Raw genomic sequence first — 55,960 nt, 5'->3', positions numbered from 1 at the left:
GCGTGCAAGTACCGCAGGCGCAGCCTCAACCGCAGGCCCAACCCCAACCCCGCGCCCAGCCGCGCGACGAAGGCCCGCAGCGTGGCCGCCAGGACGGGGCGCCGGTGCGCCAGGACAAGCGCGACCGCAAGGAAAACGAGCGCTGACTAGAGCAGGGGCTTGAGCGCCAGCCAGACGTTGTCCAGCATCAGCGGATGCGCCTTGGCCAGCGGGTGGATGCGGTCGCCCTGGAACCAGTCCATGGCGTCCGCCCGGTCCGCCACGCCCTTCAGCAGGAAGGGCACGAGGGCGGTCTTGGCCTGCTTGGCGACCTGCTCGAACAGGTCGGCAAACTCCTTGCCATAGGCCGTGCCGTAGTTGGGCGGCACCTGCATGCCGGCGATGACCACCTTGGCGCCCGCCTCCTGGGCCGCGCGGGCCATGGCCAGCAGGTTGTCGCGCGTGCTGGCCAGCGGCAGGCCGCGCAAGGCGTCGTTGCCGCCCAGTTCGATGATGACGACGGCCGGCTTGTGGGTGCGTAGCGCCACCGGCAGCCGGCTGCGTCCGCCCGAGGTCGTGTCGCCGCTGATGCTGGCGTTGACGACGCGATAGGGCTTCTTCTGCTCGGCCAGGCGCTTCTGCAGCAGGGCTACCCAACCGTCGCCGGCCTTGAGGCCGTATTCGGCCGACAGGCTGTCGCCGACCACCAGCACGACGGGCGCCTCGGCGGCCGCGGTCACCCCTGACGAAAAGCTGGCCAAAGCCCCCAGGCTAAAGTGCGCCAACACCCATCGCCGCCGCAGTCCCGACATGCCCGAAGCCCTTGTTCAAGTTGACCAGATCACCAAGCGCGTGCGCGACGCGACCGGGGAGCTGACGATTCTGCATGACATCAGCTTCGAGCTGACCGCTCAGGAGTCGGTGGCCATCGTCGGCGCCTCGGGCTCGGGCAAGAGCACGCTGCTGGCCATCCTCGCCGGCCTGGATACGCCGAGCGACGGCTCGGTCAAGCTGCGTGGCCAGAACCTGTTCTCGCTCAACGAGGACGAGCGCGCCGCGGTGCGCGCCCGCGAGCTGGGCTTTGTGTTCCAGAGCTTTCAACTCTTGCCCAATCTCACGGCGCTCGAGAACGTCATGCTGCCGCTGGAGTTGCGCGGCGCGCGCGACGCCCGCGAGCAGGCCGCCGCCATGTTGACCCGCGTCGGCCTGGGCGAGCGCCTGGGTCATTACCCGCGCGTGCTGTCGGGCGGCGAGCAGCAGCGCGTGGCCCTGGCGCGCGCCTTCGTGCAGCGGCCGGCCCTGCTGCTGGCCGACGAGCCGACCGGCAGCCTGGACTTCGCGACCGGCGCCTCGGTGATGGAGCTGATGTTCGAGCTCAACCGCGAGGCCGGCACGACGCTGGTACTGGTCACCCACGACCGCGAGATCGCGGCGCGCTGCCAGCGCCAGCTCAAGATCGAAGCGGGGCGCCTGGCGGCCTAAGCCAGCGCCTGGTCGAAATCGGCGATCAGGTCCTCGGCCGCTTCCAGGCCGACGGATAGCCGCACCAGGCCCTCGGCGATGCCCATGGCGGCGCGGGCCTCGCGGCCCATCTCCCAGAAGATGGTCGGTGCCACGGGAATGATCAGGCTGCGCGTGTCGGCCAGGCCGGTGGCCTTGCGCGGCAGGCGCAGGCGGTTCAGCACCTCGACGAGGCGCTCGGTGTCGCGCAGCTCGAAGCTCAGCATCCACGAGCCGCTGCCGAACCAGTCGCGCGCGCGCTCGTGCTCGGGGTGGCTTTCCAGCATGGGGTAGTGCACGCGCTCGATGGCCGGGTGGGCTTCCAGATGACGGGCCAGCGCCAGCGCCGTGTCGCTACTGCGTTGCAGGCGCAGCGTCAGCGTCTCGGCGCCGACCAGGATGCGGTGGGCCGCCTCGCTGGACAGCGTGCCGCCCATGTCGCGCAGGCCCTTCTTGCGGATCTGCTGCAGGCCCCAGCCGCGCGGGTCGCCCTGGCGGTAGGCGTCGAAGATGTTGGGATAGGTCGACCAGTCGAAGCAGCCGGTGTCGGTGACGGCGCCGCCCAGGACTTCGCCGTGTCCGGCCAGGGTCTTGGTCAGCGAGTTCATGACCAGGCCGGCGCCGAAGCGCCTGGGTTGGCACAGGGCCGGCGAGGTGACGGTGTTGTCGACGACATAGAGCAGGCCGCGTTCGCGGCACAGCGCGCCAATGCCTTCGAGGTCGGGAATGCGGGTGCTGGGGTTGGCGAGGGTCTCGACGAAGACCATGCGCGTCGCGGGCCGCAGCGCGGCCTGCACCGTGGCTTCATCGCTGGCGTCGACGCGGCTGATGGCCACGCCCAGGGCTTCCAGCGTCTGGAAGAAGCTGTTGGTGTTGCCGAAGATGCGCGAGCTGGTGACGAGGTGGTCGCCGGCCTTCAGCAGGGTCAGGAAGAGGGCGCTCAGCGCCGCCATGCCGGTGGCGAAGCTGACCGTGCCGGTGCCGCCTTCGAGTTCGGTGATGACGGCCTCCAGCGCCGCCGTGGTCGGCGTGCCCTGGCGGGCGTAGTTGAAGCTGCCCTTGGCCTTGCCCTGGAAGACGGCGATCAGATCCTCGACGTTGTCGTAGGCGTATTGCACCGACGGATGGACGGGCGGATGGACACCGCCGGAGGCGCGGTCGCCGCCGGCGGCGTGGACGAGGCGGGTGCTGAGGGCGTCGGACATGGGCTTCTTGGGTCCAGATGGCAAAAGACCCGCCGGAGCGGGTCTTGCAAGTGTCGCAACAGGCGATCCGGGGATCGTCTTACTTGCTGAAGGTGTAGTCGGTCTTGGCCTTCTTGATCAGGCTGTCCTGGAACTCGGCCATCTTCTGCTGCTCGATGCGCTGCTTGATCTGGGCCTTGACGTCGTCGAAGGCCGGGAAGGTGGCGGGGCGCACGTCTTCCAGCTTGATGATGTGATAGCCGAACTGGCTCTTCACCGGCTCCTGCGTCACCTGGCCCTTTTCGAGGGCGATCATGGCGCTGTTGAACTCGGGCACGAAACCGTTGGTCTTGGGGTTCTGGAAGTCCAGGTCGCCGCCGTTGGCTGCCGAGGCGGTGTCCTTGGAGTTCTTCTTGGCCAGTTCTTCGAAGTTGGCGCCGGCCTTGATCTGGGCGGTCAGGGCCTTGGCGTCTTCTTCCTTGTCGACCAGGATGTGGCGGACCTTGTATTCGCTGCCGGCGTTGGCCTTCTTGATTTCCTCGTACTGCGCCTGGGCTTCGGCGTCGCTGACGGGGTTCTTGGTCTTGAAGTCTTCCATCAGACCGCGGATCAGCAGCATCTGGCGGGCCAGATCCATCTGGGTCTTGTAGTCGGAGCCCTGGGGAATGCCGCGCTTCTCGGCTTCCTGGATGAAGATTTCGCGGCGGACGACTTCGTCCTTGACCTGGGCTTCCAGCTCGGGCGAGCGCTGCTGCTGGCCGCTCTTGGTGACCTGCTGGATCAGCGTCTCGACGCGCGCCTTGGGCACGGGCTTGCCGTTGACGGTGGCGACGTTCTGCGCAATTGCAGCGACCGGAACCAGTGCCGAAACGGTGGCCGCAACGACGGCGGCGAGCGCAAGCTTCTTCATGAGGATAGTGTGGATCAGGCTAAAAAAATCGCGCCCCGGTGCAGGGCGCGCGGTTCAATCATGCTCGACCTGGCTCAGGGTTCACCCGGGGCGCGGGCGTCGATGGCCAGCGCGTGGATGCCGCGCTGCATCAGGTCGGACAAACAATGATAAACGAGGCGATGCCGGGCCAATCTTTGCAGACCTGTAAAGCGATCTGACACGACAGCCACATGAAAGTGGCCGCCTTCGCGGGCACCGGCATGGCCGGCGTGCTGGGCGCTGTCGTCGCGGATGCTCAGCTCGGACGGCATCAGCTCGGCGCGCAGCCGGCGCTCGATTTCGGCGCTCAGGCTCACGACGGCTTGTCCTCTTCCGGCGGCAGATATTTGCTTGCATACAAGCCGATGCCGAGAAAGAACGCCACCATCAACCCGGTCGCGCCGAACACCTTGAAGTTGGCCCAGGTCGAGGTCGAGAAGTTGTAGGCCACATAGAGATTGGCGACGCCCATCGCGGCGAAGAACACGACGGCGGCTCGGTTGAGCCTGAGCCACACGTCTTCCGGCAGTTCCATCTCGGCGCCGAGCATGGAGCGGATCAGGTTCTTGCGCAGCAAGGCCTGGGAAATCCACAGCACCAGCGCAGTCGTCCAGTAAATCCCGGTTGGCTTCCACTTGATGAAGGTCTCGTTGTGGAACCAGACGGTGGCCGCGCCCAGCGTGACCACCATGACCAGGCTGATCCACAACATCAAGTCAATCTTCTTGCCGCGCAGTTTCAAAATGGCGGCCTGGGTCAGTGTCGCGACCATGACGACCAGCGTCGCCAGCAGCACGGGGGCCTCCTGCGCACCGACGACGCCACCTTGCACGAGGAAGCCCAGATGCTGGGTCGCGAAGGCCGCGGCCACATCGGCATGGCCTTCGGCAACCTTGAAGACGACGAAAAAGAGGATCAGCGGAAGAAAGTCGAGCAACAGCTTCATGTCAGCGACGCTCAGCCGTCTGGAGACGCTGACGCGCCCCCTCGGGGGGCAGTGAATGCAATGAGCGTGGGGGTTTCATTGGCCGGGATTGTCTTTCACGAAATCGATGGCGGCCGAGTTGATGCAGTAACGCTCTCCGGTCGGCTCGGGGCCGTCGGGGAAGACATGGCCGAGGTGGCTGCCGCATTTGTTGCAGCGCACCTCGACGCGCACCATGCCGTGGCTGCGGTCGACCACGCGTTCGATGACCTCGCTGTTGACCGGCGCCCAGTAGCTCGGCCAGCCGCAGCCGGCGTCGAACTTGGTGTCGGACTCGAACAGCGGTGTGCCGCAGCCGATGCAGTTGTAGTGGCCGTCCTTGAAGTGGTCCCAGTACTGGCCGGTGAAGGCGCGCTCGGTCGCCGCATGGCGGGCGACCTGGTATTGCATGGCGTCCAGCTGCTCACGCCATTCGGCGTCGGTCTTCTGGATGGGGTAGGTCTTGCTGGAATCGTGGCTCATGATGAACAGGAGACTTCGAGGTGCTGGGCCCAGTCGGGCGGCAGGGCCGCGTCGCTGGGGACGATGGGTTCGTCGAACGGGCGGCCCAGAACTTTCAGCAGGCGGGCTGTCTCCGTGAAATCGTTCTGCTGGGCGGCGCGGATGGCGCCCTCGGCAAGGTGGTTGCGCAGCACGACGGCCGGGTTGACGGCCAGCATGCGTGCCTCGGCGCCCGGGGTCACGCGGGCACGCCAGCGGGCCAGCCAGGCGTCCAGGGCCTCGCGGTCGATGAACATGTCGCGCAGCGGCTCGGCATTGGACAGCGCGCGGGACAGGCGACGGAAGCTGATCGTGAAGTCGGCGCTCGAGGCAGCCATCAGCTTCAGGAAATCGTCGGCCAGGGCCTGGTCGCCGGCGTCCTCGCCTTCCAGGCCGAGCTTGGCGCGCAGGCGGGCGAGCATCTGGCTGGCAAAGCGCTCGCGATAGGCCTCGACGGCCTCCAGCAGGCGCTCGCCGGCCGCGTCCTGCTCGCCTTCCAGCAGCGGCACGAAGGCCTGGGCCAGGGCATGCAGGTTCCAGAAGCCGACGGCGGGCTGGCGCGCATAGGCGTAGCGGCCGCGGTCGTCGCTGTGGTTGCAGACGTGGCCGGGGTTGAAGGCATCCATGAAGCCGAAAGGCCCGTAGTCCAGCGTGAGGCCGAGCATGGACATGTTGTCCGTGTTCATGACGCCATGACAGAAGCCGATGGCCTGCCAGTGGGCCATCAGGTCGGCGGTCTGCAGCGAGACCTTCTTCAGCAGTGCGACGACCGGCTCGGGCGCGTCGGCGCATTCGGGGGCGTGATGGGCGATGAACCAGTCGGCCAGGCGGCGCAGCGCGTCGAGCTGGTCGTGGTGGGCGAAATGCTCGAAGTGGCCGAAGCGGATGAAGCTGGGCGCCACGCGGGTGACGATGGCGGCCGTCTCCACGCTCTCGCGGATGACGGGCAGGCGCGAGCCGGTGATGCACAGGGCCCGCGTCGTCGGCACGCCGAGTGCCGCCATGGCCTCGGAGCACAGGAATTCGCGGATGGAGGAGCGCAGCACGGCACGGCCGTCGCCGCGGCGGGAGTAAGGCGTCAGTCCGCCGCCTTTGAGCTGCAGTTCCTGCGGGCCGGCCGGCGTGTCGACCTCGCCCAGCCACAGGGCGCGGCCGTCGCCGAGCTGCCCGGCCCAGACGCCGAACTGGTGGCCGCTGTAGACGCTGGCCAGCGGCCGCATGCCCGTCCAGGGCGCGTTGCCGGCGAAGGCGGTGAGGGCTTCGGGGCTTGCGGTCCAGTCGGCGGGCAAACCGAGCAACTGGGCGCAGTCGGGACTTTGCGCGACCCAGTGCGGGTCGGGCAGTCCCTGGGCCGGCAGTTCGGTGAAGAAGTCGGGCCCCAGGTCGGCAAAACGGTTGGTCCAGGCAAGACCGTTGAACGGGTTCATCGCCCCAGTTTAGTGAGAGGGGTTTTCACTCTGCTGGCCTGGGTGTTTCCCCGGGGTACGAGGGTCGCGGTTGTGACGTTTCAGTCAACACAGTGGCGACTAGACTGGGTCGATAAGACCGCCAGGAGACAACCATGGCATTGATGGGCCGGATGATGTCGGACCCGCTGCTGATTTCGTCGTTGCTGAAGCACGCCGAACGGCATTCGGGCGAAACCGAGATCGTCAGCAAGCGGGTCGAGGGCGACCTGCATCGCAGCAACTGGGGCGAGGTCGCGCGCCGCTCGCGCCAGGCCGCGCAGGCCTTTGCGCGGCTGGGCTGCCAGCCCGGCGACCGCATCGGCACGCTGGCCTGGAACGGCCATCGCCACCTCGAGATCTATTACGGCAGCTCGGGCTCGGGCCTGGTCTGCCACACCATCAATCCGCGCCTCTTCCCCGAGCAGATCGTCTGGATCGCCAACGACGCCGAGGACCGCATCCTCTGTTTCGACGCCACCTTCCTGCCCCTGGTCGAGAAGGTCGCGCCGGCGCTGAAGACGGTGAAGCATTTCGTGCTGATGACCTCGCGCGCCCACATGCCGGCGAGCAGCAGCATTGCCGACCTGCTGTGCTTCGAAGACCTGCTGGCCGCCGAGACCGGCGACTACGCCTGGCCGCAGTTCGACGAGAACACCGCTTCCAGCATCTGTTACACCTCCGGCACCACCGGCAACCCCAAGGGCGCCGTCTACAGCCATCGCTCCACGGTGCTGCATGCCTATGCGGCGGCGCTGCCGGACGCGATGGACTGCTCCAGCCGCGACGTCATCCTGCCCGTCGTGCCCATGTTCCATGTGAACGCCTGGGGCCTGCCCTACAGTGCGGCCATCGTCGGCTGCAAGTTCGTGCTGCCCGGGCCTCATCTGGACGGCAAGAGCCTGTACGAGCTGTTCGAGAGCGAGAAGGTCAACTTCAGCGCCGGTGTGCCGACGGTGTGGCTGGGCCTGCTGAACTACGTCAAGGCCAACAACCTGAAGTTCTCAACCTTCAAGCGCACCGTCATCGGCGGCTCGGCCTGCCCGCCGGCCATGATGAAGTCGCTGCAGCAGGACTACGGCGTCGAGGTCATCCACGCCTGGGGCATGACCGAGATGTCGCCGCTGGGCACGCTGTCCAAGCTGACGACGCGCCAGCTCAATTTGCCGCCCGATCAGCAGCAGCGCCTGCTGGAGAAGCAGGGCCGCGTCATCTACGGCGTCGACATGGCCATCATCGACGACGAGGGACGCTCCCTGCCCTGGGACGGGCAGAGCTCGGGCAATCTCGTCGTGCGCGGCCACTGGGTCATCTCCCGCTACTTCAACCACGACGAGTCGCCGCTGGTCAGCGTCGATGGCGAACCCGGCTGGTTCCCGACCGGCGACGTGGCCACCATCGACGCCGACGGCTTCATGCAGATCACCGACCGCAGCAAGGACGTCATCAAGTCCGGCGGCGAGTGGATCTCCTCCATCGACCTCGAGAACATCGCCATGGCCCACCCGGCCGTGCACGAGGCCGCCGTCATCGCCGCCCGGCATCCCAAGTGGGACGAGCGGCCGCTGCTGGTCATCGTCAAGAAGCCCGATACGAGCGTGACACGCGAGGAGTTGCTGGCCTTCTATGACGGCCGCATCGCCAAGTGGCAGATCCCGGACGACATCGTCTTCGTCACCGAGATCCCGCACACGGCCACCGGCAAGGTGCAGAAATTGAAGCTGCGCGAGCAGTTCCTGGATCACAAGTTGCCGACCGTCTGATTCGTCTGGGGTAAGCCCGGGACTGCGCGGCAGCCGGGCTGGATTAACTTTCGTTCACATTCAGAGCCACAACAGGAGACAAGCATGTTCGACATCACTTCGGCCCGCTTTCCGCGTGCATTGACGGCAGTCGCCGTGCTGGCCCTGGCGGCCGGCGCCGCCCAGGCCCAGAAGGGCGAGACGGTCAAGCTGGCCTATATCGACGCGCTGTCCGGCCTGATGGGCCCGGTGGGCCAGAACCAGGTCAAGACCTTCCAGTTCCTCGGCGAGAAGACCAACAAGAGCAACCCGGCCGGTGTGAAGTTCGAGATCGTCACCTTCGACAACAAGTTGAGCCCCGCCGAGTCGCTGAACCTGCTGAAGGCCGCGGCCGACCAGGGCATCCGCTACATCATGCAGGGCAATGGCTCCAGCGTGGCGCTGGCGTTGAGTGACGCGGTGGCCAAGCACAACGAGCGCAACCCCGGCAAGGAAATCGTCTACCTGAACTACTCGGCGGTGGACCCCGACCTGACCAACAGCAAGTGCAGCTACTGGCACTTCCGCTTCGACGCCGACACGTCGATGAAGATGGAGGCCCTGACCACCTTCATGAAGGATCAGGCCGACGTCAAGAAGGTCTATCTGCTGAATCAGAACTACGCCCATGGCCACCAGGTCGCCAAGTACGCCAAGGAGATGCTGGGCCGCAAGCGCCCCGACATCCAGATCGTCGGCGAGGACCTGCACCCGCTGGCCCAGGTGCGCGACTTCGCGCCCTATATCGCCAAGATCAAGGCCAGCGGCGCCGACACCGTCATCACCGGCAACTGGGGCTCCGACCTGGCGCTGATGGTGAAGGCCGCCAACGAGGCCGGCTACAACGGCAAGTTCTTCACCTACTACACCGGCGTGACCGGCACGCCGACGGCGCTGGGCACGGGCGGCGCAGGCCGCGTCTTCCAGGTTGCCTACAGCCACTACAACATGGGCGGCCAGGCGCAGAAGGATGCCGAGGAGTTCAACAAGAAGTTCAACGATGACATGTACACGCTGAGCGTGCAGCACATCTACACGCTGCTCAGCCAGGCCATGGCAAATGCCAAGTCCACCGACCCGGTCAAGGTGGCCGCGGCGATGGAAGGTCTGACGGTCAAGAGCTTCAACGGCGAAGTGACGATGCGCAAGACCGACCACCAGCTGCAGCAGCCGCTGTTCATCTCGGTCTGGCAGAAGGCCGATGCCAAGTATCCGTACAGCCCGGAGAAGACGGGCATGACGCTGGCGCCGGTGAAGATGTACGACAGCTATGTGTCGTCGACGCCGACGTCCTGCCAGATGAAGCGCCCGGGCTGAGCGCCTGGCTGATTGAGCCGACCGCGCCCCGCTCGCCAGCGGCGGCGCGATCTTCCTGACTTTGCCGGCCACCGCCTTGGATCAAGTCTTCATCAACCTGCTGAACGGCCTGTCGTCCGGCCTGCTGCTCTTCATGCTGAGCTCGGGCCTGACGCTGATCTTCAGCATGATGGGCGTGCTGAACTTCGCCCACGCCAGCTTCTACATGCTGGGCGCCTACATCGCCTACACGCTCGTCGGCATCATCGGCTTCTGGCCGGCCCTGCTGCTGGCGCCGGTCGCCGTCGGCATGCTGGGCGCGGGCTTCGAGAGGCTGGCGCTGCGGCGGGTGCACAAGTTCGGCCACGTGCCCGAGCTGCTGATCACCTTCGGCCTGTCCTATGTGATCCTGGAGCTGGTGCAGCTGATCTGGGGCCGCACGGCCGTGCCCTTCACGCCGCCCGAGGTGCTGCAGGGCTCGGCCTTCACCATCATCTCCTCGCCCACCCAGGGCATGTCCTTCGCGCTGGGCAAGGCCGCGCCCGAGCTGTGCACGGCGGCGCTGTGCTCCACCTTCCCGCTGACGCGCGCCTTCATGATGCTGGTGGCCCTCTTGATGCTGCTGGCCCTGTGGCTGCTGCTGACGCGCACCCGCGTCGGCCTCGTCATCCAGGCAGCACTCACCCATCCCGAGATGGTCGAGGCCCTGGGGCACAACGTGCCGCGGGTGCTGATGTTGGTGTTCGGCAGCGGCTGCGCGCTGGCGGCCCTGGCCGGCGTCATCGGCGGCATCACCTTCGTCACCGAGCCCAACATGGCCATCATCGTCGGCTCCATCATCTTCGTGGTGGTGGTGGTCGGCGGCATCGGCTCGCTGGCGGGCGCCTTCGTCGGATCTCTCGTCATCGGCCTGCTGCAGACCCTGCCGCTGACGGTGGACGCGTCGCTGGCGTCGGCGCTGACGTCCATCGGTTTCACCGTCACGCCGGACACCCCCGGCTACCCGGTGCTGCGCCTGGCGCTGAAGGATGTCGCTCAGATCCTGCCCTATCTGCTGATGGTGCTGATCCTGATCTTCCGGCCCAAGGGCCTGCTCGGTACGCGGGAAGATTGATGAGCAAGTCCAAGGAATTCCACTTCAAGCCCCTCAACGTCGGGCGCTGGATCGTCTGGGGCTTGTTCGCCCTCGTCCTCTTCGTCGCGCCGCGCATCTGGACCAGCGGCCTGGCCCAGACCATGCTCACGCAGATGGGCATCGGCATCATCGCCTGCCTGGCCTACAACATCCTGCTCGGCCAGGGCGGCATGCTGAGCTTCGGCCACGCGGTCTACAGCGGCATGGGCGCCTTCCTGGCCATCCATGCGCTGAACATGGCGGGTGCCGGCACCTTGGGGCTTCCAGTCAGCCTGATCCCGCTGGTGGGCGGTGCGGCCGGCCTGGTGTTCGCGGCCATCCTCGGCTATGTGTCGACCAAGAAGGCCGGCACGCCCTTCGCGATGATCACCCTGGGCATCGGCGAACTCGTCTTCGCGCTGGCGCTGATGCTGCCCGAGTTCTCGGGCGGCGAGGGCGGCGTGTCCAGCAATCGCGTCATCGGCAAGCCACTGATGGGCATCAGCTTCGGGCCGCAGATCCAGGTCTACTACCTCGTCGCCCTCTACTGCTTCATCTGCACGGCGGCCATGTTCGCACTGACGCGCACGCCGCTGGGCCGCATGCTGAACGCGGTGCGCGACAACCCCGAGCGTGTCGAGTTCGTCGGCTACAACACCCACTGGGTGCGCTTCATGGCCTTCACGATCTCGGGCTTCTTCGCCGGCATCGCGGGCGGCCTGGGTGCCATCAACACCGAGATCGTCAACGGCGAGGTGCTGCATGCCTCGCGCTCCGGCGCCTATCTGCTCTTCACCTTCCTGGGCGGCGCGACCTTCTTCTTCGGCCCCATCATCGGCGCGGTGCTGATGGTCATCTGCGGCGTGCTGCTGTCGGAGCTGACCAAGGCCTGGCTGCTCTACCTCGGGCTGATCTTCCTCTTCATGGTCATGTATGCGCCGGGCGGCTTTGCCAGCCTGATCCTGATGAATCTGCGCGTGGCGGCCTTCGGCAAGCTGAAGAAGCTCTGGACGTCCTATCTGGCCCTGGCCGGCACGGCGCTGGCGGCGCTGATCGGCGCCGCCACCATGATCGAGATGGTCTACCACCGCCAGCTCAACGAGGCCCTGGGCCCCGAGCTCAAGTTCATGGGCGCGACGCTGAACAGCGCGGGCCTGGACGCCTGGTTCGGTGCCGGCTTCCTCATCGTCATCGGTGCGGCCCTGTTCGAACTCGTGCGGCGCCAATACGTGCACGAGTGGGGCGAGATCCAGGAAGACATCGAGAAAGAGATCAAGCGCAGGGAGGCCCTATGAGCTTTGCCCTCGAGCTGCGCGATGTGCGCAAGAGCTTCGGCAAGAGCGAGATCATCCGCGGCGCCCACCTGGCCGTGCAGGCCGGCGAGCGCGTCGCCATCATCGGCCCCAACGGCGCGGGCAAGAGCACGCTGTTCAACCTGATCAGCGGCCGCTTCGCGCCGACCTCGGGCGAGATCCATCTGCATGGCCAGCGCATCGACGGCAAGAAGCCCTTCGAGATCAACCGCCAGGGCCTGTCGCGCAGCTTCCAGGTCTCCAACCTGTTCACACGGCTGTCGGTGTTCGAGAACATCCGTTGCGCCGTGCTGTGGAGCCTGGGCCACCGCTACGCCTTCTGGAAGTTCCTGGCCGACCTCGACGACGCCAACGACCGCACCGAGCAGATCCTCGAGATGATCAAGCTCGACAAGCGCCGCGACGTGCTGGCCATGAACCTGACCTATGCCGAGGCGCGGGCGCTGGAGATCGGCATCACCATCGCCGGGGGTTCCAGCGTCATCCTGCTGGACGAACCCACGGCCGGCATGAGCAAGAGCGAAACCAAGCGCTTCATCCAGCTGATCCGCGACGTGACCGTCGGCAAGACCCTGCTGACGGTGGAGCACGACATGGGCGTGGTCTTCGGCCTGGCCGACAAGATCGCCGTGCTGGTCTACGGCGAGGTCATCGCCTTCGACACGCCGGATGCCGTGCGTGCGAATGCCCGGGTACAGGAGGCCTACCTCGGCTCCGTACTCGCCGAGACACAGGCGGCTGCAGCATGAGCGAAGGTCGTCTCCTCAAGCTGGACAACGTCCACGCCTTCTACGGCAAGAGCCATGTGCTGCATGGCGTCAGCATGGAAGTGAAGCCGGGCGAGATCGTGAGCCTCCTGGGCCGCAACGGCGCCGGCCGCTCGACGACGGTCAAGACCATCATGGGCCAGGTCGATGCCAAGGGCTCGGTCCTGTGGGGCGGCCAGGAGCTGGTGGGGCGCAAGGCCTATGAGATTGCCCACATGGGCCTGGGCTATGTGCCCGAGAACCGCGACATCTTCCCCAAGCTGACGGTGCACCAGAACCTGATGCTGGGCGAGAAGTCCGGCGCGAAGAAACCGCGCTGGGGTTTCGAGGACATGTACAAGATGTTCCCGCGCCTGCGCGAGCGCCAGCACACCGAGGCCGGCGTGCTGTCCGGCGGCGAACAGCAGATGCTCACGCTCTGTCGCACGCTGATGGGCGACCCCGACCTCATCATGATCGACGAGCCCACCGAGGGCCTGGCGCCCAAGATCGTCGAGCTGGTGGCCGAGTACCTGAAGGAACTGAAGAACCGCGGCATCGCCGTGCTGCTGGTCGAGCAAAAGCTCGCCATCGCGCTGGAGATCTCCGAGCGCTGCTATGTGATGGGCCACGGCCGCATCGTCTTCGAGGGCAGCCCGGCTGACCTGCGTGCCAACGCCTACATCCGCAAGGAGTGGCTGGAGGTTTAACGAATCCTTCAGTCGCCCGCAGCTTCCGCCAGGCTGTTGCGCGCTGCCGCCGCCAGCTCGGCGCCATTGCGCCCCGCCTCCGGGTACATCGCCATGCCCAGGCGCACGCCCAGCTGCATCAGCCGCCCGTCGACGCCATAGGCGCCTCGCAGGGCTTGCAGCAGCCGCGCCTCGACCATTCCGGCCTCCGTCGTGCCGACGGCCTGCAGCAGCACGGTGAAGATGCAGCCGCCCATGTGCACGACCTCGTCGGCGCCGCGCACGCGGTTGCGCAGGCGCAGGCTCACCGTCTGGATCAGGGACAGGTGGTCGGCGTCGCTCAGGGTCGCGTCGGGTCGCGCCAGCACCTTGACCTCCACCCAGAGCAGGGCGAGCTGCTCGCCCTTGCGCCGGCACTGGGCGAACTGGCGCGACAGCCGCAGGCCCAGCGTCGCCAGCGACTCCTCCTGGGGCAGGTGCGTGAAACTGCCGGCCCGCTGAGGCGCGGCGGGGTCGTCGTTGAGCAGGAGAGCTTGGGACATGGCTTGGCGTCGGGTTGCGTGGGGTGAGAACCGACGGCCTTGCAGCCCGGCTTGTGCCGGCTCCCTGGTGCTGCTCCGTCATCGGTTCTCCTTTCTCAGAACGGCGTCCACCCGCCAAACCCGACATCGAGTCTCAAAAAAAATGCGGCCACCGTCCTCCCGCTCCGAAACCCACCCACGAACCGCCCTGGCCAACCGTTAGAGTGCGGCCGGTGCAAGCCATCACCCAATTGCTGCAGGCCGCCCAGCAGGGCGATCGCGCCGCCGCCGACCAGGTGGTGGCCCAGCTCTATGCCGACCTGCAGCGCCTGGCGCGCCGCCAGGTCCGCGACGCGGGTCATCTGACGCTGCTGGACACGACCGCCCTGGTGCATGAGGCCTGGCTGCGCGTGGCGGGCGCTCCAGGCGCCGAGTTTCCCGACCGGCGCCACTTCCTGGCCTATGCCGCCCAGGCCATGCGTTCGGTCATCATCGACGCGGTGCGTGCCCGCCAGGCCGATCGCCGCGGCGGCGGGCAGGCGCACCAAACCCTGGACACGGCCGTCGCCGAGCAGTTGCCGGACGGCGATGCAGACCTGCTGCGCGTGCATGAGGCCCTGGGCGAGCTCGCCGAGATCGAGCCGCGGATGGCCCAGGTCGTCGAGATGCGCTATTTCGCGGGCCTGCTGGAGTCGGAGATCGCCGAGGCCCTGGGCGTGACCGAGCGCACCGTGCAGCGCGACTGGCAGAAGGCCCGCCTCTTCCTGTCGCTGAGCCTGGCGGGCTAGGGCCTGCTTACACGACGGGGATCGGATGCGTTGCCACTCAAAAGCCCGCGAGCCAGGCGTGAAGTCGAAGTTGGGGTCTGCCTTGCAGGCCGCGCTGGGCCAGAGGCCCAGCTCTACGCCAGGCACGTTTGGCCCACTGGGCCCAACGTGTCCGGGCGTAGCCCCAGCGAGACTTCGCAACGCCGCGCGCGGGCTTTTGAGTGACAACCCTTCGGGAGAGGGGCTGCGCGGGCGCATGGCGTCGTTGCGTGCCTTGCCCGGGCAACCAGCCCGGGCTTCAGCACGGCGCCTAGCCCTGCACCCGCGCAGACCGTCTCGCACCGATTCCCGTCGTGTGAGCAGGCCCTGATGGACAAGCAACGCTGGCTCGAACTGAGCCCCTTGCTGGATGAATTGCTGGACCTGTCGCAGGCCGGGCGTGAAGAGCGCCTGTCACGCCTGCGGCTCGAAGACCCGGACGCGGCCGAGCAACTGGGGCGTTTGCTGGAAAGGGCGCGGGAACTGCAAAGCCAGGGCTTCCTGAGCGAACCCGTGGTCGCCCAGTGGCAGCAGGCGCTGGCCTCCGTTCCCGCCGAAGCGCAAGCGCCGCCCGATCTTGCCGGACAGTCCGTCGGCCCCTATGTGCTGGAACGCCCGCTGGGGCAGGGCGGCATGGGCAGCGTCTGGCTGGCGCGCCGCGCCGACGGGCGCTTCGAGGGCCAGGTCGCGGTCAAGTTCCTGATGGCTGGCCTGCTGGGCCGCGGCGACACGGGCCGCTTCGCGCGCGAGGGCGAAATCCTGGCCCGCCTGTCCCATCCCCATATCGCGCGCCTGCTCGATGCCGGCGTCTACCAGGGCCAGCAACCCTATCTGGTGCTGGAGTATGTCGACGGCCTGCCCATCGATGTCTATTGCCGCCAGCAGCAGCTCGATGTCGAGGCGCGTGTGCGCCTGTTCCTGGACGTGCTGGCCGCGGTGGCGCATGCCCATGCGCGGCTGATCCTGCACCGCGACCTCAAGCCCAGCAATATCCTGGTGACGCGCGACGGCGAGGTGAAGCTGCTGGACTTCGGCATCGCCAAGCTGATGGCCGACGCAACCCAGGCCAGCCAGGGTGCCGCCGCCACCGAGCTGACCCAGCGCGCCGGCAGCGCCTTCACGCCGCAGTTCGCCGCGCCCGAGCAGGTGCAGCAGGCCGACGTGACGACGGCGACCGACGTCTATGCGCTGGGCGTGCTGCTCTACCTGCTGCTGGGTGGCAGCCACCCCACGGCCGACGACACGCAGACCCAGCTCGACCGGCTCAAGGCCGTCGTCGAGCAGGTGCCCAGGCGGCTCTCCGACGTGGCGGCGGCGCAGGACGACATGGCGATCGCGCGGCAGGCCCGGTGGCTGCGCGGCGACCTCGACACCATCGTTGCCAAGGCACTGAAGAAGACGCCGACGGAGCGCTACGCCAATGCCCAGGCCCTGGCCGAGGATCTGCTGCGCTGGCTGGCCCGCGAACCCATCCGGGCGCGCCCGGACAGCCGTCTGTATGTGCTGGGGCGCTTCGTGCAGCGGCACCGCTGGACCGTCGCCTTCGGCAGCCTCGCGGGCCTGGTCCTGGTCGTCCTGACGGTGTTCAGCACCTGGCAGGCGCACCGGGCCGCCGAGGCCGAACGCGAGGCCCAGGCCAAGCGCCAGGAGGCCGAGGAGACCTTGAGCTTCATGCTCGGCGAGCTCGCCGACAAGCTCCGTCCCATCGGGCGGCTGGAGCTGCTGGACAGCATCGGTGGCAAGGCGCTGGGCTTGCTGGACAGCCCGGGGCGGGCGCCCGGTCCCATGGAGCGCCTGCAGCGCGCCAAGGCCCTGACGGTCGTGGCCGAAGTGCGCGTGGCCAAGCGCGAGCTGGACGGGGCGCTGGAGCCCCTCAAGCTGGCCAGCCAGTTGCTCGCCGCTGACCCGCCCAACGCCCCATTGCGCGAAGACTGGCGCAAGGCGCAGGGAGCCGCGGCGTTCTGGACCGGCGAGGTCCATCACCAGCGGCGCGAGCTGGCGCTGGCCCAGCGGGCCTGGGAGCAGTACCGCGACTACGGGCAGCGCTGGCTGCAGGAGGTGCCGGGCTCGGTGGACGCCGTGGTGGAGCTGTCGTATGCGCAAAGCAGCCTGGGCGCCTTGCAGCTGAGCGAGGGACATCTGGAGGCGGCCGAGGGCGCCTTTCGTGAGTCCCTGGCGCTGAAGGAGAAGGCCCTGAAGCTGCGGCCGGACGACGCCGAGCTGCAGAACAACTGGGCCGATACCGCCAGCTGGCTGGGCACGACGCTGACGCGGGCCGGCAGGCTGCGGACGGCCGGCGTCCACTACGAGTCTGCGCTGGCCAGCGTGGGCGTGCTGCGCGAGCAGCGCCCGCGCGACCTGGCCTGGCTGGCCAAGGAGGCCAGTATCCAGTTCTATCTGGCGCTGGTGCGGCAGGAGATGGGCGGCTCGGGCCGTGCGCTGCTGAGCCAGGCCCGCGAGGCCGCGCAGATGCTGGCCCGCAGCGATCCCGCCAACCTGTCCTGGGCGCTGCTCGCCATCAACATCGAGGCCGAATGGCAGGCCTTGCACCTGGTCGCTGCGGCGGAGCGGGCCAAGGCGGCACATCGGTTGCTCGTCCGTATCGAGTCCCTGAGACCAGGCAAGCCGCCGCCGCAAAGTTCGCTGTACCGGCAGGTGCGCCTGCTGGAGGCGGCCCAAGGGCTGGAATGCCAGGGCGAGGACTGTGGCCTGCGCGCCCGCCTGCAGCAGCGCCTCACGGCGGCGCTGACGCGCAGCCCGGGCGACCAGCAGGTGCTGGATGCCGCCGTGCTGCTGGCCTATGCGGCCCCCGCAAGCACGTCGGCCGCGGGCCGGCTGGCTGGCTGCACCGAGGCCGCGGCCCTGTTGTCGGGTCGCAGCGGTTGGCTGCAGGTGAACGCCGACCTGACGCGGCGCTGGCTGGCCGTGCAAGAGTGCCTGGACCCGACGGCCCCAGGGCGTGCAGACTGGCTGGCCGCCCGCGATTGGCTTCGACAGCAGCGCGAGCGCTGATTTCTCAACTCCACAGGGACCCTTCATGACGACTTATGTTTCCCCCTATCAAGTCACCGTCACCTCCACGGCCGGCGGGCTTGCGACCTGCACCTATGTCGACGGCAACGGGGTGACCGTGCCGCACGGCGTGACGCTCACCACCCAGACGCCGGCCAATGAAGCCGGCGACCTCGAATTCGATTTTGGGGAAACGGTGGTCGGGGGTCTGAACCTGCGCTTGCTCGGTGCTGCGGTCAAGACGGTGGGCAACGACCCCACCATGCAGCCCTACAACTACCTCTACGCGGTGCGCGAGGAGTCTGAGAAGGGCGACTGGGTCGACTACCTGTCGATCCCCTGGTCGCCCAATACCTACACGACGCGCGGCGTGGTGCTGCTTTTCGCCAGCGTCGACAGCAGCGGCAACATGCTGGCCTTCATCCCCAGCGCCGATCCGCAGACGCAGAACGATCCGATCTGACGCCGGTCAACCCAGGCCCAGGCCCGTCATGCGCTGATAGCGCCTGCGCAGGAAGTCCGCCGCCAGGCGGGCATCGGCACCCACCCGCTCGCCGATATAAAGCTCCTGGCGGCGCTCGGCGATCTGCGCTCGCAGCCGGGCCGCCATGATGTCCAGCGGCTTCATGCCGCCGGTCTCGGCGCGCTCGATGGCGACGCGCAGCTGGTGCATCTGCTGGCTGTGCAGCAGGGCCGTCTGGGCCTGAACGACGCGGATGCGGCCCTGCACCATGTGCTCGCACAGGCCCAGCCAGGCGCGCACGGCGTCGGCCGGGCCGCCGATGACCTTCTCCGGCGTCTCGCCGGCGGCCAGCAGCAGGCTTTCCAGCCGGGCGCGGTCGCTGCTCGCATAGGCCTCGTTGACCACCATCATGCGCTGCTCGCAGACCTCGCGCTCCGGCCCGGACGGCGCCAGGTCGGGATGAAAGCGCATGGCGGCGCGCCGGTACAGCGTCTTCAGGCTGGGGGGCGGCAAATCCATCGTCGGACCGGTCGGCTCCGGCGGCAGCGGCGTGGCCTCGGGCAGGCCGGGAATGTCCGGCCAGGCCTTGGTACGCGGCAGGGACGACATCGGCGCGTCGACGCCCTGACGCTTCAGTGCTTCGGACAGCAGGGCGGTGGCCTGGTGGAGCTGGGCCTCGAGTTCGTCCAGCTCAAGCATCAGCGGGCCTAACGCATCGAGATAGCGCAGCCGGAAGCCCAGCAGCTTGGCGCGGGCGCCGTCATGGTCGGACTCCAGCACGACGAGGTAGCGCTGCAGATCCTGCAATTGCTCGCGTCGCCGCGTCAGTTCGTGCCGGGTGATCGCCATGCTCGCCATGGACTGCGATTTTGCCCTGCGCTGACGTGAAAACGGCCTGCTGAGCAGGCCGTTGAATACCGTATTTACGAGAGAATTACTGCGATGCGGCCGAGGCAGGCATCTCCGCCATGCTGGCTGCGGGCGCCGCCGGCTCGCTGGCCGCCATGGCGGCGACCGGTGCCGGCATGGGCTCCGGCGCCTTGCTGCCGGCTGTCATGGGCAGCAGGGGCACGATGAGCAGGGCCACGATGTTGATGATCTTGATCAGCGGGTTGACAGCCGGGCCGGCGGTGTCCTTGTAGGGGTCGCCCACGGTGTCGCCGGTGACGGCGGCCTTGTGTGCTTCGCCGCCCTTCTTGTGCAGCATGCCCGCGGCATCGGTGAAGCCTTCCTCGATCAGCTTCTTGGCGTTGTCCCAGGCGCCGCCGCCCGTGCACATCGAGATGCCGACGAAGAGGCCGGTCACGATGGTGCCCATCAGCAGGCCACCCAGCGCGGCGGGGCCGAGCGTCAGGCCGACGATGATGGGCGCGGCCACCGGCAGCAGCGACGGCACGATCATTTCCTTGATCGCGGCGGTGGTCAGCATGTCGACCGCGGCGCTGTAGTCGGGCTTGCGCTTGCCGGCCATGATCTGGCCGTCGGCGAACTGCTTGCGCACCTCGACGACGACGGCACCGGCGGCGCGGCCGACGGCCTCCATCGCCATGGCGCCGAACAGATAGGGGATCAGGCCGCCGATGAAGAGGCCGAGGATGACCTTGTGGTCGGACAGGTCGAAGGCCACATGCATGCCGCGCGCTTCCAGCGCATGGGTGTAGTCGGCGAACAGCACCAGGGCCGCCAGGCCGGCGGAGCCGATGGCATAGCCCTTGGTGACGGCCTTGGTGGTGTTGCCGACGGCGTCCAGCGGGTCGGTGACGTCACGCACGGCGGCCGGCAGTTCGGCCATCTCGGCGATGCCGCCGGCGTTGTCGGTGATGGGGCCGTAGGCGTCCAGCGCCACGATGATGCCGGCCATGCTGAGCATGGAGGTGGCCGCCACCGCGATGCCGTACAGGCCCGCCAGTGCATAGGCCGTGTAGATGGCCGCGCAGACGAAGAGCACCGGCCAGGCGGTGGACTTCATCGACACGCCGAGACCCGCGATGACGTTGGTGCCATGGCCGGTGGTGGAGGCCTGGGCAACGTGCTGCACCGGGTGGTACTGCGTGCCGGTGTAGTACTCGGTGACCCAGACCATGGCCGCCGTCAGCACCAGGCCGACCGCGCAGGCGCCGAACAGGGCCATCGCGTTGGTGGTGCCGCCGGTGCTCAGCTCGATGGCGCCAGGGAACATCGCCTTGGTGACGAAGAAGAAGGCGATCAGGCTCAGCACGCCGGCCACGATCAGGCCCTTGTACAGCGCCGGCATCACGTTCTTCATGCCGGGGCTGGCCTTGACGAAGTAGCAGCCGATGATGGAGGCAATGATGGACACGCCGCCCAGAGCCAGCGGGTAGACCACGCCGGCCATGGCACTCGAGCCCGTGACCATCAGCGCACCCAGCGCCATCGCGGCGATCAGCGTGACGGCATAGGTCTCGAACAGGTCGGCCGCCATGCCGGCGCAGTCGCCGACGTTGTCACCGACGTTGTCGGCAATGACGGCCGGGTTGCGCGGGTCGTCTTCCGGGATGCCGGCCTCGACCTTGCCCACCAGGTCGGCACCGACGTCGGCGCCCTTGGTGAAGATGCCACCGCCCAGGCGGGCGAAGATGGAGATCAGGGACGAGCCGAAGGCCAGGCCCAGCATGGGCTTGAGGGCCGTGCTGTCATGCCCGCCGCCGATGGCCATGTAGAAGCCGCCCACGCCCAGCAGGCCCAGGCCCACCACCAGCATGCCGGTGATGGCGCCACCCTTGAAGGCGACGTCCAGCGCCGGGCCGATGCCCTTGGAGGCCGCCTGCGCGGTGCGCACATTGGCGCGCACCGAGATGTTCATGCCGATGAAGCCGCAGATGCCCGAAAGCACCGCGCCGATGACGAAGCCGATGGCGGTGGTGGTGCCCAGGCCGGACACGGCGATGGCGATGGCGAGCACGACGCCCACCATGCCGATGGTGCGGTATTGGCGGCCCAGATAGGCCGCCGCGCCTTGCTGGATCGCGGTAGCGATCTCTTGCATGCGGGCATTGCCCGCATCCTGACTCAGGATCCAGCTTCGTTGAATGAAGCCATAGAGAACGGCCGCGAGGCCGCAGGCCAGCGCGAAATACAGCGCCATTTCCGTCGACATGTACAAGTCTCCTAGTTAGCGTGTGATCCATGGGCCCGCGGCAGGGTATGCCTGGGCTCGGCGGCTGAGCTTAAGGGCCGGCTTTGACAGCCGGGTTGCACGTTTACCAGCGTTGTTCGGGAAACCTAGAATGCGGGTTTTCCTTAGCCATAAAACACGACCATGAGCCTGCACAACGTGACCCCCGGCGCCAAGGTGCCCGACGAGTTCAACGTCATCATCGAAATCCCGATGAATGCCGACCCGATCAAGTACGAGGTGGACAAGGAGAGCGGTGCGCTGTTCGTCGACCGCTTCCTGACGACGCCTATGTACTATCCGTGCAACTATGGGTACATCCCCAGGACGCTGGCGGATGACGGCGACCCGGTGGATGTGCTGGTCATCACCCCCTTCGCGCTGACGCCCGGCGTGGTCGTGACCTGCCGCCCGCTGGGCGTGCTAATGATGGACGACGAAGCCGGTGGCGACGCCAAGCTGCTGGCCGTGCCCACCAGCAAGATCCTGCCCATGTACGACCACTGGCAGAAGATCGAAGACGTGAACCCGGCCCGCCTGGCCGCCATCCAGCACTTCTTCGAGCACTACAAGGACCTGGAGAAGGGCAAGTGGGTCAAGGTCAAGGGCTGGGAAGGCCCGGAGAAGGCCAAGTCCGAGATCACCGAGGGCATGGCGAACTACGCCAAGGCCTGATTCAGGCTTCTGCCCCGCTCAAGGCGCCGCATCCGCGGCGTTTTGTCTTTTAAAGGGGGCGTGATCGTTCAGCTCGTCGATATAGCCCGACATCGCTTCGCCCTCGCGGGCCAGGAAGTCGTTGACGGCGTCGGCAAAGGACGGATGCGCCAGCCAGTGGCTGGAGGCGGTCGGCGTCGGCATCAGGCCGCGCGCCATCTTGTGCTCGCCCTGGGCTCCGCCCTCGAAGCGCTGGTAGCCGTGGTCTATGCACCAGGCCAGGGGCTGGTAGTAGCAGGCGTCGAAATGCAGGTTCGGGATGTGCTCGACGGCGCCCCAGTAGCGGCCGAAGGCGGCGCGGCGCTCCGGATCCAGCGCGACCAGTGAGGTGGCGACGCGTTCCTCGCCGCGATGCGCGGTGAACATCAGCCAGTTCTGTGGCATGTCACTCGCCATGCGGGCGAAAAAGTCGCGGCTCAGATAGGGCTTGCTGTGGTGGGCGCGGTAGGTGAGCTGGTAGCAGCGGTAGAAGAAGTCCCAGTCCTTCGTCGTGAGGTCCGCGCCGGTGCGCGCCTCGAACACGACGCCGGCCTCGCGCACGCGGCGCTGCTCCTGCTGGATCTTCTTGCGCTTGTCGCGGTGCAGGCGGGCCAGGAAGGCGGCGAAGTCGGCATCGCCCTCGGCCGTCCAGTGGAACTGCACGCCGGCTCTGGCGGTGCAGCCGGCCTCGGCCAGCGCTGCCTGGTCGGCCTCGTCGCCGAACAGCACGTGCAGGGACGAGGCTTCGGTCTCCTTGGCCAAGGCTCGCAGCGCCTGGGCCAACTGCGCCCGTGCCTCGTCGTCGACCGCCAGCAGGCGACTCCCCGGAACTGGCGTGAAGGGCACGGCGACCAGCAGCTTGGGGTAGTAGCTCAAACCGTGGCGGTGATAGGCCTCGGCCCAGGCCCAGTCGAAGACATATTCCCCATAGCTGTGCGTCTTCAGCCAGGCCGGGCAGGCCGCCAGCAGCTCATCGTCCCGCCACAGCGAGATGAACTGCGGCTGCCAACCGGTCCTGGCCACGGCCGACCCCGAATCGTGGAGGGCCTGCAGATACTCATGGCGCATGAAAGGCGTGGGCCGCGGTGACCTGGCGAGCAGGCGATTCCAGGCGTCGCGGGACAGTTCGGCGGGTGAATCGTGGACGCGGAGGGTGGGCATGGCGGCCTATTGGAATGCAGCCGCGGAACGCCGCACTAGACTGGGGTTTTGCTGATGCCGCCCATGCGTTTCGACAACCTCTACAGCCATGACTTTGCCCGCGTCGCCGTGGGCGTGCCCCAGTGCCGCGTGGCCGATCCTGTGTTCAACGCCGGGCAGACGATTGCCCTGCTCAAGGATGCCGCGGCTGAAGGCGTGGCCGTCATGGCTTTTCCCGAACTGGGCCTGTCGGCCTACAGCTGCGACGACCTCTTCCACCAGCGCGCCCTGCTCGACGGCTGCGAGGCGGCGCTGGCCGAGGTGCTGGCGGCCACAAGAGAACTGCCCCTCGTGGCCATCGTTGGCATGCCGCTGCGCGTCGAGCAGCGCCTGTTCAACTGCGCCGTGGTGCTGTTGCGCGGCCGCATCCTCGGCGTGGTGCCCAAGACTTTTCTGCCCAATTACGGCGAGTTCTATGAGGCGCGCCAGTTCTGCTCGGGTGAGGAGGCCACGGTCGAGACGGTGACGCTGCTGGGTCAGCCGGTCCCCTTCGGCAGCCGCCAGATCTTCACGGCCGACGACCTGCCGCTGCTGCGCCTGCACGTGGAGATCTGCGAAGACGTGTGGACGCCCATCCCGCCGTCCTCCTTCGCGGCTCTTGCCGGCGCCACCGTGCTCGTCAACCTGTCGGCGTCCAACGTCGTCATCGGCAAGGCCGCCTACCGGCGCCAGCTGGTGTCGCAGCAGTCGGCACGCTGCCTGGCGGCCTATGTCTATTCGTCCGCCGGCGCTGGCGAGTCGACCACGGACCTGGCCTGGGATGGCCAGGCCATCGTCTGCGAGAACGGCGAGCTGCTCGTCGAGTCCGAGCGTTTCCTGCGCAGCTCGCACGTCGTGACGGCGGACGTGGACCTCGAGCGCCTGGCCCGCGAGCGCATGCGGCAGACGAGCTTCGGTGATTCGGTGCGCCTGTACGCGGCGCAGGTGAACGCTTTCAGGCAAGTCCATTTCAAGCTGGATCTGGACCGCGACCGGCCGCTGGCCCTGCGGCGCCGCGTCGAGCGCTTCCCTTATGTTCCGTCCGACCACAGCCGCCGCGACGAGCGCTGCCAGGAGGTCTACAACATCCAGGTCCAGGGCCTGACCCAGCGCCTGGCCTCGAGCGGCATCAAGAAGCTCGTGGTTGGCATCTCGGGTGGGCTGGATTCCACGCATGCGCTGCTGGTGGCCGCGCGCGCCATGGATGCGCTGGGGCTGCCGCGCACGAACATCATCGGCGTGACCATGCCCGGTTTCGCCACCGGCGAGCGCACCCGCGAACAGGCTCTGCGCCTGATGGCGGCCGTGGGCTGCGAAGCGCGCGAGATCGACATCCGGCCGAGCTGTACGCAGATGCTCGAGGACATCGGCCACCCGCATCGCGATGACCAGCCCGTCTACGACATCACCTTCGAGAACGTGCAGGCCGGCGAGCGCACCAGCCATCTGTTCCGCCTGGCCAACCTCAGCGGCGGCCTGGTGCTGGGCACGGGCGATTTGTCCGAGCTGGCCCTGGGCTGGTGCACCTATGGCGTGGGCGACCACATGTCGCACTACAACGTCAATGCCAGCGTGCCCAAGACGCTGATCCAGCACCTGGTGCGCTGGGTTGCCGAGACCGACCAGCTCGGCGCCGGCACCGACACCCAGGTGCTGCTGGACATCCTCGGCACCGAGATCAGCCCCGAACTTGTGCCCGGCAGCCTGCAGAGCACCGAAGCAACGGTGGGGCCCTATGCACTGCAGGACTTCAATCTGTTCTACACGCTGCGCCACGGCTACACGCCGAGCAAGATCGCCTTCCTGGCGCGCCATGCCTGGGGTGAGGTCTACGCGCTGGCCGAAATCAAGCGTGTGCTGCGCATCTTCGTGCAGCGCTTTTTCAAGGGCAGCCAGTTCAAGCGCAGCTGCGTGCCCAACGCGCCCAAGGTCGGCAGCGGCGGCTCGCTGTCGCCACGCGGCGACTGGCGGGCGCCCAGTGATTCCGAGGCCGCGGTCTGGCTGGCCGATCTGGACCGCATCCCGGATGAACGTGCTTAAATCGACAACAGACGAAATCAGGAGCCCGGCCCCATGAAGCAGATCATCGCCATCATCAAACCCTTCAAGCTCGACGAGGTCCGCGAGGCGCTGGCCGAAGTGGGCGCTTCGGGCCTGACGGTCACCGAGGTCAAGGGTTTCGGCCGCCAGAAGGGCCATACCGAGCTCTACCGCGGCGCCGAATACGTCGTCGACTTCCTGCCCAAGGTCAAGGTCGAGGTCGTCGTGAAGGACGACGAGGTGGATCGCTGCATCGACGCCATCCTGAAGGCCGCCAAGACCGGCAAGATCGGTGATGGCAAGATCTTCGTGGTGCCGGTCGAGCAGGTCATCCGCATCCGCACCGGCGAGACGGACGAGGCCGCCGTTTAACGAGAGGTCAGCGCCAGCTTTGCGCCCAGGGCCACGAAGGTCGCCGCGAAGCTGCGCCTCAGCCAGGCCATGACCGTCGGGCTGCCCAGCACGCGGTCCCGCATGCGTGCCGCGAAGGCGCCGTAGACGGCGAACACTGCAAAGGTCATGGCCATGAAGATGGCCGACAGTTGCAGCATGGCCAGCGTCGGTGCGGCTTCATCCTTGGCGATGAACTGGGGCAGGAAGGCCAGGAAGAACATCGACAGCTTGGGGTTGAGCAGGTTCACCAGCACGGCGTGCCGGATGACTTCGCCGCTCGAACGCTGGGCGCCGTAGGCTTCGATCTTCAGCACGCCCTGCTCGCGCCAGGTCATCCAGGCGATGTAGAGCAGGTAGGCGACGCCGGCGAATTTCACTGTCTCGAAAGCCAGGGCGCTGGCGTGCAGCAGCGCGGCCAGGCCGGTCACCGCGGCAAGCATGTGAGGCACGATGCCCAGGGTGCAGCCGAAGGCCGCGATGGTGGCCATGCGCGTGCCGCGCGACAGGCCGGTGGCGATGGTGACGGCGGCTCCCGTGCCCGGCGAGGCGACGACGAGCAGCGAGACGGTCAGGAATTCGAGGTTCATGCAGGCGCTCCTTGAGTGAGCGCCATGCTGCGACGCCGGCCGCGAGCCGTCTTGAACGAAATTTCAGCGCTGGGCGAAAGCGCCGGGCGTGAGGCCGAAGCTACGCACGAAGCAGCGCGTCATGTGGCTCTGATCGGCAAAGCCGCTGGCGGCTGCGGCGTCGGCCAGCGCCATGCCGCCGCGCACGAGGCTGCGCGCATGCTGAACGCGGCGTTGCAGCAGATATGCATGGGGAGGCAGGCCGGTGAGGCGCGTGAAGGCGCGCAGGAACTGGTAGCGGCTCAGACCGGCGTCGGCGGCCAGTGCGGCCAGCGTGGGTGAGATGGCGGGGTCGTCGTCGATGCGCTCGCGGGCTGCGGCAACGCCCGCGACGAGGGCAGGATGCTCGCGCGGCACGGGTCGCAGCAGCCGGGCGACCAGGTCCACCAGCGCCGCTTCCGAACGCAGTGCGCCGCCTGCCATCGCCGCATCGAAGAGGCTGCGAAAGCGCGCGACCAGCGCGGCGTCGCGGATGACGGGGGCCGTGAATTCGAAGGCTGCGCCCGGGGCGATGTCCTGCGCCGCGTCGAGCAGGCGTGCCGGATCGAGGTAGAGCATGCGCCAGCGCCGCCCTGTCGCATCGAAGGGCTTGCCGTCGTGCACTTCATTGGGGTTGACGGTGATCATGTCGCCGGCACCCGCCTCGACGACACCACGCCCGCTGGCGGACTTCTGCGCGCCGCGTTCGATCAGGCCGATGCCGAACTGGTCGTGGGTATGGCGGCCGAAGGCATGGGCGGAGTCGGCGGCAACGGCCGCGACACCGGCCATGCCGGAGTGCAGCAGTCGGAAGCCTCGGGCCGAAGTCATGGCCCGAGTGTCACATCCTTAGCGCAGGTGCTGCCAGATGGCGCTGCCCCAGATGCCGGCGGCCAGCACCAGGGCCATCAGCACGGCGGCGCTGGCGATGTCCTTGGCGCGCTTGGACAGCTCATGACGCTCGAAGGACACGCGGTCGACGACGGCCTCGATGGCGGAGTTCAGCAGCTCGACGATGAGGATGAGCAGCAGAGAACCCAGCAGCAGCGCCGCCTGTTCCCAGGTCTTGGCCAGCCAGAAGGCCAGCGGCGCGGCGATGACACACAGCCAGGTCTCCTGGCGGAAGGCGCTCTCACCGGTGTACGCGGCCTTGAGTCCCGCCCAGGAATAGCCGGCGGCGTGGATGATGCGATCAAAGCCGGTGCGGCCTTTGTGGGGGTTGCTCATGAACGCTGCGGAAGCTGGGTGATGACGCGCGAGCCGGCGATCGTATCGTGCAGAAATTGCCGCTGTGGGTGCAGTCGCGCAATCAGCAGATAGGCCGCGACACCAGCGATCAGGCTGCCGAAGATGGCCGCGCCACTGTGCAGGCCCAGGGCCCAGACGCTCACCAGGGCCGGCAGGAACCACAGCCAGCTTAGGCAGTAGCGCAGCAGCGCACGGCCCCAGCCCAGTGGCAGGCCGCTTGCGTCGACGACGCGCAGATGCCAGGTCTTCATGGCCAGGGTCTGGCCCGAATAGGTCCAGAAGCCGACGAAATACAGGCCCAGCACCAGGAAGAGGACCATGCCCATGCCCGCCCGGCCTTCGAGGGCGTGCTGCTGACGGGTCAGCACGGAGTACAGGAAGCCGGTGAAGAAGAGCACGCCGAACAGCAGCACTCCTTCGTAGAGAAAGGCCGCGAAACGCCGCGCCAGGCCCACGGGCACGGCGCTCGTGTCGATCGCCACCGTCATGGACCCGGAGCGGACGCAGGCGGCGTCTTCAGCGACTTGGGCAGCAGCGTCTTGGGGTCGACCAGGGAGGGGTCGGCAACGACCTTGGCCTCACCCGCGGAATGGTGGGTGGGCAGGACCAGGCCCCGCGTGATCAGCACCGTCGTGGCACCGGGCTTGGCCTGCACCAGACTGCCCGTCACCGGAACCGGCGTGACGAGCTTGGGCGCGGCGGGCACGATATTGGACTTGGGGCCTGCTGCCACCGGCGGCTTGGGCGCCGGGGCGGCGGCCTTGGCCTGGCGGCGCGCAACGGCCTTCTCGGCCAATTCCTGGCGCTTTTCAGGGGGCAAGGCCTGATAAGCCTCCCACTTGGCCTGGCGCTGCTCGGCATCGACCTGCTTGGCGATCTGGAAGCCCACGCGGGCGTCCACGCGTTCGGCCGGCGTCAGATGGGCCCAATCGCGCATGCGTTCATGCAGGCGGGCCAGTTCCGCGTCCGGCAGTGCGGCCAGGCGCGGCGTTGCGTTCAGCCATTTGCTGCGCTGGTTGGGACCGAGCTTGTCCCAGTCCTTGGCCAGCGGCGCGAGCAGTTCACGCTGGGTTGGTGTCAGCGCCTGCCAGTTCGGCACGGAAGCCAGCGCGGAAACCGGCGCCAGGACGGGCGCGACCGGCTTGGCCTTGGGCGCCGGCGCTGCGGGAACTGTTGCGCTGGCCGGTGCCGCCTCGGGAGCCGAAGCCGCTTCCTGCGCCTGCGCAAAAGCAGAAAACCCCGCCGCGGTGAGCAGCAGGGCCATCAGGGGGCGGAGGGAAGCGGAGACGGTCCGCGCGACTCGACTCATGGGCATCCGGTCATTCTTGACCATCTCTCAGGAATTCGGCGAAGCCCGGGTCGCTGAAGGCGGAGGGCGGCAGCTTGTCGCTGAGCAGGGCCGTGTCGACCTCGGCAGCGGCGGCGATCTGTTCGTGGATCTGGCTTTGTTGCATCAGCAGCAGGCCGGCCAGCAGGGCCAGCAGAGGCAGGGCGGATACCAGCTTGGCCCACAGACCATTGCCACCATCGATCCCGCGCGGCCCGCCGCTCAGGGCCAGCGTGGAGCCCATCTGCACCACGCCGGGGCTGGCGGTGCTCACCGAGGTGCGGGCAGCGCGGGCCTGGGCAGCGCGGGCCAAGGCTTGCTCACGCGCGAAGCGAAGACGTTCGGAAACGTCATGCGGCAGAGCAGCATTGCGTTCGGTCAGGCCGGCGGCAACGCGCAGGCCGAAACGAGTGACGCGAGCGTCCAGGTCGGCAGGGAGGGCGGAAAAAATTTGCGGCGACTTCATAGCGTGATCCCCTTGGCCTTGAGCGACTTTGCCAACGCGTGGACGGCACGTGAACAGTGAGTTTTGACACTGCCTTCCGAGCAACCCATCACAGAGGCGGTCTCTGCAACATCCAGTTCCTCCCAGTAACGCAACAGGAAGGCTTCCCGTTGACGCGTCGGCAGTTGCTGAACTTCAGCGTCGATGGACTGCAAGATTTGCGCCCGGCTGACCTCATCGGCCGCACTCAATGCGCCCATGGCGCCGTCCTGGGTTTCGAGGATCTCCAGCAGGTCAAAGTCTTCGTCGGAAGAGGCGCCTTCGAAGTCAGACATATTCGTCATGACCGCCCTGCGCGTCTTCTGGCGACGGAAATAGTCCATCGTCGCGTTCGACAGGATGCGCTGGAAGAGCAGGGGCAGTTCGGCCGCGGGGCGGTCGAAATAGTTCTCGGCCAGCTTGATCATGGCGTCCTGCACGATGTCCAGAGCGGAATCGTCATCTCGAACCAGATAGGCCGTGCGCTTGAAGGCGCGGCGGTCCACGGTACGCAGGAAATCGTTGAGTTCTTTGTCGGTGGCCAAGGCGGAAAGCGTATCCGAGCAGCAAGGCGGATTATGGCATTCGTCTGATACGAAGGCTCACAGCTTTTTGCTCGGCATAATGTTGCTTCGCACAAAGAGTCAATGCTCTCACCGTGGCCGCCCGACTGGGGCCCCATCGGTTGATCGCGCAGGTTCCGAATCCGCCTCACGAGGGCGAGAAGAGGGGCACCAATGGTTTTTCGTTAGAGAAATTCACAAAGGTTCTAAAAATGGACATGTCTGCCGCGGATATCAAGCGCGCCGCCCTGGCGCAGCCGAATTCCCAATCCCCCAATTCCCCCACCGCGGAGCTCAATGGCTCCGAGATCCTCGTTCGCTGCCTGCAGGCCGAAGGGGTGCGCCATCTCTGGGGTTACCCCGGCGGCGCGGTGCTCTACATCTACGACGCCCTCTACAAGCAGGACAGCATCCAGCACGTGCTGGTGCGTCACGAGCAGGCCGCCGTCCATGCCGCCGATGGCTTTGCCCGCGCCAGCGGTGAAGTCGGCGTGGCGCTGGTCACTTCGGGCCCGGGTGTGACGAATGCCGTGACCGGTATTGCCACCGCCTACATGGACTCGATCCCGATGGTCATCATCACGGGTCAGGTCCCCACGCCGGCCATCGGCCTGGACGCCTTCCAGGAGTGCGACACCGTCGGCATCACCCGCCCCATCGTCAAGCACAACTTCCTGGTGAAGGATGTGCGCGACCTGGCGCTGACGCTGAAGAAGGCCTTCCACATCGCCCGCACCGGCCGCCCCGGCCCGGTCGTGGTGGACATCCCCAAGGACGTGTCGCTGGCCAAGACGACGTTCAGCTACCCGGACCGCATCGAGATGCGCTCCTACAACCCGGTGAAGAAGGGCCACAGCGGCCAGATCCGCAAGGCCGTTCAACTGCTGTTGCAGGCCAAGCGGCCTTATATCTACACGGGCGGCGGCGTCATCCTGGGCGAGGCGACGGCCGAGCTGCGCCAGCTCGTCGACATGCTGGGCTTCCCTTGCACGAACACGCTGATGGGCTTGGGCGCCATGCCCGGCACCGACCCGCGCTTCCTGGGCATGCTGGGCATGCACGGCACGTATGAGGCCAACATGACCATGCAGCACTGCGACGTGCTGCTGGCCGTGGGCGCGCGCTTCGACGACCGCGTCATCGGCAACCCCAAGCACTTCGGCTCGGTCGAGCGCAAGATCATCCACGTCGACATCGACCCCTCGTCGATCTCCAAGCGCGTGCGCGTCGACATCCCCATCGTGGGCGATGTGAAGGACGTGCTGCAGGAGCTGATCGCCCAACTGAAGGAGGCCCAGGCCAAGCCGGACGCGAACTCCGTCAACGCCTGGTGGAGCCAGATCAACGAATGGCGCAGCCGTGACTGCCTGGCGTTCAAGGGCTCGGACGAGGTCATCAAGCCGCAGATGGTCGTCGACACGCTGTGGAAGCTGACGCGCGACCGCGACACCTACATCACGTCGGACGTCGGCCAGCACCAGATGTGGGCAGCGCAGTACTACCGCTTCGACGAGCCGCGCCGCTGGATCAACTCCGGTGGCCTGGGCACCATGGGCGTGGGCCTGCCCTATGCGATGGGCATCAAGCTCGCCAAGCCGGAATCGGATGTGTTCTGCATCACCGGCGAAGGCAGCATCCAGATGTGCATCCAGGAGCTGTCGACCTGCTTCCAGTACAAGACGCCGGTCAAGATCGTCTCGCTGAACAACCGCTACCTCGGCATGGTGCGCCAGTGGCAGCAGCTCGACTACGAGGGCCGCTACTCGCACAGCTATATGGACGCGCTGCCCGACTTCGTGAAGCTGGCCGAGGCCTATGGCCACGTCGGCATCCTGGTCGAGAAGCCCAGCGACGTCGAGCCGGCGCTGAAGGAAGCGATGCGCCTGAAGGACCGCACTGTCTTCCTCGACATCCGTACCGATCCGACCGAGAACGTCTGGCCCATGGTCAAGGCGGGCAAGGGCATTTCCGAGATGCTGCTGGGTTCGGAAGACCTGTGAGCGCCTGAAGCCGGGGGCTCTGGCTGGCGTTACCGCGCCACCCGGGGCTCGCGGCGAAAGACGCGATCAGTCCGACCTCCACGGCGATTCACTCCACTCGAACCCGCAGCCAAGGTCCGGCGGTTACCGCCGCCGGCACTGAAGAGCGCGAAGGACGAAGACCCATGAAACACATCATTGCTTTGCTCATCGAGAACGAGCCGGGTGCGCTGTCGCGCGTCGTGGCCCTGTTCTCGGCCCGTGGCTACAACATCGAGAGCCTGACCGTCGCGCCGACGGAAGACCCGTCGCTGTCGCGCATGACCATCGTGACCACCGGTTCCGACGAGGTCATCGAGCAGATCACCAAGCACCTTAACCGCCTCATCGAGGTCGTCAAGGTCGTCGACCTGACCGAGGGCAACTACACCGAGCGCGAGCTGATGCTCATCAAGGTGCGCGCCGTCGGCAAGGAGCGCGAGGAAATCAAGCGCACCGCCGACATCTTCCGCGGCCGCGTCATCGACGTCACCGAGAAGACCTACACCATCGAGCTGACCGGCGACGCGAGCAAGCTCGACGCCTTCATCGACGCGATCGACCGCGCGTCCATCCTCGAAACCGTACGGACGGGTGCCAGCGGCATCGGCCGCGGCGAGCGCATCCTGCGCGTCTGATCCGTCTTCACCCCACCTCATTCAAAGTTTTTTCCTGGAGCGACCCATCATGAACGTCTACTACGACAAGGACGCCGATCTCAGCCTCATCAAGGGCAAGAACGTCACCATCATCGGCTACGGCTCACAAGGCCATGCCCACGCGCAGAACCTGAACGACAGCGGCTGCAAGGTCACCGTCGCCCTGCGTCGCGGCGGCGCGTCCTGGTCCAAGGCCGAAGGCGCTGGCCTCAAGGTCGCCGAGATCGCCGAAGCGGTGAAGTCGGCCGACGTGGTCATGATCCTGCTGCCCGACGAGCAGATCGCCGACGTCTACAAGAAGGAAGTCGAGCCCAACATCAAGCAGGGCGCCTCGCTGGCCTTCGCCCACGGCTTCAACGTCCACTACGGCCAGGTGCAGCCGCGTGAAGACCTGGACGTCTGGATGGTCGCCCCGAAGGCCCCCGGCCACACGGTGCGCAACACCTACCGACAGGGTGGCGGCGTGCCCCACCTGATCGCCGTCTACGCCGACAAGACCGGCAAGGCGCGCGACCTGGCCCTGAGCTATGCCGCGGCCAACGGCGGCGGCAAGGCCGGCATCATCCAGACCTCCTTCCGCGAAGAGACCGAGACCGACCTGTTCGGCGAGCAGGCCGTGCTGTGCGGCGGCGCCGTCGAGCTGATCAAGGCGGGCTTCGAGACGCTGACGGAAGCCGGCTACGCCCCCGAGATGGCCTACTTCGAGTGCCTGCACGAGCTCAAGCTCATCGTGGACCTGATCTACGAAGGCGGCATTGCCAACATGAACTACTCGATCTCGAACAACGCCGAGTACGGCGAGTACGTGACCGGTCCGCGCGTCGTCACCGAAGACACCAAGAACGCCATGCGGCAGTGCCTGAAGGACATCCAGACCGGCGAGTACGCCAAGAGCTTCATCCTCGAGAACAAGGCCGGCGCCCCGACCCTGATCAGCCGCCGCCGCCTGACCGCCGAGCACCCCATCGAGCAGGTCGGCGAGAAGCTGCGCGAAATGATGCCCTGGATCAAGGCCAACAAGCTGGTCGACAAGGCAAAGAACTAAAACCAGGTATTTCCGGATCGTTTGGGCCGGTGCCGCGAGGCGCCGGCCTTTTTGCCTTTTAGGGCTGGTGGTTGGACCGCAGCGCCTCGACGGCCTCCTCGGGCAGCCACAGCAGGGTGTTCAGATAGGTATCCAGGCAATCCACCAGCGCCTCACGCGGGCCCTGGCGCCAGACGTCCGACCCGTAGAAGGCGTCCTGTTGGGCCACGAGTTGCTCGCGGCTGTCAAAGGCGCGGATCAGGAAGAAGCTCTCACCCTCGTGGTCGGAGCGGCCAAAGGCGACGACGTCCATGCCGCTGGCGCGCACCAGGGGCAGGGCGATACGCACGGAGGCGACAAAGCGCTCGGCGCAACCGGGCTTGAGCCGGTAGGTGCGGACTTCGATGAGTTTCAAGGCGGTCTCCTGTCGTTTTCGGAAATGCTAGGAGCGTCATCGGCTGGGATCTGTCAGCTATCCTGCCGACCATGATTCCCGAGCCCACCGAGGACGACGAGCCCAGCACGTCCGTCCGCCCCCGCCGCAAAGGCATCTACGCCCTGCCCAACGCCATCACGTTGTGCGCGCTCTTCAGCGCCTTCTATGCCATCGTCATGGCCATGAACGGTCGCTTCGAGGTGGCCTGCGTGGCCATCTTCGCCGCCGCCATCCTCGACAGCCTGGACGGGCGCGTGGCGCGCATGACCAACACCCAGTCGGCCTTCGGCGAGCAGATGGACAGCCTGTCCGACATGGTTGCCTTCGGTGCCGCGCCGGCCCTCATCGTCTACATGTGGGCGCTGAAGGACATGGGCAAGCCGGGGTGGATTCCGGCCTTCGTCTACATCGCCGGCGCGGCGCTGCGCCTGGCGCGCTTCAACGTCAACATCGGCGTCGTCGACAAGCGCTACTTCCAGGGCCTGCCCAGCCCCGCCGCCGCCGCCCTTGTCATCGGACTGATCTGGGCCGTCGTGGACGGCGCCGAGTCCAACCGCGTGCCACCGGGTGGTTGGGTGAGTTGGGCGGCCTATGGCGTGACGCTGTTCGCCGGCCTTTCGATGGTGACGAATGCGCCCTTCTACAGCTTCAAAGTCTTCGATCGCCGGCGCAGCGTGCCCTTCGTCGTGCTCGTCGTGATCATGCTCGGCATCGGCCTCGCGGCCATCGACCCATCGCGCGTTCTCTTCGGTGTCTTCTGCGTTTACGGCCTGTCGGGCTATGTCATCTACGGCTGGCGCAAGGCCAAGGGCAGGCCGGTCAGCGTCATCTCCACAAGCAAGGATGAGCCCGATGAACGCGGCTTGCATCAATAGGCTTTCGTGCTAGATTCCAGTCCCATGAGCCGCGCCACGCGAATTAGCCTGCTACTAGTCCTAGAGGAACCACGGGTTCGCTAGTCAGTCGCGCACGTACGCTCACACCTGACCCCAACGGCCCGTATGCAACCGCAGCGGGCCGTTCGTGTTTTCAAAGGCTGCTGGTTGCGCCACCCACCCTCGGATGGACACCATGTTGAAGCAACCGCAGCAAAAGTACCGCTCCTTCGCCCCTGTCGCATTGCCGGACCGCACCTGGCCCGACGCCGTGCTGACCCGTGCGCCGATCTGGCTGAGCACCGACCTGCGTGACGGCAACCAGGCCCTGATCGAGCCCATGGACATCCCGCGCAAGCTGCGCATGTTCCAGCAGTTGGTGAAGATCGGCTTCAAGGAGATCGAGGTCGGCTTCCCCTCCGCCTCGCAGACCGAGTTCGACTTCGTCCGCCTGCTCATCGAGGGCGGCCACATCCCCGAGGACGTGACCATCCAGGTGCTGACCCAGGCGCGTGCCCACCTGATCGAGCGCACCTTCGAGTCGCTGGATGGCGCCAGGCGCGTCATCGTCCACGTCTACAACGCCGTCGCGCCCATCATGCGCCGTGTGGTGCTCGGCACGGACGAGGACGGCATCGTGGAACTCGCGGCTTCGCATGCCCGCCAGATCAGGGAGCTGGCCGCGGCGCGGCCGGGTGTCGACTGGCGCTTCGAGTACTCGCCCGAGATGTTCTCCGGCACCGAGCTGGCCTTCAGCAAGCGCGTGGTGGATGCGGTCACTGCAGTGTGGGCGCCGACGCCCGAGCGCAAGTGCATCATCAACCTGCCGTCCACGGTCGAGCACAGCACGCCCAACATCTTCGCCGACATGATCGAGTGGATGCACCGCCACCTCGAGCGCCGCGACAGCATCGTGCTGTCCGTCCATCCGCACAACGACCGCGGCACCGGCACGGCCGCCGGCGAGTTCGCGCTGATGGCCGGTGCCGACCGCGTCGAAGGCTGCTTGTTCGGCAACGGCGAGCGCACCGGCAATGTCGACCTCGTCAACATCGCACTCAATCTCTACACCCAGGGTGTGGACCCGCAGCTGGACTTCTCGGACATCGACGAGGTGCGCCGCTGCGTCGAACACTGCACGCAGATCCCGGTCCACCCACGCCATCCCTACGTGGGCGATCTCGTGTACACCTCCTTCTCCGGCTCCCACCAGGACGCCATCAAGAAGGCCTTCGCAGCCCGCCGGGAGGGGGAGATTTGGGACATGCCCTACCTCCCCGTCGACCCCAAGGACCTGGGCCGCAGCTATGACGCCGTCATCCGCGTGAACAGTCAGTCGGGCAAGGGCGGCATCGCCTACCTGCTCGAGGCCGAGTACGGCCTGGAGCTGCCGCGCCGCCTGCAGATCGAGTTCAGCCAGGTCGTGCAGCGCGTCATGGACGACGCCGGCAAGGAACTGACCGCGGCCGACATCTACGCCATCTTCGAGCGCGAGTACGGCATCGGCAACGCCGGCGCCTCCGTCGTGCAGCCGCAGATGACCGAGGTGGCGGGCGGCGCGATGCGGCTGTCGGCCGAGGTCGTGCTGGGCGGCTGGATGGGCCATGTGCAGGGCGAGGGCAACGGTCCCATCGACGCCTTCGTCAATGCGCTGTCGTCGCGCCTGGGCCAGGAGGTGCGCGTGCTGGACTACCACGAGCATTCCATCGGCAGCGGTGCCGATGCCCGTGCGGTGGCCTACCTGGAGCTGCGCGTCGGCGATGTGACTCGCCATGGCGTGGGCATTGATGGCAGCATCGTGCGTGCGTCCATGCAGGCCATCCTGTCCGGCCTGTCGCGGGCGCCGGTGGCCGTCCCCCAGATTCGAGAGGAAAACGTGCGATGACCGACAAGCTCATCATCTTCGACACCACGCTGCGCGACGGCGAGCAGTCCCCCGGCGCGTCCATGACGCGCGAGGAAAAGATGCGCATCGCCCGCCAGCTGGAGCGCATGAAGGTCGACATCATCGAGGCCGGCTTCGCGGCCTCGAGCAATGGCGACTTCGAGGCGGTCAAGGCGATTGCCGCGGCGGTCAAGGACAGCACGGTCTGCTCGCTGGCCCGCGCGAACGACCGCGACATCTCGCGTGCCGCCGAGGCCCTGGCACCCGCGCAGCGCGCCCGCATCCACACCTTCATCGCCACCAGCGAACTCCACATGGAGAAGAAGCTGCGCATGACGCGCGAGCAGGTGCTGGAGCAGGCCACGCTGGCGGTGCGCTTCGGCCGCAACCTGTGCGGCGACATCGAGTTCTCGCCCGAGGACGGCTACCGCTCCGACATCGACTTCCTGGCCCGCGTCTGCGAGGCCGTCATCAAGGAAGGCGCCGGCACCATCAACATCCCCGACACCGTCGGCTATGCCATTCCCGAGCTGTACGGCGACTTCCTGCGCCGCCTGCGCGAGAAGGTGCCCAACTCGGACAAGGCCGTCTGGAGCGTGCACTGCCACAACGACCTGGGCATGGCGGTCGCCAACTCGCTGGCCGGCGTGAAGGTCGGCGGCGCCCGCCAGGTGGAATGCACCATCAATGGCCTCGGCGAGCGCGCCGGCAACTGCTCGCTCGAAGAGATCGTCATGGCGGTCAAGACGCGGCGCGACTATTTCGGCCTCGACATCGGCATCGACACCTCGCAGATCGTGCCCGCCTCCAAGCTGGTGTCGCAGACGACCGGCTTCGTCGTCCAGCCCAACAAGGCCGTCGTCGGCGCCAACGCGTTCGCGCACGCCTCGGGCATCCACCAGGACGGCGTGCTGAAGGCCCGCGATACCTACGAAATCATGCGTGCCGAAGACGTGGGCTGGGCCGCCAACAAGATCGTGCTGGGCAAGCTGTCGGGGCGCAATGCCTTCAAGCAGCGCCTGCAGGAGCTGGGCATCGAGCTGGAGAGCGAGGCCGAGGTCAACAACGCCTTCGTTCGCTTCAAGGACCTTGCCGACCGCAAGAACGAGATCTTCGACGAGGACATCGTCGCCCTCGTCATGGACGAGTCGGTCATCAACGACGCGGAGCACTACCGCCTGCTGTCGCTGTCACAACGCTCCGAGACCGGCGAGCGCCCGCATGCCGCCATCGTCTTCGCCGTGGGCCACCAGGAGCACCGCGCCGAGAGCGACGGCAACGGCCCGGTGGACGCGACGCTGCAGGCCATCGAATCGGTCGTGCAGTCGGGTGCCGAGATGCTGCTGTACTCGGTCAATGCCATCACCGGCGGCAGCACCGAGTCCCAGGGCGAGGTGACCGTGCGCCTGCAGCATGCTGGCCGGGTGGTCAACGGCGTGGGCGCCGACCCGGACATCATCGTGGCCTCGGCCAAGGCCTATCTGAGCGCGCTGAACAAGCTGCAGAGCAAGGCCGAGCGGGTCGCCGCCCAAGGCTAGCCATCGCGCCGGGAGGCGCTGTAACAGCCGTGACCCCGGTCACGGCTGTCGCAATCGTTACCACGCGACGTGCAATCTGGCGCGTAAACACCCCGGTGCTCCTGCTACGGAGCGCCGGGAGCACCCCCAGAATGGCGTCCAGAGGCGACCCGCCTGCAGCGAGCGGGTCGGCGGAATGGCAAATCCTTGGCATTCGGGGCTGATCCCAATACCCCTAACTTGTCAGCCAAGGCCTACTTGCATGCGTTTGGAGCCCGCTGCGAAGCGAAAGAACCGGTGGCAAGCCTGAAGTGATTTCACTTGAGGTATCTCACTTAAGTTCTTATCTTGTCGGTACTTTTGGCGTCACGTACACTGCCGCCCTGCGTTGGGGACCTCCGTTGAAGACATTTGCCGCTGCTTTTCTGAGCCTCGCCCTTCTGGCCGCACTGCCCGGTGCCGCCACGGCCGCCGCCGCTGACACCACCAAATCCAAGGCCACCCGCACCACCAAGGCCACCGCCGCGCCCACGCGCAAGGTGCGCTCCGTCGTGCTGCGCAAGGCCGCTGTGCCCTTCGTTCCGGCCGTGCCCACCTTCGGCCAGGTCGCCGGCCTGCATCAGGTGGACGACCCCCTGGCCCTGAAGTCCAGCGTCGCCTACGTGCTGGACCAGGACACCAACGAGGTGCTGTTCTCCAAGAATCCGCAGGCCGTCCTGCCCATTGCCTCCATCACCAAGTTGATGACGGCCCTGGTCGTCGTGGAAGCCGGCCTGTCGCTGGACGAGAAGATCACGGTCACCGACGACGACATCGACACCGAGAAATTCACCCGCTCCCGCCTGAGCGTCGGCACGACGCTGACCCGCGGCGACATGCTGCACCTGGCCCTGATGGCCAGCGAGAACCGCGCCGCCCATGCCCTGGGCCGCAACTATCCGGGCGGCCTGGAGGCCTTCGTCGCCGCCATGAATGCCAAGGCCCAGACCCTGGGCATGGCCGATACCCACTACGTCGAGCCCACCGGCCTGTCCAGCCGCAACCAGAGCAGCGCTGCCGACCTGGCCAAGCTGGTCAACGTGACCAGCCAGGTGCCGCTGCTGCGCGACCTGTCCACGTCCCGCGAGGCCCGCGTGGCCCTGGGCAAGCGCCTGGTGCAGTTCCACAGCACCAATGGCCTGCTGTCCAACCCGCTGTGGGACATCGGCCTGCAGAAGACCGGCTTCATCAACGAGGCGGGCAAGTGCCTGGTCATGCAGGCCAGCATGGCCGGCCGCAAGCTGATCATGGTGTTCCTGGATTCCAGCGGCAAGGCGTCGCGGATCGCCGATGCCGAACGCATGCGCAAATGGCTGGCCAGCCAGGGCGACAGCGGGACGCCTTCGGCCAAGCTCTGAGCTGAACGATGCAACGAAACGCGGCGCCTTGGCGCCGCGTTTTGCTTTCGGGGTCAGGCCCGGTGGCCCAGCGCCGACGAGATCTGCGCTGCCGTTTCCTTCAGCCTCACCACCCAGCTTTCCTCCAGCCGGTCGGCCGGCGCCGAGATGGACAGGCCGGCCACCAGCTTGGCCTGGTCGTCGTAGATGCCGGCGGCCATGCAGCGCACGCCCAGTTCCAGCTCCTCGTCGTCGCGGGCGATGCCGCGCTGGCGCACCATGGCCAGCTCGCGCTCCAGCGAGCCGATGTCGGTCAGGCTGTTGCGCGTGTGGCCCGACAGGCCGGTGCGGGTGGCGTAGGCGCGCACGCGCGGGCTGTCGTCGCTGGCCAGGAAGAGCTTGCCCACCGAGGTGAGGTGCAAGGGCGCCCGGCCGCCGACGGCGCGCACGACCTGCATGCCCGAGCGCTCGGAGTAGGTGCGCTCGATATAGACGATCTCGTCGCCCTGGCGCACCGACAGATTGACCGGCTGGTGGGTGAACTTGTGCAGCTCGCGCATGGCCGGCAGGGCCGCATCGCGCACGTCGAGGCGCGCCTTCACCAGATTGCCCAGCTCCAGCATGCGCATGCCGAGTCGATAACTGCCGGCCTCGGGTCTATCCACGAAGCGGCCCAGGGTCAGGTCGTTCAGAATCCGGTGCGCCGTGGAAGGGTGCAGTCCGGTGGCCTCGGACAGGGCCTTCAGCGAGACCGGGTCCTGGTGCTGGGCCAGCACGTCCAGCAGCGAGAACATGCGCTCCAGCACCTGGATTGCCGGGGTCTGCTGGGCCTCTTTGGATTTCATGGCGTCATTGTGGGGGAGATTGCCGGTGTTTTGTATGGCGAAAGCGGGCTTCAGGAGATGGCAAGCAGGACTGACCCTGTCGCTGGCTTTGCTGGGTGCCGCGCAGGCGGCCGAGCCCGTCGCCGCGCCTGCCGAGGCCCGCTGGGCTCGGGCGCCGCGGATGTATGGCCGCATCACCGCCAGCGAGTTGGGCCTCGTCATCAACACGGCGGACCCCTATTCGATCGCGGTGGGCGAGTACTACGCCAGGCGCCGGGGCATCCCGGCCGAACAGATCCTGCGCGTGCAACTGCCCATGCGGCCCAGCCTGACGCGCGAGGAATTCGCGGCCCTGGACCAGACCCTGCGCAGCCAGATGCCCGAGAACGTCAACGGCCTGGCCCTGGCCTGGGTGCAGCCCTATGCCGTCGAGTGCAACTCGCTGACGAGCGCCCTGGGCGTGGGTTTGCAGCCCGAGGTGTGCTCGCACTCCTGCGCCGCCACGCGCACCAGCCCCTACACGGCGTACTTCGGCGCGCGGCCCTGGCTGGTCATCGGCGTGCGACCGACGATGCAGCTGGCGGCCCGCTCCGTGCCGGCTGCCCTGGCCATGATCGAGCGCGGCATTGCTTCCGACCACACGCTGGCTGCGGGCAGTGCCGAGCCTGCCATGGCCTATCTGGCGGCGACGCCCGACGCGGCGCGCAATGTGCGCGAGCGCCTCTTCCCGCCCGCCGGCCCGGTGCCGGGCGCTGCAGGCTTCGAGGTGGCCCGCGTCAAGAGCGACGCGCTGCCCGCGCTGCGCCGCATCCTGGTCTATGAAACCGGCCTGATCCGTGTGCCCAAGCCGCTGGGCGGTGAATGGCTGCCCGGCGCGCTGGCCGACCATCTGACGTCGGCAGGGGGTGTGCTCGACAAGCCCCCGGCCGATGAGGGGCAGATGAACATCCTGGACTGGATCGATGCCGGTGCGACGGCCAGTTATGGCACCGTCAGCGAGCCTTGCAACCATCTGCAGAAATTCCCGCATCCCCAGATGCTGATCCAGGCCTATGCCCAGGGCCTGAGCGCCTTGGAGGCCTATTGGCACAGTGTGGCCTGGCCGGCTCAGGGGGCGTTCGTCGGCGAACCTCTGGCCGCGCCTTTCGCGCCGGTGCCGATTCCCTGAGCGGCTGCCAGGCCGGCGCGTACGGCGCCCTCCAGCGTGGCGGGGTAGGGGCCGGCGATGTAGTCGCCGGCGGCCCACAGCCCCGGCGCAATCTGCGCGGGTGCCCGAGCCAGGCCGGGCGTGCAGGCGAAGGTGGCGCGCTTCTCGGTCAGCACCTTGTCCATGACGGGCGGCGTCGTCCAGGCCAGCTCGCGCTGCGCCTGGGCCAGCACGGCTTCGGCGCAGCCGCCGCGTTCGACCCATGCCGCCGCGCCGCTGACGACAAAGGCGAAGCGCCCGGCCGCGCCGCCGAGGGCGCCGTGGTCGAAGACGAACTGCGCCGGCGCCTCCGGCCCTTCGCGCAAGGCCAGCATGGGTGAGGGCAGGGTGCTGCCGGGGCTTTGCAGATAGACGGTGATGATGGGTTCGAAGCCGAGTGCGCCCGCCGTGGCCGACCAGGCCGGCGCGAGGTCGGTGGTCAGTCTTGCTGCTTCGACGCTGGTGCAGGCCAGCACCACGCCATCGAAGGCTTCGCCATCGACGCGCCAGCCGGCCTCGATCTTCTGCACGCGGGTGCCCAAGCGCAGCCGATCGCCCAGCCAGGCGGTGGCGGGGCTGGCGAGAAGGTCGGACAGCGGCCGGCGCGGCAGCAGCAGGTCGGCGCTGCCCGGGCCGCTGAAGAGAGCGTCCTTCAACACGCGCAGGAAGACCTGGGCACTGGCCCGAGGCGCGGGTGTGTTCAGCGCGGCCACGCACAGCGGCTCGACGAGATCACGCTTCACGGCGGTCGGCAGGCCGGCGCAGAGCTCGGCCACGCTGAGGCTCGCATCGCAGCGAAAACCGCGGGCCAACCAGCCCCCCGCCGCCATCAGCAGGCCCAACCGTGCCGACAGCGGCCAGCCGCCATGGGCCAACACGCCGCGCGTGAAGGCGATGAGTGGCGATCCCGGTGGCAGCCTCAGGCCGGGCTCGCCGGGATAGGGCAGGGCCAGCGGCAGGCGCTTCAGCACGGCGTCGGGGTCGACGCCCAGGCGCCGCATCAGCGCCAGGCTGTCGCGGTAGGCGCCGATGAGGATGTGCTGGCCGTTGTCGTAGGGGGGCTCTCCGGCCACGCTGCGTGCCCGCCCGCCCAACTGGGGCGCCATTTCGAAGACGCTGATGTCGTGGCCGGCATCGGCCAGGCTGACGGCCGCCGCAATACCTGCCCAGCCGCCCCCTACGACCGCTGTTTTCACGACCGCGCGACTCCCACGGAACCGGCTTTGCCGGGCCGTCGGGAGTGCCCCCTTGAGGGGGCCGGCGAAGCCGGTAGGGGGTGGGCCATTACTTGCCGCGCCAGTTGGTCTTCATGGCGATCCAGAGCTTGCGCAGCGGCGTCAGCGCGATGCGCTGGTGCAGGACCTGGAAGTTCTCGCGCTCGATCTCGACGAGCAGGGCGCGGTAGATGTTGGCCATCATCAGCCCGGGCTTCTGGGCCACGCGGTCGACATCGGGCAGCAGGGCCAGGGCCTCGTCGTAGAGCCGGTGCGCCCGCTCGGCCTGGAACGTCATCAGCGCCGTGAAGCGATCCGAATAGCCCCAGGGCTTGCTGCGCAGCAGGATCTCGTTGGCCTTGACGCCGAATTGCTGCAGCTCGTTCACCGGCAGGTAGATGCGACCGCGCCGCGCGTCGTCGCCGACGTCGCGGATGATGTTGGTCAGCTGCATGGCCAGGCCCAGCTTGTGGGCGTATTCGATGGTCTGCGGCTGGCTGCGGCCGAAGATGCCGCTGGCGACTTCGCCCACCACGCCGGCCACCAGGTGGCAATAGCGCGTCAGGCCGGGGTAGTCGAGATAACGCGTCTGCTGCAGGTCCATCTCGCAGCCTTCGATGACGGCGTTCAGATGCTCCAGCCGGATGTCGTAGGCGGCGGTATGGGGCATCAGCGCCTTCATGCAGGGGTGGCTGGGCTGGCCGGCAAAGGCGCTGGCCACCTCCTTGCGCCACCAGGCCAGCTTGGTCGCGGCGACGCCAGCATCCTGGGTCTCGTCGACGACGTCGTCCACCTCGCGGCAGAAGGCATAGAAGGCCGTGATCGCCGCCCGCCGCGGCGGCGGCAGGAAGAGGAAGGCGTAATAGAAGCTCGAGCCGCTCGCGGCGGCTTTGTCCTGGACGTATTGCTCTGGGCTCATGGTGCGGCCCGCATTGTCAGGGCGCGCCACAGCAGCCGAGGGCCGTCCCAAACCCTTAAAGCGGGGCGGTGCAGCAGGCTGTCGTGATGACGCGCCGCGATCTTGTCGAGGATGAGCAGGCCGCCCTGCACGACCAGGCGCAGTTCCCAGCCGGCGCGGCCGCGCAGGCTCAGGGCCAGCGGGGCGCCTTCCAGCATCAGCTGGCGCGCCCAGGTGCAGAGGTCGGCAATCAACAGGCGGGCGGCCGGGCTGTCCCGGCAGGCCAGCACGTCCGCGGCACTCACGCCATGGCGGTCGAGGTCGCTTTGCGGCACGTAGAGCCGGTGGTTCGGGCCGTCGCGGCTGAAGTCCTGCCAGAAGTTGATCAGCTGCAGCGCCGAGCAGATGGCGTCCGAGCGGCGCAGCGACACGTCATCGTTCACGCCGTAGAGCCCGAGCAGCAGCCGGCCCACCGGGTTGGCCGAGCGGCGGCAGTAGTCCAGCAGGTGATCGCGGTCGCGGTAGCGGGGCGGGGTCAGGTCCTGCTCGAAGGCGTCGAGGAGGTCGTGCAGCAGCGGCGGCTGCAGCCGGTGCATCTCGCGCCCCAGCGGTCCGTAGACCCGCGTCCAGCGGGGCGAGGGGGCCTGGCCGGCCACCACGGCGGCCAGATCGGCGCGATAGTCGCGCAGGGCCGTGACGCGCTCCTGCTTGGGCGCGTCACCCTCATCCGCCAGATCGTCCGCCGTGCGCGCGAAGTGATAGACGGCGACCACCGCCGGCCGCAGCGCGGGCGGGCACAGCATGGATGCGACAGGGAAGTTCTCGTAATGGTCGACGCTCAAGCTTTTTCTCAAGTTCCGCTTGCAAAGCCGCGCTGTACCAGCGAAATTCTGCGAGGTTTGACAGTTGTCACCGGGTCTGAATACATTACTGACCCGCCGGTCATTAAATTTCAGGGCTGGTCGTTTCACGCTTCGAGGTCTGCATGCCCCATCTTCTGCGTCTCGCACCGCCCCTGCTGCTGGCGGTTCTGCTTCCCGCCCTGTTGTCCGGGTGCGGCAAGCAGCCCGCCGCGCCCGAGCCGGAGCGCGCGGTGCGCACGCAGGTGGTCAGCGCCGGCTCGGCCGGTGCCAGCCACGAGTATGCGGCCGAGGTGAGGCCCCGCATCGAGTCGCGCCTGTCCTTTCGCGTCAGCGGCAAGCTGCTGAGCCGGTCGGCGAACCTGGGGGATTCGGTCAAGCAAGGCCAGGCCCTGGCCCGCATCGATGCGCAGGACCTGAAGCTGGCCGAGGCTGCCGCCAGCGCGGCCGTCATGGCCGCCCGCACCAACCGTGACCAGGCCGGTGCCGACTACAAGCGCTTTGTCGACCTGCAGCGCCAGGGATTCATCAGCGCGGCCGAACTGGAACGCCGCGACTCGGCCTTCAAGGCTTCGCAGGCCCAGCTCGAACAGGCCAAGGCCCAGGCCGACGTGCAGGGCAACCAGGCGGGCTATGCCCAGCTCGTGGCCGATGGCGCAGGCGTCGTCACCGGCATCAATGCCGAGCCCGGCCAGGTGCTGGCCGCCGGCACGCCGGTGGTCACGCTGGCCCTGGACGGCCCGCGCGACATCGTGTTCTCGGTGCCGGAAGACCAGATCACCCGCGTGCGCGCTGCCGCTTCCCAGGCGGGTGCCCTGAAGGTGCGGCTGTGGGGCGGCGACAAGACGTATCCGCTGACCCTGCGTGAGGTGGCTGCCGCGGCCGACCCCGTCACCCGCACCTTCCTCATCAAGGCCGATGCCGGCAAGCTGGACGTCAAGCTCGGCCAGTCGGCCACCGTCGTGCTGGACCTGCCGCAGATCGCCGGCGTCATCAAGCTGCCGCTGGCGGCAGTGCTGCAGCAGGGTGGCAAGACCTCGGTGTGGACGCTGGATGGCGCCTCGATGACGGTCAAGCCCGTGGCGGTGCAGGTGGGGGGCGCCGAAGGCAACGACGTCGTCATCGCCGGCGGCTTGAGCCCCGGCCAGGAGGTCGTCGTCGCCGGCGTGCACGTGCTGAACCCGGGCCAGAAGGTCAAGCGCTACGTGCCGCCGCGCACGACGGCAGCTCCGGCAGCTCCCGCAGCCTCTGCGGCCTCACGCTGATCCGGGGCTGCACATGAGTCCCGATATCACCAAATCGCCCCACGTTGGCGGCTTCAATGTCTCGCGCTGGGCGCTCGAGCATCCGGCCCTGACGCGCTACCTGATGGTGGTGCTGATGCTGATGGGCTTCGTCGCCTATTTCCAGCTCGGCCAGGATGAGGACCCGCCCTTCACCTTCCGCGCCATGGTCATCCAGGCCTTCTGGCCGGGCGCCACGGCCCAGCAGATGGCCGACCAGGTCACCGACAAGATCGAGAAGACGCTGCAGGAGGTGAATCACGCGGACAAGATCCGTTCGTACACCAAGCCCGGCGAGTCGCTGACGATCTTCCAGGTCAAGGACAACACGCCGCCCAAGGAGGTGGCTGACCTCTGGTACCAGACGCGCAAGAAGATCGGCGACATGCGCGCCACGCTGCCCCAGGGCGTGCTGGGGCCGGTGTTCAACGACGAGTTCGGTGACGTCTACGGCTCCATCTACGCGCTGTCCACCGATGGCTTCAGCCGCGAGGAACTGCGCGAGCATGCCGACCGCGTGCGCCAGGCCCTGCTGCAGGTCAAGGACGTGGCCAAGGTCGAGATCTTCGGTGTCCAACCCGAGAAGGTCTTCATCGAGGTCTCGCAGAAGCGACTGGCCCAGCTGGGCCTGGACTTCAACCAGGTCATCGCCCAGATCGGCGCGCAGAACGCGGTCGAAGGGGCGGGCGTGCTGAACGCCGGCAGTGCCAACTTCCAGATCCGCGTGCAGGGCCAGTTCAACACGGCCCAGGCCCTGGCCGAGGTGCCCATCCGCGCCATCAACCCGCAGACCGGCGTGGCCAGCCAGATGCGCCTGGGCGACATCGCGGAGATCAAGCGGGAATACGTCGACCCGCCGGCCACCAAGGTGCGCCACCAGGGCAAGGAAGTGCTGGCCCTGGGCGTGTCCATGGCCAAGGGCGGCGACATCATCGCCATGGGCAAGGCGCTGACCGTCGCCCTCAAGGACATCGAGCGCGAACTGCCTGCCGGCATCCAGCTCGAGCAGGTGCAGGACCAGCCCAAGGCCGTGACGACCTCGGTGGGCGAGTTCGTGCACGTGCTCATCGAGGCCGTCGTCATCGTGCTGGCCGTCAGCTTCATCTCGCTGGGCCTGCACACGCGGCCGCTGCGCATCGACGTCTGGCCCGGCCTCGTCGTCGGCATCACCATCCCGCTGGTGCTGGCCATCACCTTCACGACGATGTTCTATTGGGGCGTGGGGCTGCACAAGATCTCGCTCGGGTCGCTGATCATCGCGCTGGGCCTGCTGGTGGACGACGCCATCATTGCCGTCGAGATGATGGTGCGCAAGCTCGAAGAGGGCTACGACAAGATGCACGCCGCCACCTTCGCCTACGACGTGACGGCCATGCCCATGCTGACCGGCACGCTGATCACGGCGGTGGGCTTCCTGCCCATCGGCCTGGCCAAGTCGACGGTGGGTGAGTACACCTTCGCCATCTTTGCCGTGACGGCCGCGTCCCTGGTCATCTCCTGGGCGGTTTCCGTCTACTTCGTACCTTACCTGGGCGCCTTGCTGCTGAAGGCCAAGCCCGCCCCCGAGGGCGAGGTGCACGAGCTTTTCGACACGCCCTTCTACAACCGCTTCCGCGGCGTGGTGCGCTGGTGCGTGGAAAACCGCTGGAAGACCATCGCCATCACGCTGCTGGTGTTCGCACTGGGCCTGGTCGGCATGGGTCGGGTGCAGCAGCAGTTCTTCCCGGACTCCAGTCGCCCCGAGGTGCTGGTTGACCTGTGGCTGCCCGAGGGGTCCACCATCCAGGAGACGGAGCTTCTCGCCAAGCGCTTCGAGGCGCGCATGCTGAAGGAGCCGGGCATCGCCACCGTGACGAGCTGGATCGGCTCCGGCGTGCCGCGCTTCTACCTGCCTCTGGACCAGATCTTCCCGCAGGCCAATGTGACGCAGTCCATCCTGCTGCCCAAGAACCTGGAGGAGCGCGAGGCCCTGAGGAAGCGCCTGCCGGCCGTGCTGGCGGAGGAGTTCCCGGAAGCGCGCGGTCGCGTCAAGCTGCTGCCCAATGGCCCGCCGGTGCCCTATCCGGTGCAGTTCCGCGTCACTGGCGCCGACCCCAAGATCGTGCGCGATTGGGCCGACAAGGCCAAGGACATCCTGCGCGCGAGCCCCAACATGCGCGGCGTCAATGACAACTGGAACGAGAACGTCAAGATGCTGCGGCTCAAGGTCGACCAGGACAAGGCTCGGGCCCTGGGCGTGTCCAGCCAGAGTCTGGCGCAGTCGGCCCGCACCCTGCTGTCGGGCAGCGTCATCGGCCAGTACCGCGAGGCCGACAAGCTCATCGACATCGTGCTGCGCCAGCCGATGGAAGAGCGCGCCGTCATCACCGACATCGCCAACGCCTATGTGCCCACCAGCACCGGCCGCGCCATCCCGCTGACGCAGATCGCCAAGGTCGATTTCGACTGGGAGCCCGGTGTCATGTGGCGCGAAGGGCGCCTGTATGCCGTGACGGTGCAGGGCGACGTCGCCGAGGGCCTGCAGGGCGCCACGGTGACCAAGGAGGTCTGGCCCAAGCTGGATGAACTGCAGAAGCAGATGCCTATCGGCTACGGCATCCAGATCGCCGGCGCCGTGGAGGAGAGCAGCAAGGGAACGGGTTCCATCGCGGCGGGCGTGCCCATCATGCTTTTCATCACCTTCACGCTGTTGATGCTGCAACTGCATAGCTTCAGCCGGGCCATACTGGTCTTCATGACCGGGCCGTTCGGTATTGCCGGCGCGGCTTTCGCGCTGCTGGTGCTGAACCGTCCCTTCGGCTTCGTCGCCCTGCTCGGCGTCATCGCGCTGATGGGCATGATCATGCGCAACTCCGTCATCCTGATCGACCAGATCGAGCAGGACCGCGCCCGCGGCGTGCCGGACTGGTCGGCCATCGTCGAGTCGGCGGTGCGGCGCTTCCGCCCCATCGTGCTGACGGCGGCGGCGGCCGTGCTGGCCATGATCCCGCTGTCGCGCAGCGTGTTCTGGGGGCCGATGGCGGTCGCCATCATGGGCGGCCTCATCGTCGCCACCGTGCTGACCCTGCTGGCCCTGCCGGCCATGTACGCGGCCTGGTTCCGCGTCGTGCGCCCTCAGGAAGAGGAGCACAGCCGGCTGCACAGCCGGTTCGCCGACACCGAAGCGTCCGAACCAGCCTGAGCGTCGGTGTTGCATTCCGGGCCGAGCGCTGGGCCTGCCTTGGGCCAGAGGCCCAAGGCCTTCCGTAGGCACAAGCAGTCCGCAGGGACTGCTTGTGTCCGACTCCAGTTCGCCGAGCCGGCCCGCTTGAGGCCGCCAGCGGCTCAATGCCGCATGCGGCCTCGTCCCCGGGCTGGGCGAGGGGCTCACTTTTTTTAGGGTTTTGCCGCCCCGCGCATCGGGGCGGCGGGTGGGCCGTGCGAGGTCGCTACAATCGCCGGTTTGCCGAATCGCCTGAATCGTCGCTAAAGGGGTTGCTCGTCATGAGCCGCCCCACCAGAACCAACCCGTTGCGCGGGTGGCGAAATTGGTAGACGCACCAGGTTTAGGTCCTGACGCCTTCACGGGCGTGCCGGTTCGAGTCCGGCCCCGCGCACCACTGTCCTTCAACTGTTCCCGAGTCCATCATGGCCGTCACCGTCGAAACCCTCGAAAAGCTGGAACGCCGCATCACCCTGCACGTGGCGGCCGCTGACATCAACAACGAAGTCGAGTCGCGCCTGAAGAAGCTGGCCCGCACCGTCAAGGCCGACGGCTTCCGTCCCGGCAAGGTGCCGATGAACGTCGTCGCCCAGCGCTATGGCTACTCGGTGCAGTACGAAGTCGTGAACGACAAGGTCGGTCAAGCCTTCATGACCGCCGCCAACGAAGCCCAGCTGCGCGTTGCCGGTGCTCCCCGCATCGAGCAGAAGAACGAAGCGCCGGATGGCCAGATGGCCTTCGACGCGACCTTCGAGATCTATCCCGAAGTCAAGATCGGCGACCTGGCCGCCGCTGAAGTCGAGCGCGTCAACAGCGAAGTCACCGACGACGCCATCGACAAGACCGTCGAGATCCTGCGCAAGCAGCGTCGCAGCTTTGCCCAGCGCGCTGCCGCCGACGTGGCCGCCGCCGGTGACCGCGTCACCATCGACTTCGAAGGCAAGATCGACGGCGAGCCCTTCGCGGGCGGCAAGGCCGAAGGCTTCCAGTTCCTGATCGGCGAAGGCCAGATGCTGGAGCAGTTCGACGCCGCCGTGCGTGGCATGAAGGCCGGCGAAAGCAAGACCTTCCCGCTGCAGTTCCCCGAGGACTATCACGGCAAGGATGTGGCCGGCAAGGAAGCCGACTTCCTCGTCACGGTCAAGAAGATCGAAGCCCAGCACCTGCCCGACGTGAACGAGGCCTTTGCCAAGTCCCTGGGCATCAAGGAAGCCACGGTCGAAGGCCTGCGCGCCGACATCAAGAAGAACCTCGAGCGCGAAGTGAAGTTCCGCGTGCTGGCCCGCAACAAGGGTGCCGTCATGGACGCCCTGGTCGCCGCTTCCGAGCTGGACGTGCCCAATGCGCTGATCGAGGGCGAAGCCGCCCGCATGGTCGAGCAGGCCCGCGAAGACCTGAAGAAGCGTGGCGTGAAGGACGCCGACAAGGCCGAGATCCCGACGGACATCTTCAAGCCCCAAGCCGAGCGCCGCGTGCGCCTGGGCCTGGTGGTCTCCGAACTGGTGCGCGCCAACAACCTGCAGGCCAAGCCGGCCCAGCTGCAGTCGCACATCGAAGAGCTGTCGCAGAGCTACGAGAAGCCCGCTGAAGTGATGCGCTGGTACCTGAGCGACCGCGAGCGCATGGCCGAAGTCGAGGCCGTCTGTGTCGAGAACAACGTCACGGACTTCGTGCTGACCACGGCCAAGGTGACCGACAAGGCCCTGCCGTTCGACGAGCTGATGGCCGCCGGCAACTGATAGCCCCTGGCTCAGGCAAGGGCGCCGTGCCGCGAGGCTCGGCGCCCTTTTGCTTGCAACCTCATAATCCGCCCCCATAACGGCTGAAGCTGAATCTGATTTCAAGGACCTGAATGAGCGCTCTCGACACCACCAACCTGGGCCTGGTGCCCATGGTCATCGAAACGTCCGGCCGAGGCGAGCGCGCCTACGACATCTATTCGCGACTGCTGCGCGAGCGCATCGTCTTCCTGGTCGGCCCGGTCAATGATGCGGTGGCCAACCTCGTCGTCGCCCAACTGCTGTTCCTGGAAAGCGAGAACCCCGACAAGGAGATCTCGCTCTACATCAACAGCCCCGGCGGCAGCGTGTCGGCCGGCATGTCGATCTTCGACACCATGCAGTTCATCAAGCCCGAAGTCTCGACGCTGTGCATGGGCATGGCGGCCAGCATGGGCGCCTTCCTGCTGGCGGCCGGCGCCAAGGGCAAGCGCTTCTCCCTGCCCAATGCCAAGGTGATGATTCACCAGCCGCTGGGCGGCGCCCAGGGCCAGGCCACGGATATTGAAATCCATGCGCGTGAAATCCTGAAGACTCGCGAGACCCTGAATCGCATCCTGGCCGAGCGCAGCGGCCAGACGCTGGAGAAAATCCAGTCGGATACCGAACGCGACTATTTCATGTCCGCGGCCGAGGCCCAGGGCTATGGCCTGATCGACCAGGTGCTGGAACACCGGCCTTGATCGATCGGGTACGTGAGGGGCTGTAACCAGCCCCGGATTCGCTGCGAAATCGGGGCCCTTATCCCTACAAGGGCCCCGAGATCGTTTGGACTATCATCATTCAGGCACCTCGCCTGTTCAACGGCTTTCCCGAGCAGACCCAATGGCCGACAAAAAAGGCACCTCCAGCGAAAAAGTTCTGTACTGCTCGTTTTGTGGCAAGAGCCAGCATGAAGTCAAAAAGCTGATCGCCGGACCCTCGGTTTTCATCTGCGACGAGTGCATCGAGCTGTGCAACGACATCGTCCGTGACGAGATCCCGGCGCCGGCGCCTGCCGCGCGTGCCGGCAAGTCCGATCTGCCCGTGCCGAGCGAGATCAAGGCCAGCCTCGATCAATACGTCATCGGCCAGGACGTGGCCAAGCGCACGCTGGCCGTCGCGGTCTACAACCACTACAAGCGCCTGCGCCACATGAGCACGACCAAGGATTCGGTCGAGCTCTCCAAGAGCAACATCCTGCTGATCGGCCCCACCGGCTCCGGCAAGACGTTGCTGGCCCAGACGCTGGCGCGCCTGTTGAACGTGCCCTTCGTGATCGCCGATGCGACGACGCTGACCGAAGCGGGCTATGTCGGCGAGGACGTCGAGAACATCATCCAGAAGCTGCTGCAGAACTGCAATTACGACGTCGAGCGTGCGCAGCGCGGCATCGTCTACATCGACGAGATCGACAAGATCTCGCGCAAGGCCGACAACCCCTCCATCACCCGCGACGTGTCGGGCGAGGGCGTGCAGCAGGCCCTGCTCAAGCTCGTCGAAGGCACGATGGCCTCGGTACCTCCGCAGGGTGGCCGCAAGCACCCCAACCAGGACTTCCTGCAGATCGACACGACCAACATCCTGTTCATCTGCGGCGGCGCCTTCGACGGCCTGGAGAAGGTCATCCAGAACCGCAGCGAGAAGTCCGGCATCGGCTTCGGTGCAACCGTGAAGAGCAAGTCCGACAAGCGCGTCGGCGAGGTCTTTCGCGAGTGCGAACCCGAGGACATCATCAAGTTCGGCCTCATCCCCGAATTGGTCGGCCGCCTGCCCGTCGTCGCGACGCTGGGCGAGCTGACCGAGGACGCGCTGGTGCAGATCCTGACCGAGCCCAAGAACGCCCTGGTCAAGCAGTATCAGCAGCTGTTCGAGATGGACGGCGTTGAGCTCGAGATCCGCAAGCCGGCCCTGGCCGCCATCGCCCGCAAGGCGCTGGCCCGCAAGACCGGTGCGCGCGGCCTGCGATCCATCATGGAGCAGTCCCTGATCGACACCATGTTCGACCTGCCGGCGCTGGAAGGCGTCGAGAAGGTCGTGCTGGACGAGCACAACATCGAGGACGCGTCGGCACGTCCCTTGCTGGTTTACCGCGAACAAAAGGCCAGCGCGTAAACCGCCACTGAGCCCTCAACTTGCAATCGCCCCCTCAGGCCCGATATCGGCCTGAGAAAGAGAGGTCTTCATGTCCGGACATCCCATCCTCCCCGCCGATCCCATCACGCTGCCGCTGCTGCCGCTGCGTGACGTCGTCGTCTTCCCGCACATGGTCATCCCGCTGTTCGTCGGGCGTCCCAAGTCCATCAAGGCCCTGGAAGCTGCGATGGAAGCGGGCCGTCAGATCATGCTGGTCGCCCAGAAGGCCGCCGGCAAGGACGAGCCCAAGCCCGAAGACATGTTCGAGGTCGGCTGCGTCTCCAGCATCCTGCAGATGCTCAAGCTGCCCGACGGCACCGTGAAGGTGCTGGTCGAGGGCCTGCAGCGCGCCACCACCAGCTCCATCACCGAGCCGGGAGAGCACTTCGTCGCCGAAGTCACGCCCATCCCGCCCGAGACCGAGCACGCCCCCGAAGTCGAGGCCCTGCGCCGCGCCGTGACGCAGCAGTTCGACCAGTACGTCAAGCTCAACAAGAAGATCCCGCCCGAGATCCTCACGTCCATCGGCGGCATCGACGATCCGGGCCGCCTGGCCGATACCATCGCCGCCCACCTGCCGCTCAAGCTCGACGCCAAGCAGGCCGTGCTGGACCTGGCCGAAGTGGCCAAGCGCCTGGAGAAGCTGCTCGACCTGCTCGAGCACGAGGTCGACATCCTGCAGGTCGAAAAGCGCATCCGTGGCCGCGTCAAGCGCCAGATGGAGAAGAGCCAGCGCGAGTACTACCTGAACGAGCAGGTCAAGGCCATCCAGAAGGAACTGGGTGACGGCGAAGAAGGCGCCGACATGGAGGAGCTCGAGAAGAAGATCCTCGCGGCCCGCATGCCCAAGGAAGCGCGCAAGAAGGCCGACGCCGAGCTCAAGAAGCTCAAGCTGATGTCGCCCATGTCCGCCGAAGCCACGGTGGTGCGCAACTACATCGACACCCTGGTCAACCTGCCCTGGAGCAAGAAGACCAAGATCAAGCACGACCTCAAGAATGCCGAGGACGTGCTGAACGAAGACCACTACGGCCTCGAGAAGGTCAAGGACCGCATCCTTGAATATCTCGCGGTGCAGCAGCGCGTCGAGAAGGTCAAGGCGCCCATCCTGTGCCTGGTCGGCCCCCCGGGCGTCGGCAAGACCTCGCTCGGCCAGAGCGTGGCCCGCGCCACCGGCCGCAAGTTCATCCGCATGGCCCTGGGTGGCGTGCGCGATGAAGCCGAGATCCGCGGCCACCGCCGCACCTACATCGGCTCCATGCCGGGCAAGGTGCTGCAGTCGCTGACCAAGGTCGGTACGCGCAATCCGCTGTTCCTGCTCGACGAGATCGACAAGCTGGGCATGGACTTCCGCGGCGATCCGTCGTCGGCGCTGCTGGAGGTGCTGGACCCCGAGCAGAACCACACCTTCGGTGACCACTACATCGAGGTCGACTTCGACCTGTCCGATGTGATGTTTGTGGCCACGTCCAACTCGATGAACATCCCGCCGGCCCTGCTGGACCGCATGGAAGTCATCCGCCTGTCGGGCTACACAGAGGACGAGAAGGTCAACATCGCCCAGACCTATCTGCTGCCCAAGCAACGCAAGAACAACGGCGTGCTGGACGAAGAGCTGGAAGTCACCGAGTCCGCCGTGCGCGGCATCATCCGCTACTACACGCGGGAAGCCGGCGTGCGCTCGCTCGAACGCGAGATGTCCAAGATCTGCCGCAAGGTGGTCAAGGGCCTGCAGCTCAAGACCTACGAAGGCAAGGTCACGGTCACCGAGGACAACCTCAACGACTTCCTGGGCGTGCGCAAGTACGACTTCGGTCGTGCCGAGAAGAAGAACCAGGTTGGCCAGGTCGTCGGCCTCGCATGGACGGAAGTGGGCGGCGATCTGCTGACCATCGAAGCCACCGCGATGCCGGGCAAGGGCAACATCATCCGCACCGGCTCGCTGGGCGACGTGATGAAGGAGTCCGTCGAGGCGGCTCGTACGGTGGTGCGCTCGCGCGCCCGCCGCCTGGGCATCAAGGACGAGGTCTTCGAGAAGCGCGACGTGCACGTCCACGTGCCCGATGGCGCCACGCCCAAGGACGGCCCGAGCGCGGGTGCGGCCATGACCACTGCCTTCGTGTCTGCACTGACCGGCATCCCGGTGCGTGCCGATGTCGCCATGACCGGCGAGATCACGCTGCGCGGTGAAGTGACCGCCATCGGTGGCCTGAAGGAGAAGCTGCTCGCGGCCCACCGCGGCGGCATCAAGACCGTGATGATCCCGGAAGAGAACGTCAAGGACCTGCAGGACATTCCGGAGAACGTGAAGAACCAGCTCGAGATCGTGCCGGTGCGCTGGATCGAGCGCGTGCTCGAGGTGGCCCTGGAATCCGTGCCGACGCCGCTGCCCGACGAGGAAGTCCCCGTCGCCGCGGCCAAGCCGGAAGACGGTGCCGCCAAGAGCTCGGCGGTCCCTCACTGAAGAAGTGCAGCTGGCTTGTCATCCGACCAAAAATTGGATTACAATGCCAGCTTCGCTAGATCGCTAAGAGAAATCCAAACGATTCGGCGAAATTGCAAAGCGCAAGAAATTGCGCCGGCAATGCGGGTGTAGCTCAGTTGGTAGAGCGCAACCTTGCCAAGGTTGAGGTCACGAGTTCGAGCCTCGTTACCCGCTCCAGTTTTTCAAAAGGGAAGCCCCGGCTTCCCTTTTTCGTCAAAGTCGCACCAACGACTTTGATTTGGGTTTACGGCGGCGCGATAGCAAAGCGGTTATGCCCCGGATTGCAAATCCGGTTAGTCCGGTTCGACTCCGGATCGCGCCTCCAAAACGCACCATGCGGGTGTAGCTCAGTTGGTAGAGCGCAACCTTGCCAAGGTTGAGGTCACGAGTTCGAGCCTCGTTACCCGCTCCA

51 protein-coding genes and 4 tRNA genes (1 of these 55 only partly in view) are annotated in these 55,960 nt (G+C 66.9%); 32 read left to right on the top strand and 23 right to left on the bottom strand.

Annotated features, from left to right (window positions below; all coding sequences use genetic code 11):
* Nucleotides 1-146 carry the 3' end of a DUF6600 domain-containing protein gene (locus AC3WOE_RS23160; RefSeq protein ID WP_492693743.1) on the top strand. The gene continues 1,909 nt to the left of window position 1, outside the view, so 146 of the gene's 2,055 nt are visible here — the last part of the coding sequence; its start codon lies beyond the left edge, outside the window; its stop codon occupies nt 144-146.
* Here AC3WOE_RS23160 and AC3WOE_RS23155 read toward each other — a convergent pair whose 3' ends face one another.
* Nucleotides 147-791 (bottom strand): arylesterase, encoded by a 645-nt coding sequence (locus tag AC3WOE_RS23155; RefSeq protein WP_492693742.1) that lies wholly within the window; start codon nt 789-791, stop codon nt 147-149.
* Between AC3WOE_RS23155 and AC3WOE_RS23150 the strand changes: the two genes are divergently transcribed.
* The gene (locus tag AC3WOE_RS23150) at nt 790-1,461 is read left to right on the top strand and encodes an ABC transporter ATP-binding protein (RefSeq protein WP_492693741.1); all 672 of its coding nucleotides are present in this window, start codon (nt 790-792) and stop codon (nt 1,459-1,461) included. The two genes, AC3WOE_RS23155 and AC3WOE_RS23150, sit on opposite strands and share 2 nt — an antisense overlap.
* Here the strand turns inward: AC3WOE_RS23150 and AC3WOE_RS23145 are convergent.
* The 6 genes from AC3WOE_RS23145 to AC3WOE_RS23120 form a co-directional block, all read right to left on the bottom strand.
* On the bottom strand, nt 1,458-2,684 hold the full coding sequence (locus tag AC3WOE_RS23145) for a cystathionine gamma-synthase family protein (RefSeq protein WP_492693740.1): 1,227 nt from the start codon (nt 2,682-2,684) through the stop codon (nt 1,458-1,460). The two genes, AC3WOE_RS23150 and AC3WOE_RS23145, sit on opposite strands and share 4 nt — an antisense overlap.
* Nucleotides 2,685-2,763: 79 nt before the next feature.
* Nucleotides 2,764-3,573: a peptidylprolyl isomerase gene (locus tag AC3WOE_RS23140; protein ID WP_492693739.1), complete on the bottom strand. Its 810-nt coding sequence runs from the start codon at nt 3,571-3,573 to the stop codon at nt 2,764-2,766.
* 74 nt (nt 3,574-3,647) lie between these two features.
* The gene (locus AC3WOE_RS23135) at nt 3,648-3,911 is read right to left on the bottom strand and encodes a BolA family protein (protein ID WP_492693738.1); all 264 of its coding nucleotides are present in this window, start codon (nt 3,909-3,911) and stop codon (nt 3,648-3,650) included.
* Nucleotides 3,908-4,540: a septation protein A gene (locus AC3WOE_RS23130; protein WP_492693737.1), complete on the bottom strand. Its 633-nt coding sequence runs from the start codon at nt 4,538-4,540 to the stop codon at nt 3,908-3,910. Before AC3WOE_RS23130 ends, AC3WOE_RS23135 begins: the two co-directional genes overlap by 4 nt.
* Nucleotides 4,541-4,615: 75 nt before the next feature.
* Nucleotides 4,616-5,041 (bottom strand): peptide-methionine (R)-S-oxide reductase MsrB, encoded by a 426-nt coding sequence (gene msrB / locus AC3WOE_RS23125; protein ID WP_492693736.1) that lies wholly within the window; start codon nt 5,039-5,041, stop codon nt 4,616-4,618.
* On the bottom strand, nt 5,038-6,486 hold the full coding sequence (locus AC3WOE_RS23120; RefSeq protein ID WP_492693735.1) for a protein adenylyltransferase SelO: 1,449 nt from the start codon (nt 6,484-6,486) through the stop codon (nt 5,038-5,040). Before AC3WOE_RS23120 ends, msrB begins: the two co-directional genes overlap by 4 nt.
* Before the next feature lie 134 nt (nt 6,487-6,620).
* On the opposite strand from AC3WOE_RS23120, the gene AC3WOE_RS23115 reads away from it, so the two are divergent.
* The 6 genes from AC3WOE_RS23115 (at nt 6,621) to AC3WOE_RS23090 (ending at nt 13,464) form a co-directional block, all read left to right on the top strand.
* A complete protein-coding gene (locus tag AC3WOE_RS23115) occupies nt 6,621-8,267 on the top strand; it encodes a 3-(methylthio)propionyl-CoA ligase (RefSeq protein WP_492693734.1) in 1,647 nt (548 codons plus the stop codon).
* Nucleotides 8,268-8,351: 84 nt separating this feature from the next.
* Nucleotides 8,352-9,602 carry a branched-chain amino acid ABC transporter substrate-binding protein gene (locus AC3WOE_RS23110; RefSeq protein WP_492693733.1) on the top strand — a complete coding sequence of 417 codons (1,251 nt, stop codon included), beginning with the start codon at nt 8,352-8,354 and terminating at the stop codon, nt 9,600-9,602.
* A gap of 133 nt (nt 9,603-9,735) precedes the next feature.
* On the top strand, nt 9,736-10,695 hold the full coding sequence (locus AC3WOE_RS23105; RefSeq protein WP_492693783.1) for a branched-chain amino acid ABC transporter permease: 960 nt from the start codon (nt 9,736-9,738) through the stop codon (nt 10,693-10,695).
* Complete coding sequence (locus AC3WOE_RS23100; protein ID WP_492693732.1) at nt 10,695-11,990, top strand: branched-chain amino acid ABC transporter permease; 1,296 nt, start codon at nt 10,695-10,697, stop codon at nt 11,988-11,990. The genes AC3WOE_RS23105 and AC3WOE_RS23100 overlap by 1 nt, the downstream gene beginning before the upstream one ends.
* Nucleotides 11,987-12,757 carry an ABC transporter ATP-binding protein gene (locus AC3WOE_RS23095; RefSeq protein WP_492693731.1) on the top strand — a complete coding sequence of 257 codons (771 nt, stop codon included), beginning with the start codon at nt 11,987-11,989 and terminating at the stop codon, nt 12,755-12,757. Before AC3WOE_RS23100 ends, AC3WOE_RS23095 begins: the two co-directional genes overlap by 4 nt.
* Nucleotides 12,754-13,464, top strand: a complete 711-nt coding sequence (locus tag AC3WOE_RS23090; protein WP_492693730.1) for an ABC transporter ATP-binding protein — start codon at nt 12,754-12,756, stop codon at nt 13,462-13,464. Before AC3WOE_RS23095 ends, AC3WOE_RS23090 begins: the two co-directional genes overlap by 4 nt.
* An 8-nt stretch (nt 13,465-13,472) precedes the next feature.
* Here AC3WOE_RS23090 and AC3WOE_RS23085 read toward each other — a convergent pair whose 3' ends face one another.
* On the bottom strand, nt 13,473-13,985 hold the full coding sequence (locus tag AC3WOE_RS23085; protein WP_492693729.1) for a diguanylate cyclase domain-containing protein: 513 nt from the start codon (nt 13,983-13,985) through the stop codon (nt 13,473-13,475).
* Nucleotides 13,986-14,197: 212 nt separating this feature from the next.
* Here AC3WOE_RS23085 and AC3WOE_RS23080 point away from each other — a divergent pair, with 212 nt between their 5' ends.
* From AC3WOE_RS23080 to AC3WOE_RS23070, 3 genes are all read left to right on the top strand, one after another.
* On the top strand, nt 14,198-14,752 hold the full coding sequence (locus AC3WOE_RS23080) for an ECF-type sigma factor (RefSeq protein WP_492693728.1): 555 nt from the start codon (nt 14,198-14,200) through the stop codon (nt 14,750-14,752).
* A 348-nt stretch (nt 14,753-15,100) separates the two neighbouring features.
* Nucleotides 15,101-17,782, top strand: coding sequence for a serine/threonine protein kinase (locus tag AC3WOE_RS23075; RefSeq protein WP_492693727.1), 2,682 nt, complete (start codon nt 15,101-15,103; stop codon nt 17,780-17,782).
* A gap of 25 nt (nt 17,783-17,807) precedes the next feature.
* Nucleotides 17,808-18,245 (top strand): hypothetical protein, encoded by a 438-nt coding sequence (locus tag AC3WOE_RS23070; protein ID WP_492693726.1) that lies wholly within the window; start codon nt 17,808-17,810, stop codon nt 18,243-18,245.
* 6 nt (nt 18,246-18,251) lie between these two features.
* Here AC3WOE_RS23070 and AC3WOE_RS23065 read toward each other — a convergent pair whose 3' ends face one another.
* Nucleotides 18,252-19,103 (bottom strand): J domain-containing protein, encoded by an 852-nt coding sequence (locus AC3WOE_RS23065; protein WP_492693725.1) that lies wholly within the window; start codon nt 19,101-19,103, stop codon nt 18,252-18,254.
* 76 nt (nt 19,104-19,179) lie between these two features.
* A complete protein-coding gene (locus AC3WOE_RS23060) occupies nt 19,180-21,363 on the bottom strand; it encodes a sodium-translocating pyrophosphatase (protein ID WP_492693724.1) in 2,184 nt (727 codons plus the stop codon).
* A gap of 162 nt (nt 21,364-21,525) precedes the next feature.
* On the opposite strand from AC3WOE_RS23060, the gene ppa reads away from it, so the two are divergent.
* Nucleotides 21,526-22,056, top strand: coding sequence for an inorganic diphosphatase (ppa, locus tag AC3WOE_RS23055; RefSeq protein ID WP_310261949.1), 531 nt, complete (start codon nt 21,526-21,528; stop codon nt 22,054-22,056).
* A gap of 18 nt (nt 22,057-22,074) precedes the next feature.
* Here the strand turns inward: ppa and AC3WOE_RS23050 are convergent, their stop codons facing one another.
* Complete coding sequence (locus AC3WOE_RS23050; RefSeq protein WP_492693723.1) at nt 22,075-23,235, bottom strand: GNAT family N-acetyltransferase; 1,161 nt, start codon at nt 23,233-23,235, stop codon at nt 22,075-22,077.
* A gap of 54 nt (nt 23,236-23,289) precedes the next feature.
* On the opposite strand from AC3WOE_RS23050, the gene AC3WOE_RS23045 reads away from it, so the two are divergent.
* On the top strand, nt 23,290-25,293 hold the full coding sequence (locus tag AC3WOE_RS23045; RefSeq protein ID WP_492693722.1) for an NAD(+) synthase: 2,004 nt from the start codon (nt 23,290-23,292) through the stop codon (nt 25,291-25,293).
* A 33-nt stretch (nt 25,294-25,326) separates the two neighbouring features.
* Nucleotides 25,327-25,665, top strand: a complete 339-nt coding sequence (locus tag AC3WOE_RS23040; RefSeq protein ID WP_119045309.1) for a P-II family nitrogen regulator — start codon at nt 25,327-25,329, stop codon at nt 25,663-25,665.
* On the opposite strand, the gene AC3WOE_RS23035 is transcribed toward AC3WOE_RS23040, so the two are convergent.
* The 7 genes from AC3WOE_RS23035 to AC3WOE_RS23005 form a co-directional block, all read right to left on the bottom strand.
* Nucleotides 25,662-26,273 (bottom strand): LysE family translocator, encoded by a 612-nt coding sequence (locus tag AC3WOE_RS23035; protein WP_492693721.1) that lies wholly within the window; start codon nt 26,271-26,273, stop codon nt 25,662-25,664. The genes AC3WOE_RS23040 and AC3WOE_RS23035 overlap by 4 nt on opposite strands.
* Before the next feature lie 63 nt (nt 26,274-26,336).
* Nucleotides 26,337-27,122 (bottom strand): AraC family transcriptional regulator, encoded by a 786-nt coding sequence (locus AC3WOE_RS23030; protein WP_492693720.1) that lies wholly within the window; start codon nt 27,120-27,122, stop codon nt 26,337-26,339.
* Between the two features lie 18 nt (nt 27,123-27,140).
* A complete protein-coding gene (locus AC3WOE_RS23025) occupies nt 27,141-27,518 on the bottom strand; it encodes a diacylglycerol kinase (protein ID WP_492693719.1) in 378 nt (125 codons plus the stop codon).
* Entirely contained in the window at nt 27,515-28,027 is a 513-nt protein-coding gene (locus AC3WOE_RS23020) for an RDD family protein (RefSeq protein WP_492693718.1), read from the bottom strand. Before AC3WOE_RS23020 ends, AC3WOE_RS23025 begins: the two co-directional genes overlap by 4 nt.
* The gene (locus tag AC3WOE_RS23015) at nt 28,024-28,803 is read right to left on the bottom strand and encodes a DUF3106 domain-containing protein (protein ID WP_492693717.1); all 780 of its coding nucleotides are present in this window, start codon (nt 28,801-28,803) and stop codon (nt 28,024-28,026) included. Before AC3WOE_RS23015 ends, AC3WOE_RS23020 begins: the two co-directional genes overlap by 4 nt.
* 55 nt (nt 28,804-28,858) lie before the next feature.
* Nucleotides 28,859-29,332 (bottom strand): DUF3619 family protein, encoded by a 474-nt coding sequence (locus AC3WOE_RS23010; protein ID WP_492693716.1) that lies wholly within the window; start codon nt 29,330-29,332, stop codon nt 28,859-28,861.
* Nucleotides 29,329-29,895, bottom strand: coding sequence for an RNA polymerase sigma factor (locus AC3WOE_RS23005; RefSeq protein ID WP_492693715.1), 567 nt, complete (start codon nt 29,893-29,895; stop codon nt 29,329-29,331). The genes AC3WOE_RS23010 and AC3WOE_RS23005 overlap by 4 nt, the downstream gene beginning before the upstream one ends.
* A 230-nt stretch (nt 29,896-30,125) precedes the next feature.
* Between AC3WOE_RS23005 and AC3WOE_RS23000 the strand changes: the two genes are divergently transcribed.
* The 3 genes from AC3WOE_RS23000 (at nt 30,126) to ilvC (ending at nt 33,635) form a co-directional block, all read left to right on the top strand.
* Nucleotides 30,126-31,913: an acetolactate synthase 3 catalytic subunit gene (locus AC3WOE_RS23000; RefSeq protein ID WP_492693714.1), complete on the top strand. Its 1,788-nt coding sequence runs from the start codon at nt 30,126-30,128 to the stop codon at nt 31,911-31,913.
* Between the two features lie 164 nt (nt 31,914-32,077).
* Nucleotides 32,078-32,569, top strand: a complete 492-nt coding sequence (gene ilvN, locus AC3WOE_RS22995) for an acetolactate synthase small subunit (protein WP_310261914.1) — start codon at nt 32,078-32,080, stop codon at nt 32,567-32,569.
* Nucleotides 32,570-32,618: 49 nt separating this feature from the next.
* On the top strand, nt 32,619-33,635 hold the full coding sequence (ilvC, locus tag AC3WOE_RS22990; protein WP_492693713.1) for a ketol-acid reductoisomerase: 1,017 nt from the start codon (nt 32,619-32,621) through the stop codon (nt 33,633-33,635).
* Nucleotides 33,636-33,693: 58 nt separating this feature from the next.
* Here the strand turns inward: ilvC and AC3WOE_RS22985 are convergent, their stop codons facing one another.
* On the bottom strand, nt 33,694-34,029 hold the full coding sequence (locus tag AC3WOE_RS22985; RefSeq protein WP_492693712.1) for an NIPSNAP family protein: 336 nt from the start codon (nt 34,027-34,029) through the stop codon (nt 33,694-33,696).
* Between the two features lie 71 nt (nt 34,030-34,100).
* Between AC3WOE_RS22985 and pssA the strand changes: the two genes are divergently transcribed.
* The 4 genes from pssA to pbpG all read left to right on the top strand — a co-directional run bounded on the left by pssA (nt 34,101) and on the right by pbpG (nt 39,724).
* Nucleotides 34,101-34,925: a CDP-diacylglycerol--serine O-phosphatidyltransferase gene (gene pssA / locus AC3WOE_RS22980; RefSeq protein ID WP_492693711.1), complete on the top strand. Its 825-nt coding sequence runs from the start codon at nt 34,101-34,103 to the stop codon at nt 34,923-34,925.
* Between the two features lie 196 nt (nt 34,926-35,121).
* Nucleotides 35,122-36,810: a 2-isopropylmalate synthase gene (gene leuA, locus AC3WOE_RS22975; protein WP_492693710.1), complete on the top strand. Its 1,689-nt coding sequence runs from the start codon at nt 35,122-35,124 to the stop codon at nt 36,808-36,810.
* The gene (locus tag AC3WOE_RS22970) at nt 36,807-38,348 is read left to right on the top strand and encodes a 2-isopropylmalate synthase (RefSeq protein ID WP_492693709.1); all 1,542 of its coding nucleotides are present in this window, start codon (nt 36,807-36,809) and stop codon (nt 38,346-38,348) included. Before leuA ends, AC3WOE_RS22970 begins: the two co-directional genes overlap by 4 nt.
* Before the next feature lie 380 nt (nt 38,349-38,728).
* A complete protein-coding gene (pbpG, locus tag AC3WOE_RS22965) occupies nt 38,729-39,724 on the top strand; it encodes a D-alanyl-D-alanine endopeptidase (protein WP_492693708.1) in 996 nt (331 codons plus the stop codon).
* A 53-nt stretch (nt 39,725-39,777) separates the two neighbouring features.
* Here the strand turns inward: pbpG and AC3WOE_RS22960 are convergent, their stop codons facing one another.
* Nucleotides 39,778-40,548 (bottom strand): IclR family transcriptional regulator, encoded by a 771-nt coding sequence (locus AC3WOE_RS22960; RefSeq protein ID WP_492693707.1) that lies wholly within the window; start codon nt 40,546-40,548, stop codon nt 39,778-39,780.
* Between the two features lie 34 nt (nt 40,549-40,582).
* Here AC3WOE_RS22960 and AC3WOE_RS22955 point away from each other — a divergent pair, with 34 nt between their 5' ends.
* Entirely contained in the window at nt 40,583-41,695 is a 1,113-nt protein-coding gene (locus AC3WOE_RS22955; RefSeq protein ID WP_492693706.1) for a TIGR03790 family protein, read from the top strand.
* Here AC3WOE_RS22955 and hpnE read toward each other — a convergent pair.
* The 3 genes from hpnE to hpnC form a co-directional block, all read right to left on the bottom strand.
* Nucleotides 41,635-42,909, bottom strand: coding sequence for a hydroxysqualene dehydroxylase HpnE (gene hpnE, locus AC3WOE_RS22950; RefSeq protein WP_492693705.1), 1,275 nt, complete (start codon nt 42,907-42,909; stop codon nt 41,635-41,637). The two genes, AC3WOE_RS22955 and hpnE, sit on opposite strands and share 61 nt — an antisense overlap.
* Nucleotides 42,910-42,997: 88 nt before the next feature.
* Nucleotides 42,998-43,846 carry a presqualene diphosphate synthase HpnD gene (gene hpnD, locus AC3WOE_RS22945; RefSeq protein ID WP_492693704.1) on the bottom strand — a complete coding sequence of 283 codons (849 nt, stop codon included), beginning with the start codon at nt 43,844-43,846 and terminating at the stop codon, nt 42,998-43,000.
* Nucleotides 43,843-44,667: a squalene synthase HpnC gene (gene hpnC, locus AC3WOE_RS22940; RefSeq protein ID WP_492693703.1), complete on the bottom strand. Its 825-nt coding sequence runs from the start codon at nt 44,665-44,667 to the stop codon at nt 43,843-43,845. Before hpnC ends, hpnD begins: the two co-directional genes overlap by 4 nt.
* A 143-nt stretch (nt 44,668-44,810) precedes the next feature.
* Here hpnC and AC3WOE_RS22935 point away from each other — a divergent pair, with 143 nt between their 5' ends.
* The 10 genes from AC3WOE_RS22935 to AC3WOE_RS22890 all read left to right on the top strand — a co-directional run bounded on the left by AC3WOE_RS22935 (nt 44,811) and on the right by AC3WOE_RS22890 (nt 55,960).
* Complete coding sequence (locus AC3WOE_RS22935) at nt 44,811-45,950, top strand: efflux RND transporter periplasmic adaptor subunit (RefSeq protein WP_492693702.1); 1,140 nt, start codon at nt 44,811-44,813, stop codon at nt 45,948-45,950.
* A gap of 13 nt (nt 45,951-45,963) precedes the next feature.
* A complete protein-coding gene (locus AC3WOE_RS22930) occupies nt 45,964-49,149 on the top strand; it encodes an efflux RND transporter permease subunit (RefSeq protein ID WP_492693701.1) in 3,186 nt (1,061 codons plus the stop codon).
* Between the two features lie 331 nt (nt 49,150-49,480).
* Nucleotides 49,481-49,567: transfer RNA gene (locus AC3WOE_RS22925), tRNA-Leu, on the top strand.
* Nucleotides 49,568-49,595: 28 nt separating this feature from the next.
* On the top strand, nt 49,596-50,909 hold the full coding sequence (gene tig / locus AC3WOE_RS22920) for a trigger factor (RefSeq protein ID WP_492693700.1): 1,314 nt from the start codon (nt 49,596-49,598) through the stop codon (nt 50,907-50,909).
* A gap of 113 nt (nt 50,910-51,022) precedes the next feature.
* Complete coding sequence (gene clpP, locus AC3WOE_RS22915; protein WP_492693699.1) at nt 51,023-51,631, top strand: ATP-dependent Clp endopeptidase proteolytic subunit ClpP; 609 nt, start codon at nt 51,023-51,025, stop codon at nt 51,629-51,631.
* Nucleotides 51,632-51,773: 142 nt separating this feature from the next.
* On the top strand, nt 51,774-53,042 hold the full coding sequence (gene clpX / locus AC3WOE_RS22910) for an ATP-dependent Clp protease ATP-binding subunit ClpX (RefSeq protein WP_492693698.1): 1,269 nt from the start codon (nt 51,774-51,776) through the stop codon (nt 53,040-53,042).
* Between the two features lie 70 nt (nt 53,043-53,112).
* Nucleotides 53,113-55,527: an endopeptidase La gene (gene lon / locus AC3WOE_RS22905; protein ID WP_492693697.1), complete on the top strand. Its 2,415-nt coding sequence runs from the start codon at nt 53,113-53,115 to the stop codon at nt 55,525-55,527.
* A gap of 122 nt (nt 55,528-55,649) precedes the next feature.
* A tRNA-Gly gene (locus AC3WOE_RS22900) sits at nt 55,650-55,725 on the top strand.
* A gap of 74 nt (nt 55,726-55,799) precedes the next feature.
* Nucleotides 55,800-55,873, top strand: a tRNA-Cys gene (locus tag AC3WOE_RS22895).
* Between the two features lie 11 nt (nt 55,874-55,884).
* A tRNA-Gly gene (locus AC3WOE_RS22890) sits at nt 55,885-55,960 on the top strand.

The organism is Roseateles sp. FW305-36 (assembly GCF_058787015.1).
Note: the sequence above shows the minus strand (reverse complement) of the source record. Positions and strands in the feature narration are given on the sequence as shown.

Bases quoted from the DNA above. Each gene is read 5' to 3' on its own strand.
- AC3WOE_RS23150 (WP_492693741.1), top strand. From the start codon at position 790: ATGCCCGAAGCCCTTGTTCAAGTTGACCAGATCACCAAGCGCGTGCGC.
- AC3WOE_RS23155 (WP_492693742.1), bottom strand. From the start codon at position 791: ATGTCGGGACTGCGGCGGCGATGGGTGTTGGCGCACTTTAGCCTGGGG.
- AC3WOE_RS23145 (WP_492693740.1), bottom strand. From the start codon at position 2,684: ATGTCCGACGCCCTCAGCACCCGCCTCGTCCACGCCGCCGGCGGCGAC.
- AC3WOE_RS23140 (WP_492693739.1), bottom strand. From the start codon at position 3,573: ATGAAGAAGCTTGCGCTCGCCGCCGTCGTTGCGGCCACCGTTTCGGCA.
- AC3WOE_RS23130 (WP_492693737.1), bottom strand. From the start codon at position 4,540: ATGAAGCTGTTGCTCGACTTTCTTCCGCTGATCCTCTTTTTCGTCGTC.
- msrB (WP_492693736.1), bottom strand. From the start codon at position 5,041: ATGAGCCACGATTCCAGCAAGACCTACCCCATCCAGAAGACCGACGCC.
- AC3WOE_RS23120 (WP_492693735.1), bottom strand. From the start codon at position 6,486: ATGAACCCGTTCAACGGTCTTGCCTGGACCAACCGTTTTGCCGACCTG.
- AC3WOE_RS23115 (WP_492693734.1), top strand. From the start codon at position 6,621: ATGGCATTGATGGGCCGGATGATGTCGGACCCGCTGCTGATTTCGTCG.
- AC3WOE_RS23110 (WP_492693733.1), top strand. From the start codon at position 8,352: ATGTTCGACATCACTTCGGCCCGCTTTCCGCGTGCATTGACGGCAGTC.
- AC3WOE_RS23105 (WP_492693783.1), top strand. From the start codon at position 9,736: ATGCTGAGCTCGGGCCTGACGCTGATCTTCAGCATGATGGGCGTGCTG.
- AC3WOE_RS23100 (WP_492693732.1), top strand. From the start codon at position 10,695: ATGAGCAAGTCCAAGGAATTCCACTTCAAGCCCCTCAACGTCGGGCGC.
- AC3WOE_RS23095 (WP_492693731.1), top strand. From the start codon at position 11,987: ATGAGCTTTGCCCTCGAGCTGCGCGATGTGCGCAAGAGCTTCGGCAAG.
- AC3WOE_RS23090 (WP_492693730.1), top strand. From the start codon at position 12,754: ATGAGCGAAGGTCGTCTCCTCAAGCTGGACAACGTCCACGCCTTCTAC.
- AC3WOE_RS23085 (WP_492693729.1), bottom strand. From the start codon at position 13,985: ATGTCCCAAGCTCTCCTGCTCAACGACGACCCCGCCGCGCCTCAGCGG.
- AC3WOE_RS23075 (WP_492693727.1), top strand. From the start codon at position 15,101: ATGGACAAGCAACGCTGGCTCGAACTGAGCCCCTTGCTGGATGAATTG.
- AC3WOE_RS23070 (WP_492693726.1), top strand. From the start codon at position 17,808: ATGACGACTTATGTTTCCCCCTATCAAGTCACCGTCACCTCCACGGCC.
- AC3WOE_RS23065 (WP_492693725.1), bottom strand. From the start codon at position 19,103: ATGGCGAGCATGGCGATCACCCGGCACGAACTGACGCGGCGACGCGAG.
- AC3WOE_RS23060 (WP_492693724.1), bottom strand. From the start codon at position 21,363: ATGTCGACGGAAATGGCGCTGTATTTCGCGCTGGCCTGCGGCCTCGCG.
- ppa (WP_310261949.1), top strand. From the start codon at position 21,526: ATGAGCCTGCACAACGTGACCCCCGGCGCCAAGGTGCCCGACGAGTTC.
- AC3WOE_RS23050 (WP_492693723.1), bottom strand. From the start codon at position 23,235: ATGCCCACCCTCCGCGTCCACGATTCACCCGCCGAACTGTCCCGCGAC.
- AC3WOE_RS23045 (WP_492693722.1), top strand. From the start codon at position 23,290: ATGCCGCCCATGCGTTTCGACAACCTCTACAGCCATGACTTTGCCCGC.
- AC3WOE_RS23040 (WP_119045309.1), top strand. From the start codon at position 25,327: ATGAAGCAGATCATCGCCATCATCAAACCCTTCAAGCTCGACGAGGTC.
- AC3WOE_RS23035 (WP_492693721.1), bottom strand. From the start codon at position 26,273: ATGAACCTCGAATTCCTGACCGTCTCGCTGCTCGTCGTCGCCTCGCCG.
- AC3WOE_RS23030 (WP_492693720.1), bottom strand. From the start codon at position 27,122: ATGACTTCGGCCCGAGGCTTCCGACTGCTGCACTCCGGCATGGCCGGT.
- AC3WOE_RS23025 (WP_492693719.1), bottom strand. From the start codon at position 27,518: ATGAGCAACCCCCACAAAGGCCGCACCGGCTTTGATCGCATCATCCAC.
- AC3WOE_RS23020 (WP_492693718.1), bottom strand. From the start codon at position 28,027: ATGACGGTGGCGATCGACACGAGCGCCGTGCCCGTGGGCCTGGCGCGG.
- AC3WOE_RS23015 (WP_492693717.1), bottom strand. From the start codon at position 28,803: ATGGCCCTGCTGCTCACCGCGGCGGGGTTTTCTGCTTTTGCGCAGGCG.
- AC3WOE_RS23010 (WP_492693716.1), bottom strand. From the start codon at position 29,332: ATGAAGTCGCCGCAAATTTTTTCCGCCCTCCCTGCCGACCTGGACGCT.
- AC3WOE_RS23000 (WP_492693714.1), top strand. From the start codon at position 30,126: ATGGACATGTCTGCCGCGGATATCAAGCGCGCCGCCCTGGCGCAGCCG.
- ilvN (WP_310261914.1), top strand. From the start codon at position 32,078: ATGAAACACATCATTGCTTTGCTCATCGAGAACGAGCCGGGTGCGCTG.
- ilvC (WP_492693713.1), top strand. From the start codon at position 32,619: ATGAACGTCTACTACGACAAGGACGCCGATCTCAGCCTCATCAAGGGC.
- pssA (WP_492693711.1), top strand. From the start codon at position 34,101: ATGATTCCCGAGCCCACCGAGGACGACGAGCCCAGCACGTCCGTCCGC.
- leuA (WP_492693710.1), top strand. From the start codon at position 35,122: ATGTTGAAGCAACCGCAGCAAAAGTACCGCTCCTTCGCCCCTGTCGCA.
- AC3WOE_RS22970 (WP_492693709.1), top strand. From the start codon at position 36,807: ATGACCGACAAGCTCATCATCTTCGACACCACGCTGCGCGACGGCGAG.
- AC3WOE_RS22960 (WP_492693707.1), bottom strand. From the start codon at position 40,548: ATGAAATCCAAAGAGGCCCAGCAGACCCCGGCAATCCAGGTGCTGGAG.
- AC3WOE_RS22955 (WP_492693706.1), top strand. From the start codon at position 40,583: ATGGCGAAAGCGGGCTTCAGGAGATGGCAAGCAGGACTGACCCTGTCG.
- hpnD (WP_492693704.1), bottom strand. From the start codon at position 43,846: ATGAGCCCAGAGCAATACGTCCAGGACAAAGCCGCCGCGAGCGGCTCG.
- AC3WOE_RS22935 (WP_492693702.1), top strand. From the start codon at position 44,811: ATGCCCCATCTTCTGCGTCTCGCACCGCCCCTGCTGCTGGCGGTTCTG.
- AC3WOE_RS22930 (WP_492693701.1), top strand. From the start codon at position 45,964: ATGAGTCCCGATATCACCAAATCGCCCCACGTTGGCGGCTTCAATGTC.
- tig (WP_492693700.1), top strand. From the start codon at position 49,596: ATGGCCGTCACCGTCGAAACCCTCGAAAAGCTGGAACGCCGCATCACC.
- clpP (WP_492693699.1), top strand. From the start codon at position 51,023: ATGAGCGCTCTCGACACCACCAACCTGGGCCTGGTGCCCATGGTCATC.
- clpX (WP_492693698.1), top strand. From the start codon at position 51,774: ATGGCCGACAAAAAAGGCACCTCCAGCGAAAAAGTTCTGTACTGCTCG.
- lon (WP_492693697.1), top strand. From the start codon at position 53,113: ATGTCCGGACATCCCATCCTCCCCGCCGATCCCATCACGCTGCCGCTG.